The sequence below is a fragment of the Arthrobacter sp. CDRTa11 genome (assembly GCF_026427775.1).
In the GTDB taxonomy this organism is placed as follows: domain Bacteria; phylum Actinomycetota; class Actinomycetes; order Actinomycetales; family Micrococcaceae; genus Arthrobacter.
In genome coordinates this window covers 1,368,042-1,425,237 of record NZ_CP044532.1, presented here as the reverse complement: position 1 = coordinate 1,425,237, position 57,196 = coordinate 1,368,042, and the positions used below count along the sequence as shown (strand labels likewise).

The following is a 57,196-nucleotide window of genomic DNA, read 5'->3' as shown; positions in this document are numbered from 1 at the left end:
AGTCGTCATACGTAGGAGGCCTTAGGTCTAGAGCCGGTAGTCCACTACCAGCGGTGCATGGTCAGAGAAGCGTGTGTCCCACGAGGCGGCCCGGTCCACGACTGCCGAGAAGGCGGCGGCCGCAAGTTCGGGTGTGGCCAGGTGGTAGTCGATGCGCCAGCCGGTGTCATTGTCGAATGCCTGCCCGCGCTGGGACCACCAGGTGTACGGGCCGTCGACGCTGCCCGCGAGGCCCCTGTGGACATCCTTCCAGCCGATCTCGTCACCGAAGAAGCGGTCAAAATAGGCCCGTTCGTCAGGGAGGAAGCCGGCTTTCTTGACGTTGCCCTTCCAGTTCCTGATATCCAGCTCGGTGTGGCCAACATTGAGGTCACCCACCACCAGGGCGTGGTCGCTGTGCTTGGTCAGTTCAGGCAGGCGGGTGGTCATGGCATCCAGGAAGCGGTACTTGTCCACTTGCTTGGCAGTTCCCACCTCGCCCGAGTGGACATAGGCGCTGGCGACAGTAAGCTGCACGGGGTTCCCTCCGGCGTCGGGAATCCGGAAATCAGCCTCCACCCAGCGCCCCGCGGTGGCGAAATAGTCATCACCGATGCCGTTACGGGTCTCCAGCGGCTCTTCCCGGGAAGCAATGGCTACGCCGGCGCGGCCCTTGGCTTCCGCTTCGGCGTGCAGGATGTGCCAGCCGTCACCGAGCAGCTGGCGCACGATCGCGTCCGGCGCCCGGACTTCCTGGAGGCACAGAATGTCCACCTCGCGCGGCTCAAGCCATGCCGCCATGCCGTTCTTGTAGGCAGCCCGAAGACCGTTAACGTTGACAGATGCGATGCGAAGGTGGTCCTTCTTCAATGCCGAGCTCACCCGCTCCACTCTAGTCGATGATGGTTCCGCTGACCGGGTCCCCGGTGCCGCCGGAGGACCTGATCATGTCGCGGGCGTTCGTGGCGGTGATTTCAATGGTTTCCAGGGCTCGGCGGATGGTATCCTGGTCGGCTGCCTCCCCCTTGGCGCGCTCCTGCTCCACCACCCGGATCTGCACCTGCACGATCTTGAACGAATGGTCCAGCTTCAGGTCGCGGACTTCGTCAGCTTCGGACCGCTCCGCCACCACCCGGGTGCCGCCGTGGTCAGCCGAGGACGACGACGGCGCGCGTCCGGTTGCGCTGTTGAAGGCGTTTTGGGCTTCAGCCAGCTTGGCACCGGCCTTTTTGGCGGCCTTTTGGATGCTGAAGACCACAAAGCAGGCCAGGAGCAGCCAGAACATGGCGATGATGGCAACAATCCAGCCCACGACGTCGTTCTGGTTGGCCGCGAAGATCACGGCCACCAGGAAAGCGATGACAAAGATCATCATTCCCGGGCCGCTGATACGGAGCAGGGAGAACCCGCCCTTGGCGGGGTTGGAGGCAGATTGAGGGGTACCCAGGGAGCGCATGCGTCCATTGTCTCAAACGCCGCAGGGGGCCAAGGACCCTTCCACCCCCGGCGAACAGCCCTCGAACACCCTCCCCTCACAACTGGGTAGCGCTATCTGTCGTTTTCGGCCCCCATAACGACAGATAGGGCTACCTAGTTGGGGAAGGAGAGCGGCGGGTTACTTGAGGAACAGTTTCCGCAGCCGGGCCGTGGTCAGCAGCATGCCAAGCGCGGTCATTACCAGGTAGTAGCCGATGTGGATGGCCGTGGCCGGGGTGAACGTACCCACGCTGATCTGCCGCAGCAACTCCACGCCGTGCCAGAGCGGCATGGCCTGGATGAGCCACTGGATGGCCTGGGGGTAGACGCTCAGCGGATAGAACGTGGCGCTGAACAGGAACATGGGCAGCATGATGAAGTTGATCCAGTCCATCTGCTGGAACGTCTTCAGGAAGCTTGTGATGCCCATGCCCATGCTGGCGAATCCAAAAGCGATCAGCAGCGATGCCGGAATCATCAGGATGGCCCAGGGCGTGGTAATCAGGCCCATTATGCCCAACACAGCGGTGAAACCCGTGGCATACAGGGCGCCGCGCAGGAGGGCCAGGAAGATCTCGCCCATGGCAACGTCCAGCGGTCCCAGGGAGGTATAGAGCATCCCCTGGTACAGCTTGGCGAAGTTCATCTTGAAGAAGACGTTCCACGTGGAGTCGTAGACCGCTCCGTTCATGGCGGAGACAGCCAGCAGTGCCGGTGCGATGTAGGCGGCGTAGCTGATCTCTTCACCGCCCGGCCCCTGCACCGCCCCTACGATGGGCCCGAGGCCGACTCCCATCGAGATCAGGAAGAGCACGGGCTCGAAGAAGCCGGAGAGCATCACCAGCCAGTTGCTGCTTTTGGTGGCCATCAGGCCACGTGAGATCACCGCTTTGGAATTGCGGGAATACAGCGGCCCGAACCTTCTGTTGCGCGCGTCTTCGGTGACGCTGTGGCCACCGGTGAGGACGCTCATTGACCCATCCTTTTGACGAACTGCTGCTTGGTGAGGATCCAGCCCAGCACGGCGAGCGCCACCAGGACCACAATGTGCACAACGGTAAGCAGCGGTGGTTCCTGGTAGCCGTACGTGAAGACCCGGCCCAGCTCAGTGCCGTGCCAGATGGGAGAGATCCAGCCGATCCAACGAACGGCCAGCGGAAGGGTGTCCAGGGGGAAGAAGGTACCAGAGAACAGGAACAATGGCATCACGATGAACCGCATGACCAGGGCGAACTGTCCCTTGTCCTCCTTGAGCGACGCCGAGTAGGCCATCAGGGGCAATCCGAAGGACAGCCCTGCCACAGTTGCCACCAGCACGCTGACCCACCCCCAGCCACCGGGGGACGCTCCAAATAGCGCCACGGCAACAAAATAGATGGCCGACTGCACCAGGAAACGCAGCGTCACGGCAATGATGTGTCCGGCCGCGATCTGCTCCGGTGTCAGCGGCGAGGCGTGCGGACCGTAGTAGGTCCGGCGCCACTTGAAGCCGGCCATCACCGGGAAGGTGAACTCGTTGGCCGCCGTCATGACGGCCGCGGACACCAGGAGCGCAGGGGCGATGAAGGCCAGGTAGCTGACCCCGCCGAAAGCCTCGCTTTCGGCTTCCACGAGGGTTGCCAGGCCCACCCCCATCGCGAACAGGTAGGCCACTGGCTGGCCCACGCTGTACATCAGGATGGACCAGCCATACCCCCACAACACCCGGATCACCTGCTCGGCATAGTAGAAGGCACCCCATCTCCGGGCCTTGGCTGCGGAGACCTCCGGGCTGTGAGCCCGGACGGTGGCGGTCAGGCCGGGGGGACGGGCAGTTCCGGTGGAACCCGATGACTCACTCAACGAGGCTCCTGCCGGTGAGCCGGAGGAACACGTCCTCCAGCGAGGACCTGCGCACCAACGAAGTCAGTGGCCGCAGGCCGCGGGACGCCACCTGCTCAAGGGCCGCCTCGCCGTCGTGCGCGTAAATCAACACCCGGTCCGGCAGCGACTCAAGCCGTTCGCCGATTCCCTTCAGCTCCGGGCCAATGGTGGAGTTGCGCTCGGAGCCGAACCGCAACTCCAGGACCTCCCGGGTGGAATGTTCCCGGATCAGCTGGGCAGGCGAGCCTTCAGCCATAATCCGGCCCTTGTCCACAACAATCAGCCGGTCGCACAGCTGCTCGGCCTCGTCCATGTAATGCGTGGTGAGGATCAGCGTGACGCCCTGCTCCTTGAGACGGAACAGCCGGTCCCACAGGATATGCCGGGCCTGCGGATCCAGCCCGGTGGTGGGTTCGTCCAGCAGCAGGATCCGCGGCTCATTTATCAACGATCGGGCGATGGTCAGGCGGCGCTTCATGCCGCCTGAAAGGGCATCCACCTTGGACTTCGCCTTGTCCGTGAGCTGGGCAAACTCCAGCAGCTCGTCGGCTTTGGGCTTCAGGTAGCTCATGGGCAAACCAAAGTAGCGGCCGTAAACCAGCAGGTTCTCCCGCACCCGCAGTTCCTCGTCCAGATTGTCCTGCTGCGGCACCACCCCGAGGTGCGCCCGGACCTCGGGCCCGTGGCTGTCCGGATCCAGGCCCATGATGCTCAACGTCCCGGAGGTGCGCTGCGTGACACCGCCGATCATTTTCATGGTGGTGGACTTGCCGGCGCCGTTGGGGCCCAGCAGCCCGAAGGACTCCCCCGCCAGAACGCTGAAGGAAATGCCATCGACGGCGGCCAGATCCCCGTACGTCTTCCTCAGGTTTTCCGCTGCAATCACCGCTTGCTGCTTCATGGGGCCGGCTGACGTATTGGAGGAGAGGATGGCTTCATTGTGCACCTCAGCAGACTAGTGGAGCACTCTGGAATGCGGAAGGGCTTTGAGTGAACGTTCACGTGAGGCTGAACAGCGCGGGCGGTTAAAAGTCCGACGGCGGCGCCGCACCTTCCGTGAAAGGTGCAGCGCCGCCGTCGGGCGTTACAGTTCTTACCCAGTGCTAGGCGATGCCCGAGCCGCTTTTCTGTGCCACTTGGCGTTCCGCGGCTTCCACCACGTTGGTCATCAGCAGGGCCACGGTCATGGGTCCGACGCCGCCGGGGTTGGGCGAAATCCACCCGGCCACCTCGGCAGCAGCCGGATCGATGTCGCCCTGGACCTTGCTCTTGCCCGTCTCGGGGTCGGTTTCGCGGGTGACACCGACGTCCAGCAGGGCTGCGCCAGGCTTCACGTCCGCTGCCTTGACGATGTGCTTGGCACCTGCCGCGCCCACAATGACGTCCGCCTGCCGCAGCAGCTCCGAGAGGTTCTTGGTCCCGGTGTGCGTCAGGGTCACGGTGGCGTTCACGGCCCGCCGGGTGAGCAGCAGACCGATCGAGCGGCCGATCGTGACGCCACGGCCCACCACCACCACATGCTTGCCCGCCAGGCTGTAGCCGTTGCGCTCCAGGAGTTCGATGACGCCGCGGGGCGTGCACGGCAGCGGTGAGGTGATCTCGCCGTTGACATTGAGCACCAGCCGGCCAAGGTTGGTCGGATGCAGGCCGTCGGCGTCCTTGGCGGGGTCAATCCGCTCAAGGATGGCGTCGGTGTCCAGGTGCTTGGGCAGCGGCAGCTGCACGATGTAACCGTGGCAGGCGGGGTCCGCATTGAGGTCATCAATGAGGGCCTCAACCTGCGCCTGGGTGGCATCTGCCGGCAGCTCACGCTGGATCGAGTTCATCCCGATTTCCATGGACTGCTTGTGCTTCATGGACACATACAGCTGGGAGGCAGGGTCAGCGCCCACGAGCACCGTGGCGATGCCAGGGGTAACGCCACGGGTTTTCAGGGCCGCCACACGGTCAGCCAGCTCGGATTTGATGGCTGCAGCGGCTGCCTTGCCGTCAAGGATCTTCGCGGTCTGGGTCATGGACGGGTTTACCACTGCTCGTGCTGCGGGTAGAGCGGGAAGTCTGCGGCGAGCTTGTCCACGCGGGCCTGGAGTGCGTCCACGTCCGTTGCCGCACCGGTCTTCAGCGCGGTGGCGATGATGTCCGCCACTTCGGTGAACTCCTCGGCGCCGAAGCCGCGGGTGGCCAGGGCGGGGGTGCCGATGCGGAGCCCGGAGGTGACCATCGGCGGGCGGGGGTCGAACGGCACGGCGTTGCGGTTGACGGTGATACCCACGGAGTGCAGGAGGTCCTCGGCCTGCTGGCCGTCCAGCTGGGAGTTGCGCAGGTCAACGAGGACCAGGTGCACGTCAGTGCCGCCGGTGAGGACGGAGACGCCGGCATCGGCGACATCGGCCTGGTTGAGGCGGTCGGCGATGATCTTGGCACCTTCGAGCACGCGCTCCTGGCGCTCCTTGAATTCAGCGGTGCCGGCGATCTTAAAGGCCACAGCCTTGGCAGCGATGACGTGCATCAGCGGGCCGCCCTGCTGGCCCGGGAACACGTTCGAGTTCAGCTTCTTGGCCCACTCCTGCTTCGCCAGGATAACGCCGGAACGCGGTCCGGCCAGGGTCTTGTGCACGGTGGAGGTGACGACGTCGGAGTGCGGCACCGGGCTTGGGTGCAGGCCTGCTGCCACCAGTCCGGCGAAGTGCGCCATGTCGGTCCAGAGCAGCGCGCCCACTTCATCGGCGATGCTGCGGAAGGCTGCGAAGTCAAGGTGGCGGGGGTAGGCGGACCAGCCGGCGATGATGACCTGCGGCTTCTCGGCGATGGCCTGCTCGCGCAGCTTGTCCATGTCCACCCGGAAGTTGTCTTCTTCAACCTGGTAGGCGGCAACCTGGTAGAGCTTGCCGGAGAAGTTCAGCTTCATGCCGTGGGTCAGGTGGCCGCCGTGGGCCAGGGACAGGCCAAGGATCTTGTCGCCGGGAGTGATCATGGCGGAGAGGGCCGCGGCGTTGGCCTGGGCACCGGAGTGCGGCTGGACGTTGGCGTACTCGGCGCCGAAGAGGGCCTTGACGCGGTCGATGGCCAGCTGCTCGGCAACATCAACATATTCGCAGCCACCGTAGTAGCGGCGGCCCGGGTAGCCCTCGGCGTACTTGTTGGTCAGGACGGAGCCCTGGGCTTCCATCACGGCCCGCGGAGCGAAGTTTTCGGACGCGATCATTTCCAGGGTGCCGCGCTGACGGCCAAGTTCCTGGTCGAGGACTGCGGCGATTTCGGGGTCGAGCTCGGCCAGCGACTGGTTGCTGACTGCGGCTGTTGTGGTGGCTGTTGTAGTCACGAAGAACTCCTGGCTAGGGATACGGGCACTGCTAAGGTCAGGCTACCGGCTGGCGCACCACAGCACCCCTTTGATGACAGGGCGCATAAGTGCGCAGGAAGGCGCTGCATCAAGGAGCCTGCAGCTAAGTCCGGCAAAACATGACCCTCGGCCCAGGCGTACGATCCGTGGTCTTCGTGATTGCCGCTCCCTGGTGGTTAGCCACCCAACGCCAGTTGCGACCCCACAAGACTACCAAAGACGGCCACGAAACACGGCGGCCGGCGCGGGTAGGCTGGTACGCGTGACTGAAGAGGACCTGAACCAAGCGTACGTAGTAACCCTGTCCTGCCCCGACCGCCCCGGAATTGTCCACGCAGTGGCCGGCGCGCTGCTGGAGGCGGGCTGCAACATTACCGATTCGCAGCAATACGGCAGCCCCGCAACAGGCAACTTTTTTATGCGCGTGGAAGTCAGGACGTCAGCCTCCCGCGCCGAACTCCAGGCCTCCCTCGAGCCGGTGGCCCAGTCCTTCGGGATGCAGTGGAGCCTGAACTCCGTGGGCCAGAAAGTGCGGACCCTGCTGATGGCGAGCACGTCGGCGCACTGCCTCAACGACATCCTGTTCCAGCAGCGCTCCGGCACCCTGCCTATTGAGATCCCTGCGATCGTTTCCAACCACCAGGACCTGGCGGGGCTGGCCGAGTTCTATGGGGTTCCGTTCCACTACATCCCGGTCACGCCGGACACCAAGGCCCAGGCCGAAGACAAGCTGCGTGCCATCATGGCCGAACACGATGTGCAGCTGACGGTCCTTGCCCGCTACATGCAGATCATTTCCGATGAACTGTGCACGGAACTTACCGGCAAGGCCATCAACATCCACCACTCGTTCCTGCCGTCCTTCAAAGGCGCCAAGCCGTACCACCAGGCCCACGCCCGGGGTGTGAAGCTGATCGGCGCCACCGCGCACTATGTCACAGCAGCCCTGGACGAGGGACCCATCATCGAACAGGAAGTGATCCGGGTGGATCACGCACGCACCCCGGAGCAGTTCGTGCAGATGGGCCGTGACGTGGAGGGCCGCACCCTGGCCCAGGCCGTCCAATGGCATGCCGAGCACAGGGTCTTGCTGGACGGCAACCGCACCGTGGTCTTCAACTGACAGCATGAACAGCGTGGTGGATCCGTGGACGGAGGAACCCGGCAGCGAGCAGCGCCTGGCGGAGTTCTATAACCGCCTCGCGGCCTCCGGCATTGACGATCCAATGGACCCGCGGAGGGCCGAACAGCGCGAACGCTTTATCAGCACCCTCAAGGCCGAAGGCCGCCACGACGTCCTTGACGTCGGTTGCGGCACAGGCATTGACGGCCTGAAGTTTGTCCAGGCAGGCATTCACTACACAGGCGTGGATCTCGCCGAGGGAAACGTCCGGCTGGCCAGGGCGAAGGGCCTGGACGTCTCGGTCGCGAGCGCGCGGCGGCTGCCCTTCCCTAATGGTGTGTTCCCCGCGGTGTGGTGCATGAGCACACTGGTGCATATCCCCGACAGCGACGTTGACGGCGTGCTGCGGGAGCTGGTGCGGGTCTCGGCACCCGGCTCGCCCATCGCCGTCGGCCTCTGGTCCGGAGGTGACGAGGAGCTGTTCAACCCCGCGGACGACGTCGAACCCCGCCGGTTCTTCAGCCGGCGAACAGACGGGACGGTACGCGATGTCTTTGGCCGACACGGCGTGATCGAGGAATTTATCACGTGGCCGGAGGGCGAAGGCCCGGAATCAGGTCCCGGCGCAGGGGCGTGGACCCAGCACTACCAGTTCCTCATCCTCCGCACCCCTTCTTCCCCCACTAGGTAGCGATAACTGTCGTTATGAGCCCTCAAAACGACAGTTAGCGCTACTTAGTTGGGCCAGTGGGTGTCCTAAGGTGGGGGCATGGCTCCTCTTTACGATTTTGCCGGGAACACTCCGGCCGTCCACGACTCCGCCTTTATTGCCCCCACGGCGTCGATCATCGGCAACGCCAGCCTTGCAGCGGACTCCAGCGCCTTTTATGGCGTCTCGGTTCGGGCTGACACCGCAGCAATCAGCGTGGGCGCGGGCAGCAACCTGCAGGACAACGTGGTCCTCCATGCGGACCCCGGGTTCCCCTGCAGCGTCGGCGCCCGGGTCAGCGTGGGCCACGCCGCCGTCGTCCATGGCTGCACGGTGGAGGATGACTGCCTGATCGGCATGGGCGCCACCGTCCTGAACGGGGCGGTCATCGGCGCCGGCTCCCTCGTGGCGGCCGGCGCCGTTGTCCTGGAAGGGACAGTGGTTCCGCCCCGCTCACTCGTGGCCGGAGTCCCCGCCAAGGTGCGGCGGGAACTCAGCGACGAGGAGTTCGAGGGCGTTAAGGGCAACGCGGCCCGCTACGTGGAGCTGGCCCGTGCCCATCGGGAACTGCACGCTCCGTAGAACAGGTCAGTCCAGGCTGATCGGACCGATCGCGTCCAGGAGTTCGCCGGGTCCGGGGTTGCCAAGCGCGGATGAGCCGCCAAGGTGGTTCACCACGCCCCACACGGCATTCAGGCCGGTGGTGACGGCGCCTTCCGCCCAGCCTGCCGTGAAGGACACGTCATCACCGGCGAGGAAGATGCCGCGCTGGCTTTCTGGCAGCCTGTCCTGCTTGAAGTGGCTGAACAGCCTCTGCTGGTAGCGGTAGTGCCCGGGCAGGTTCGCCTTGAACGCCCCCATGAAGTTGGGGTCAGCCTCCCATGAGACAGTGATGGGCTGGCCCACGATGTGGCTCGCAATGTCCACCCGCGGGTAGATCTGCTCCAGCGAATGCAGCATCAGCTCGACGCGTTCGTCCGCGTCCAGCGCCAGCCATTTAAGGGCGTCATCGTTCCAGGTGTAGGAGAGCAGGATTACGGCCGGCTTGTCGGGGCCGTCGTCCAGGAGGTACGTGGCCCTGTTGAGCCGGTCTGTCAGGGTCATGGACAGAACCTCGCGTCCGGTCTCCGGATCGATGTCCTTCCAGAAGGGCCGGTCCACCATCACAAAGGTCTTGGAGGACTGCATGTAGTGCGAGCGCTCGATGGCGGTCCACAGCTCCGCCGGGAACAGGGCTTCCTCGGTGTGGATGCGCGTGGACAGCAGCCAGGACTGGCAGGTGGTCACCACGGCCGGGTACGTGGCTTCGCGGCCCCACCGCTCACGGATCCGAAGGTCACCGCCGGCGTCGCGGCTGATTTTTCCGACGGCGCCGCGGGGCGAGCCTGAATGGAGGGACGCCAGGGATGTTCCGTCCGGCCAGTGCGCCATGCCCGACGGCGTATGGTGCCACAGTGCCTCGGGAAGCCTTTGCGCTCCACCGGTGATGAGCCGGTGCTGGTCGTCAGCGTCCGTATAGACAACCCGGAGGATTTCGAGGATGGAGTTGGGGAAGTCGGTGTCCCAGCCGCCAGTGCCGAAGCCCACCTGGCCGAATGCCTCGCGGTGTGCGAAGCCTGCTTCCTTGAAGGACTCGCTGCCGGCGATGAATCCATAGAAGGTCTGTTCATCCATGAGGGGCAGGAGCTCGTTCCAGATCTCCTTGATCCGGGCAGTGTCCCGTGCGCGGATGGCTTCCTGCATCTCGCTGAACTTCGCGCCGTCGTTCACGGCAGCCTTCCACGCGTCGGCCACTTCGCGGAAAAACGGCGGCAGGTCCTGGGCAGTCTCGGCGTAGTGTTTCCGGCCGGCCAGCTCGATCACCGTGCTGGACGTTACCGGCGCCAACGGGTTGGGGAAGTCCTGGGTGTCCAGGCCCAGCAGGTCCACGTAGTGGTAGAAGGCCTTGCCGGACACGGGGAACCTCATCCCGCCGAGGTCAGCCACTACCCCCGGAGCGGACGGGAAGTTGGCGGTACGCAGCCGGCCGCCGATCTGGTCTGCCTCGTAGACAACGGGGCGCAGGCCCAGTTTCATCAGCTCGTACGCGGTCACCAGGCCGGACAGTCCGGCGCCGACAACTGCCACCTCGGTGCCGTAAAGCTCGGGCGGAACAGCTCCCAGGCCGGCCGGATGCGCCAGGTAGTGGTCGTAGCTGAAGGGAAAGTCCGGGTTCAGCATGGTGATGGGCTCTGCCGGGACACCATATTCGCCGGGGCCGGGCGAAGGGGCTGTAGCCAGTCCTGAAGAAGTACTTGACGGGTCGGAGGCCGGCAGTTCGGTGGCGATGGTCATGAAATCTCTGCCTTCGTCGGTTCGGGGGTGGACAGTGGTGAAGATTCCCGCCCGCTCAGCTCACGGTATTCCTCGTGGCTCAAAGCCGCCACCCTGGAGTTCCGGCGTCCGTAGCCGAAGTAGGCGGCTACGCCCACCAGCATCCAGACCCCGAACACCAGCCAGGTGTCCGCGCCAAGGTTGAGCATGAGGTAGCCGCACATCGCGGCGCCCAGGATGGGGGTCAGCGGGAAAAGCGGAACGCGGAATGTGCGCTCCAGTTCGGGGCGGGTGCGGCGCAGGTAGATAACGGCCACGTTGACCAGGGCGAAGGCGAACAGCGTGCCGATGCTGGTGGCATCAGCGAGGGCACCCAGCGGAACCAGCCCGGCCGTGAGTGCGACGGCGATGCCCACCAGCAGCGTACCGGCCACGGGGGTGCCCGTGCGGCGGGAGACGCGGCCGAAGATTTTGGGAATGAGGCCGTCGCGGGACATGGAGAGCAGGATGCGGGTCTGGCCGTAGAGAACTGTCAGCACAATGCTGGCGATGGCCAGCACGGCGCCCACCGCAAAGACCAGTGCGATCCAGGGCTGCCCGGTGGTTTCCTCGAGGATCTTCACCAGCGCGGCTTCGGTGCCGTCGAACCAGCCCCAGGGGCGGGCGCCGATCGCTGCCACGGCCACCAGGACGTAGATGGTGGTCACGATCACCATGGAGAGCATGATGGCGCGGGGCAGGTCCCTTTTCGGGTTACGGGCTTCTTCGCCCGCGGTGGAGGCGGCATCAAAGCCAATGTAAGAGAAGAAAACGCTGGAAGCTGCGGCGGAAACCCCGGCAGCGCCCATGGGCAGGAGCGGTTCGAAGTTTCCGGCGTTAAAGGCGGTGAAGGCCACGGCACAGAAGAAGACCAGGATGCCAACCTTGATGACCACGATCGCGGTGTTGATCCAGGCGCTTTCCTTGGCGCCCTTCACGAGCAGGAGCATGGCCAGCACCACGATCACCATGGCCGGGATGTTGACCACACCGCCGTCGCCGGGTGGCTGAGAAATAGCATCCGGAAGAATCTGCCCAAAGACCCCGAGGGCCTCGTTGACGTACTGGCCGGCGCCAACGGCAACTGCTGCCACCGAGACCGCGTACTCCAGCACCAGGCACCAGCCACAGATCCAGGCCATCCCCTCCCCCATGGTGGCGTAGCTGTAGGAGTAGCTGGAGCCGGCAACCGGAACCAGGCCGGCCATCTCCGCGTAGGATACGGCGGAAAGCAGCGCGGCCAGTCCGGCGATGGCAAAGGAAATCCAGATGGCGGGCCCGGCCAGCGGCACCGATTCGCCCAGGATGACCAGGATGCCGGTCCCAAGCGTGGCACCCACACTGATCATGGTCAGCTGGAAGACACCGAAGCTGCGCACCAGTTTGGTGCCGTTGTGGCCTTCGTCGGCTTCGGTGACCATCTGGCCGATCGGCTTGCGGCGCAGCAGTTGCGCGCCCAGGCCGGGACGGCCGGCTGTACGTTCCGGCGTCGGCCGGGAGAGTGTGGGCACAGTCATCGTTGACGTCCATTCAGAAGTAGTTGTCGGTTTCCCTCGTCCAGCGTAGGGGTGTGAGCCGCATCTCAGGGATGTGCAAAGTGACCTATAGTTGGCAGGCATGAGACTTAATGCACCACATATGGAGGCCTCTGAACCGATTCGGCCGGGCTCCGCGGTCCGCGCCAATCCCCTGCCGACCGGCCCCGCTGACGGGTTGGATGCCGTTACCCTAGGGCAGTTCCTGGCCGCCCTCCCCGCGGAGCTCACCGTTATTGTCGACGCCGGCAACAGTTCGGCACCGCTGCGGTGGGTGGAGCCCAGTGAACTGGAAGACCCCACGCCCTACCTGCTGGACGGCGAGTTTGTCCTCACAGCGGGACTCCCCTTTCTCGAAAGCGGCGGTGACGGCGTCACCCCGGGAGCCAAGGAAGCAGTGGCAGACGCATACGTCCGGCGGCTGGTGGATGCCGGTGTTGCAGCCCTCGGATTTGGCCTTGAGCCGTATTTCGACGCCGTTCCGGAGCCGCTGGCGGCAGCCTGCCGGAAGTATGGCCTGACCCTAGTTCAAATCCCCGGCTCCCTGCCTTTTGCTGCCCTTGGCCTGGAGTTCTCCCAGCTGCTGGAGTCCGGAAACGCCAGGGTCTTCCGGCAACTCGCGGACACCAACCGGCAGCTGATGCGGGCGGTGCTTTCGGCGCGGCCTGAACACGAACTCCTGTCCGCGCTGGCACAGCGGGTTCCGGTCTGGGCGCTTCTGATCGGCGCCGATGGGCGGGTCCGGGCCCGTGCTGCGGCGGCCGGAACTGCAGCAGGCAAGCAATCTGGCGGGGGCAACAAATCTGTCAGGAGCATGAACTCTGCCGGCGCCAAAGAAGGTTCAGCATCAAAGGACAGTGCCCCTGCAACTCCAACCGGCAGCGCCGGGGGTGCCGGCGTCGAACTTTCCCTCTTGCAGCCGATGCTCAAGCGATTGCTGGCAGGCAAGGGCCCGCGGGTAGAGACGGAATCCTTCGACGTCCCCGGCGCCGCACAGGTTTTCGGTCACCCGCTGCGGAGCACCAGGGACGCCACCCTGGGTGGCCTTGTCCTGGGCACTGACAAGCCGCTGACTGCCGCGCAAAACAGTGTTGTTTCGTCAGTGGTGGGACTTTTGGAACTGCTGGTCCGGCAGCGGACCAGCGGTTCGCTGGCTCCCAGCCAGCTGGCCACGGCCCTGCTGCTTCATCCGGAAAGCCTGGTCTCTGGCAGCACCAGGCAGCTGAACGTGCTGAAGGACCTGCTGGCGCAGAGCGTGTCCGGAACCAGGTCCGGCCAGCTCCGGGTGGTCCAGGGGGTGCGGGCGGACGCGCAGCCGGAGTCGCCCGCCGACGGGCCCGTCAGGGAGCTGCTCCAATGGCGTCGGCTGTTCGACACCAAGATGGTGGAGCTGACCGATTACGGGTTTGCCGCCGTCACCAGGCTCAGGGTGGACGAGTCGCTGCTGCAGGAAGTGGAGCGGCTGGGGTGGCGGCTCGTGGTGGGTGATCCCACGGAGCTGACCGGACTGCCGGCGGCCTACCAGCGCGCCGCGTCCTTGCGTTCCAGGGTCCAGTCCACGGGCAAAAGTGTCCGGGTTGACGAGGTCACCTGGTCTGTCACCGGGCTCCTGGGCCGGGAGGCGGGCAGCATGCTCGCGGCCAGGCTCCTGGAACCGGTCCTCAACCAGGAGCCCGAGCGCCGCAGTTCACAGCTGGTGCTCCTGAAGTCGTGGCTCGGTGAAAACGGAAACTGGGATGCCACCGCCAAGGTCCTGGGGCTGCACCGGAACAGTGTGCGCCGCCAGATCACAGCCCTGGCCGAGGTGCTGGACATGGATCTGGGCCAGGCCCAGGTACGGGCCGAACTCTGGATTGCCCTGCAATACGTCGACGGCGCAGAGGCGGACCGGTCTCCGGCGGAAGGGCTTCAGAGCCCCCAGGACCGGTAGAGGTCCGGGCGGCGTTCCTCGAGGTAGGGCACCACGGCCCGGGCTTGCCTGGCCGAGTCCGGAGCAACCTCTGCGAAGAGCAGCTGGTTCCCTTCGCCGGCAGCTGCCAGCAGGGCACCGTCCGGCCCGGCAATGACGCTGCCGCCCAGGAAGCGGCAGCCGTCCTCCATGCCGGAGTGGTTTGCATAAGCGATGGTCAGCTGGCTTTCCAGCGCGCGGGCCCGGAGCAGCACCTGGGGCACGGCGTCAAAGCCGTGGGCCAGGGCCGTGGGAACCAGGAGGAGCTCGGCGCCGCTTACCGCTGCAGCCCGGACGATTTCCGGGAACTCCACGTCGTAGCAAATCACCATTGAGGTGGGGATTCCATTGAAATCGACGACGGCGGGACGCTCCTCTGCGGGACTGAACGCAGCGCGCTCCTCATCGCCAAAAAGGTGGACCTTGGCGTAGTGAAGAAGCTCGTTGCCCCCGGCATCCAGCAGGGTGGACGTGATGTGCCAGGCACCGCCGGCGGCGACTTCCGGGAGGCTGTAGACCAGTCCGATCCCCCAGCGGCGTGCAATGCCGGCCAGGCCGGCCCGGATAGCCGGGAGCCGGGCGGGGTCCAGCCCGGCCCGGACCTTGAGCGGGGCGTAGCCCACAGGAAACAGTTCAGGCGTAACCAGGACCGCAGCCCCCGCGGCGGCAGCTGACCTCGCCGCTGCTTCCACCGCGGCGCAGTTTGCCTCCACGTCCAGTACTGCAGAGTTTGCCTGCATCAGCGCCAGCAGCACCATTACCACCTCACGACGTCGGGGCGGATACAGGAAGCGTGTCCGCTTGTCCCAGCCTAGCCACGGACGTGGTCCGGCGATCCGGTGCAGATGGACCCGCAACAGCCCGGGGGCGGGCGTTTTGCCCACTTCAAGCGGCTGCCTCCGCACGCTTCAGCAAGCGTCCGCAGGAAGGAGCACCGGCGGGAAGCCGGGCATCACGATCTTCACAGCGGAAACATAGGTTTCGCCAGTTTGCCGCACAGCCTGCGCAGAGAGCCTTGGAGCGAAGCCGGCCCAACCCTCCCTCAGCTTTGGCACTCTTTTCCCCAACCCTCTCGCACCTCAATGAGAGGATGGCTGTCATGAGTGCGCCCATTGCCACACCGTGGCTGTCCAGCCAGCCCGAGCAGGATCCGCGTTCCGCCACCGGAACCCCTTTGCGGTGGGGTGTCATCGCCACCGGCGCCATCGCCCGGGCTGTTTCCCAGGATCTTTCGCTCCTGGCTGATGCTGAGCTGCACGCCGTGAGCTCCCGCGACAAGTCCACCGCAGACAGTTTTGCCGGGACCTACGGTTTCGCCAAGGCGTACGGTGACGACGACGGCGTACCCGGGTACCAGCGTCTCCTCGCCGACGACGCTGTGGACGTGGTCTACGTCGCCACTCCGCACGCCCAGCATCACCAGATGGTGCTGGCCGCGCTCCATGCCGGCAAGCATGTGCTCTGCGAAAAGGCCTTCACCATCAATGCCAGGGAGGCCGGCGAACTGATCGAGGTCGCCAGGAGGCAGAAGCTTTTCCTTATGGAGGCGGTCTGGAGCCGGTTCCTGCCGAGCATGCAGCGCGCCTTCGAGATAGCCGCTTCGGGCGAGCTGGGTGACGTTCACTGGGTCACTGCCGATCTCGGTTTCCCTGCCCCTTACTCCCCCACCGCCAGGCTCTGGTCCCGGCATGACGGCGGCGGGGCGCTGCTGGACATCTCCGTGTACCCGCTGCTCTGGGCCCTGGGGACCTTGGGCTTTCCACAGACCGTCAGTGCCACGGGCTTTATCAACGACGACGGCGTGGACGCCCAAAACGCGTTGACCCTTGGGTACCACCACGGTGCCCAGGTGCAGCTCACGTCCTCACTTTTAGCCCACGGCCCGCGTACGGCCACCGTCGCCGGAAGCCTCGGCTACCTTCAGAGCGTTGGTTCCATCAACAATCCGCGTGAACTGCGGATCGGAATCGGACGCGGAGCGCCCCGGAGCGAGGCTTTCGACGTCGTCGGGCTGGGCTATGCGTATGAGCTCCGCGAGGTGACCCGCTGCATCCAGCAAGGACTGACTGAAAGTCCTGTGATGCCCCTTGATGACTCACTGAATACGATGCGCCTCTTCGACGGAGTGCGCGCCCAGCTCGGCGTCAGTTACCCCAACGATGCATTCGAACCCCGCCGCTAGCTTTGTGAACATGTCCCTACAGACGAGTCACGGCAAATAACAAGGTCTTCAAGTTCTCCATCAACCCGTGACAATGTTGGTCAATTCGGTGGGATTAACTTCATTTTCCCTAGACTTGCGCAACAACCCGGTCTTACGCTGTAGAAATCGTCGGTTTCCACGATACGGGGGGTGTCACGCATGGCTAAAGCTCTATCGCCATGGCGCGTTCTCCGGCCGGTTTTGCTGGCCGGTGCCGCTACCCTCACGTGGCTGACCTTTTCGACTTCCGCCGCTTCGGCCGACTCCTCAACAGAATCAGGTTCCTTGCTCGGCGGCCTGACGTCGTCTGTTTCGTCCATTTCGGCACCCCTCACCGGAACCGTTTCCCCTGCAGCCGTGCCGGCACCTGAGCCAGCCCCGGCTCCTGCCCCCGCCTCCCCCGGTCTTCTGCAGCCTGGCATAGGAAGCGTTGCAGGTGCAGCCGATCAGTTGGTAGCGGCGGTTCCAGTGGTCAGCGCTTTGGTGCCGGCAGGCACTGTTTCAACAGTCTCGGCCCCCGTCGCCGTCGTCGCGGACGAAGCTGCTGCCGGGCTTGTCAACGCTGTCGCTCCGCCGCTCAGTGAAGCAGTGCCTGTCCTGGAACCGGTGCTGCAGCCTGTTGTGGACGTTGTCATTGGCGTGAGCCCCCTGCCCGTCTCACTGCCCGTCCTCGAGGTGCCAGCCATCGGTCCCTTAGCTGGCTCGGACGTCCCCGCCGGTGGGCTTGCAGATGGCGACGTGTCAGCGGCCATAGCGGCGTCTTTGGCAGTCGAGGGTCCGGACGACCTCGTCAATGCCGGAGGGGCTGCCCTGGCACCGTCAGCATTGTCCCTGGCCTTGGCCGGCATGTCTTCCGCATCGACCGCCGCCCCTGGAGTCCAGTCAAGTCAGCCGGATGTCCCCGGCACCGGCGATCCATCGCCCCTCTCTGCCCTCGCGCCTGCAGGACCGTCGTCAGGAGCCGGAAGTGGTTCCTCGGCCGCCGGTTCCTCCGGTTCCGCGGCCTTGGTGGATTCCTTCGGTCTTTACCTTCCGCTCGGTGGCGCGTACCCCATCAGCGGATTCTCTGAGCATGCCCCTTCGCCGGTGTCATTCGACCCCGGCTCTTCTCCTGACTAGTTGCGGCCCTTTCTGCCCCTTTGCGAGCGGAACACGGCCATTTGGGTTGCTCACGAGCGCCCTACAACAACTTCTCAGGAGACAACATCATGCATTGCATTCTTCGCAGAGGGCTGCTTAGCACCCTCTTCGCCGGCGGGCTGTTAGCCCTCGGCGCCACCGCAGCCAGCGCTGCGGACACTACAAGCGGAGCGGATCTCACCGCCTCCGCCCTGGTCTCAGCGGCGACATCCGCTGCTCCGACGTCGTTGGGCCTGCTGGGTGGTCCAACGCCGCCAGAAAGCGCGAATGTCGCCGCTGCAGTAGACGTGGCCGTGAACAGCGGCACCGCCGAAACCGAGGGCAACACCGCCCTCGCTGCAGCAGCAGACGTTACTCTCGGCCTCGGAAACGCCACCACCGGAACCGTCCCCGACACCACCGCCGACGTGGCAGCAGCCGCCGACGTCGCCATCGGCCTCGGGAACGCCACCACCGGAACCGTCCCCGACGGCACTGCAGACTTGGCAGCAGCCGCCGACGTCGCCATCGGCCTCGGGAACGGCACCACCGGAACCGTCACGGACAGCACCGCCGACGTGGCAGCAGCCGCCGACGTCGCCATAGGCCTCGGAAACGCCACCACCGGAACCGTCACGGACAGCACCGCCGACGTGGCAGCAGCCGCCGACGTCGCCATCGGCCTCGGAAACGCCACCACCGGAACCGTCACCGACACCACCGCGGACGTGGCAGCCGCCGCCGACGTCGCCATCGGCCTCGGGAACGTCACTGACGGCACTGCGGACGTGGCAGCCGCCGTTGACCTTGGCCTTGGCCTGGGAACAGTCACCGAGGGCACTGCGGACGTGGCAGCCGCCGTTGACCTTGGCCTTGGCCTGGGAACAGTCACCGACGGCACTGCGGACGTGGCAGCCGCCGTTGACCTTGGCCTCGGCCTCGGACTCGGCGACCTCACCGGCACAGACGGCACAGGCACCACCGCCGACCTGGGCGCCGCCGTCGACCTTGGCCTTGGCCTGGGAACAGTCACCGACGGAACAACCGACCTGGCAGCAGCCGTTGACCTGGGCCTCGGACTCGGACTCGGCGACCTCACCGGCACAGACGGCACAGGCACCACCGCCGACCTGGGCGCCGCCGTCGACCTTGGCCTTGGCCTGGGAACAGTCACCGACGGAACAACCGACCTGGCAGCAGCCGTTGACCTGGGCCTCGGCCTCGGACTCGGCGACCTCGCCGGCACAGACGGCACAGGCACCACCGCCGACTTGGGCGCCGCCGTCGACCTTGGCCTTGGCCTGGGAACAGTCACCGACGGAACAACCGATCTGGCAGCCGCCGTTGACCTGGGCCTCGGCCTGGGACTCGGTGATGTCACCGGCACAGACGGCACAGGCACCACCGCCGACCTGGGCGCCGCCGTCGACGTCGGCCTTGGCCTCGGACTGGACACCGTGGGTCTGCTGGATGATGTCACCACCGATATTGGTGGATCAGTGATCATCGGCGGCGGTACCGACGGTACCGGCACACCGGGAACGGGCACCCCGGGGACCGGAACGCCCGGTACGGGGACCGGCTCAACCGGCGGAACCGATCCCACCGTACCTGGCAGCGGAACCGGACCAGGTAACGGAACCGGAACAGGCAGCGGAACCGTCACCACGGGAGCGGGCACCGGCAACGGGAGCGGCATCACGGTTGTCCCGGCGGGTTCTATTTCAGCCGGAACCGTTGTGGCTGCAGGAGCAACCCCAGCCACCTCTGCCCAGGGTTCCAACACGCTGGCCAAGACGGGCCTCAATGCGGCGCTGGTCCCCCTGGCCCTGCTGCTCCTCGTGGCAGGACTGCTGATGTTCAGGCGGCGCAAGACCTCCTGAACAGGCTCCATTTGAGCCCGTATGGGCAGCAATGAGCTCTAACGCCCTTGCCTTTGGCAGCGCAGGAACTCTTGGAAAGGAGGTGAGGCTTCCGCGTAGACCGATAATAATTCAGCACAAGTCCTTGTGACCGGTGGTCCGACTGCCAGGCCTATCGTGGCCTTGCAGACGGACCGCCGGTGCGCCGGGAATGCGCTGTCCACCCATATGATCAGCACGGCGTTTCACACCCTCGGAGCGCCGGCTCAAGTGCGCCTGCCGGACCGTATAATTTAGTGCAAGATAGTGCCGCAGCGCACCCAGGAGGGGGACGGATCATGGTGGCGGATTCGCCTAGCTCCATCAGGAATGAAGTGGTCGGTGGGCGTTATCGGCTGGGCGAAGTGATCGGCCGCGGCGGCATGTCGTCCGTGTACTGTGCTCGGGATGAGAACCTCGGCCGTGATGTGGCCCTGAAGCTCTTCGCACCCCAGGCTCCGGACACGGAAGAGCTCAAGCGCCAGGAAGCGGAAATCCAGCTGCTGGCAACGCTCAATCATCCCAGCCTCGTGACACTTTTCGACGCCGGTATTGACAGCCGTATCCCCGATGAGCCCCGCCCCTTCCTCACCATGGAGCTGGTTGAGGGCCAGGACCTCAGGAGCCGAATCAGGCACAGCACCGTGCCTTTGGACGAACTGGCAGTCATCGGCGCCGGGATAGCTGACGCCCTGGCGTATGTTCACGGCCTTGGCATCATCCACCGCGACATCAAACCCGCCAACATCCTGCTGGTGCAGATCAGGCCAGGGGAACCCTTGCGTCCGAAACTGACGGATTTCGGGATCGCCAGGATAGAGGACGGGACCCGCCTCACTGCAACCGGCACCATGGTGGGAACGGCGGCCTACCTCAGCCCGGAGCAGGCCATGGGCGCCCCGCTCTCGCCTGCCAGCGACATCTATTCCTTCGGCCTGGTACTCCTGGAATGCATCAAAGGCGTTGTGGAGTATCCCGGAAATGCAGTGGAATCGGCAGTGGCCAGGCTCCACCGCGCACCGGAAATCCCCGAGGACCTCCCGCGCGAATGGGCTGACCTCCTCCGGTCCATGACAGCCATCGAGCCGATGGAACGGCCCGGGGCCGCCGACATTGAGAGGGTTCTGAGGCAGGCGCTGGTGTCGCCGGCCTCCACACCCGGCGAACTGGAGCCGGAAGCCACCCTGGTCCTGCCGGCCATGCCGTTCAGGCCGCCGTCCATCACGCCAACTCATAGTTACCCCACCGTCTCCGCGGAGTCCACGGGTGAATCTTTCGCCGAGCCGGAAGCAGCCGGCCAGACCGGGCCAGCAGCACCGGCCGGGCAAGCCTCGGGCCGCCGGTCAGCAGGCAAGGAGCCGCTGTGGTCCGGGCTGCGGCTCAGCGGTAAACGCCTGTGGGTTGCGGCCGTCCTGCTGGTGCTGGCTGCCGTGGCAGCGGTGGCCGCGGTCACGGCCAGCCTGCTGCCCTCACAGTCCACGCCCGACGTCGTCCCCTACCCAACAGTCAGCGGCACCTTGGGAGACCATCTGAAGGAACTGCAGAAGAGTGTGGAACCGTGATCTTTTCTGAAAACGGCCACTGGCGTCGGGGACACCGGCTCGCGGCTCCCGTTGCTGCTGCCCTCCTGCTCACCGCAGCCCTGGCCGGATGTGGTCCCGCAGATCCGGGTATCGAGCTCGAGGCTGCCCGGACTCTCCAGGAGAAAGTGCTGGGTGTGACCCAGGCTGCCGCGGCCAGTGACCATGCCGCTGCCCTGAAGACGCTGGATACGTTGGAGTCTGATCTGGCGGCTGCGGTGACAGGCGGGCAGGTCTCAGAAGAACGCAGGCGGACCATCATGACTGCCCTTAGCGCTGTCCGTGCCGATCTGGCCTCGGCGGCAGCTGAGGCTGAAGCCGCCGCCCAGGCGGCCGCAGCCAAAGCGGCTGAGGAGGCGGCAGCCGCAGAACGGGCTAAGGCTGAAGCGGACGCCGCTGCGAAAGCTGCCCAGGAAGCCGCATCCCCGCCGCCCGCCCCGGCAGACAACGCCAAAGGCAACGAGGACAAAGGCGAAGAAAAAGGCAAGGGCAAAGACGACTGACACGAAGGTGGGAGCTGCTGTGGCCCACGACGGCGGCGCTTCCGCCAGCGCACGCTATTGAGCCTTACGGGCGCTGCTGATTTAACTCAGCCGTGCCTCGAGCCTCGACCTCGTCACCGCGCAGTCTTCCCCCAGCATGCAAAAGGCGGCGCCCCGTTCACAGAACGGGACGCCGCCAAACGCTGCCGGCTCAGCTGTTTGGCTGGCCGGGGATGCTTAGCTCAGGGTTTCAATAACCTTGTTCAGCGTGGCGGAGGGGCGCATGACAGACAAAGCCTTGGCTTCGTCCGGGTGGTAATAGCCTCCGATGTCCACCGGGGAACCCTGGACAGCCGCAAGCTCGCCGACGATGGTTTCCTCGTTTGACGTCAGCGCCTCTGCGACGGCGGAGAACGACGCTGCCAGTTCGGCGTCCTCCGTCTGCTTGGCCAGTTCCTCGGCCCAGTAGCGGGCCAGGTAGTAATGGCTTCCCCGGTTGTCGAGCTCACCGGCGCGGCGGCTCGGGGACTTGTTTTCCAGCAGGAACGTGCCGGTGGCCCGGTCCAGCGTGTCGGCCAGGACCTGGGCCCGGGCGTTGCCGGTGGTGGTGGCCAGGTGCTCGAAGCTCACCGCGAGGGCGAGGAATTCGCCCAGGCTGTCCCAGCGCAGGTGGTTTTCCTTAAGCAGCTGCTGGACGTGCTTCGGCGCCGATCCGCCGGCACCGGTCTCGAAGAGGCCGCCACCGTTCATCAGCGGAACCACCGAGAGCATCTTGGCGCTGGTGCCCAGCTCCAGGATGGGGAACAGGTCTGTGAGGTAGTCGCGCAGGACGTTGCCGGAGACGGAGATGGTGTCCTCGCCCTTGCGGAGCCGCTCCAGGGTGAAGGCAATTGCCTTCTCCGGAGACATGATCTCCAGCTGCAGGCCCTCGGTGTCGTGATCCTTGAGGTATTCCTTGACCTTGGCAATGAGGTTGGCGTCGTGTGCGCGTTCCTCGTCCAGCCAGAACACGGCAGGCGTCTGGGAGGCACGGGCCCGGGTGACGGCCAGCTTGACCCAGTCACGGATGGGCAGGTCCTTGGTCTGGCAGGCGCGCCAGATGTCGCCGGGGGCAACTTCGTGTTCGATCAGGACGGTACCGGAGCCGTCAACGATCTGAACGGTCCCTGCTTCCTGGATCTCGAAGGTCTTGTCATGGCTGCCATATTCTTCTGCTGCCTGTGCCATGAGGCCGACGTTCGGCACGGTGCCCATGGTGGTGGGATCGTAAGCACCGTTGGCGCGGCAGTCGTCGAGGACCACCTGGTAGATGCCGGCGTAAGAGCTGTCCGGCAGTACTGCCAGGGTGTCGGCTTCCTTGCCGTCAGGTCCCCACATGTGTCCGGAGCTGCGGATCATGGCGGGCATGGAGGCATCCACAATGATGTCGCTGGGGACATTAAGGCTGGTGATTCCCTTGTCCGAATCCACCATGGCCAGCGCCGGGCCATCTTCGAGGCCCTTCTTGATCAGGGCCTGAACGCCTTCCCGGACATCTTCGGGCAGGTCTTCAAGGCCGCTGAGAATGGCTGCGAGTCCGTTGTTCGGGCTGACGCCTGCGGCAGCGAGCTGCTTGCCGTAGGTGTCGAACAGCTCGGAGAAGTAGGCCTTCACCACGTGGCCGAAGATGATGGGGTCCGAAACCTTCATCATGGTCGCCTTCAGGTGCGCCGAGAACAGCACGCCTTCCTCCTTGGCCCGGGCAACCTGGGCGGCCAGGAACTCGTCCAGGGCGGCGGCGCGCATAACGGTGCCGTCGATGACCTCGCCGGCCAGCACGGGGAAGGCCTTCTTCAGGACCTTGACAGAGCCGTCTTCGCGGACCAGCTGGATGGCGATGGTGTCTTCGGACCCGATGACCACGGACTTCTCGTTGGAGCGGAAGTCGTCTTTGCCCATGGTGGCCACGTTGGTCTTGGAATCCGGGGACCAGGCGCCCATGGAGTGCGGGTTCTGGCGGGCATAGTTCTTGACGGACAGGGGGGCGCGGCGGTCAGAGTTTCCTTCACGCAGGACCGGATTCACAGCGGAACCCTTGATCTTGTCGTAGCGGGAGCGGACGGCGGTTTCCTCGTCCGAGGAGGGGTTGTCCGGGTAATCCGGCAGCGCGTAGCCCTGGCCCTGCAGCTCTGCAATGGCGGCCTTCAGCTGGGGAATGGAAGCACTGATGTTGGGCAGCTTGATGATGTTGGCTTCAGGCGTCTTTGCCAGCTCGCCCAGTTCAGCAAGGGCGTCGCTGATCTGCTGCTCCGGGGTGAGGTAGTCTCCGAACACGGCGATGATGCGTCCGGCGAGCGAGATGTCGCGGGTCTCCACCTCCACACCTGCTGTCGAAGCAAACGCCTCGATGATGGGCAGGAACGAATAGGTAGCCAGCATCGGCGCTTCGTCGGTGTGGGTATAGATAATCTTGGACATGCGCGGGCGTCTCCCTGGAGGTCGGCTTAGATAGGAATCCGGTCTTATTTCACCACGTCCAAACTTACCCGAGGACGCGCGGGTGGCGCCCACCACTGTGGCCAAAAGCACTTGCATTACCGTGCGATACCTGGCCGGTGGGGCCCGGCGGTGCCATTTATGAGCTAAAAGGCGATGCGGCGCAACAGGTCCCGCAGCTGGTCGCGTTCAGCGGAGCTCAGGTCCCCCATGGCCTGGTCTTCTGCCTGCTGGGTGGCCGCGGCCGCCTGGTCCAGGACACGCCGCCCCTTGGCCGTGCCCTTGATGACTTTCGAGCGCCGGTCCCGGGGATCCGTCTCGCGCTTGACCAGCCCCCGCTGTTCCAGTCCGTCCACCAGCGCCACGATCTGGCTTGGATCCAGCAGCAGGAATTCGGCGAGTTCCCGCTGTGACGGTGCTGCTCCACTGCACGCCAGCGACAACACGGCGTATGAGCGGATCTTCAGCTCCAGCGGCGCGAGGAGGGCATTCGCTTTCGCGCTTCCACGCGCACGTGCCCGCGCAGTCAGGAACTCAATCTCGCTGACGAGCGGGCTATTCAACAGCCGTTCCACGCCTTCGGCCGGCAGAAGATCCATGATTCGAGGCTGGGTCATTTATCAATCCTAGAGTTGACGTCCCTCAATCATGCCGCACATAAAGAAGAAAAAAAACTATTGACATTTTCAATTATAAGAGTTGACATAGATACATCCGGGTGTGTGCTGAGTCACACGCCCCGCGTCAGGCGCAAGAGCGCCGCCGCGCCAGTGATGGAACTCAAGGAAGAGTTGAACAAGATGAAAAGGCACCTCGCTAAGATCCTCGCAGCCAGCACCCTCACCGCCATTGCCCTCACTGGCTGTGGTTCCGGTTCGGTCACAGGCCAGGACGGCACGTCCCCGGGAGCAACGACAGGTGGCGACGTCAAAAACATCACTGTCGGCGTGCTCTCGATCGCACCATCCGTTGCTGTGCAGTACGGCATCGATGAAGGGATCTTCGAAGACCACGGCCTGAAAATTGAGCTCCAGACCGGGCAAGGTGGAGCGGCCATGCTTCCAGCGGTATCCACCGGAACGATGAACTTTTCTGTGGGCAATCCACTCTCCGTGATGCTCGCCGTCGACAAGGGGCTGGACATGAAGATCGTCACCGGCTTCAGCAACTCCAAGGCGGAGGGTGAGGACATCAATGGGGTCGTTGCCGCTAAGGCGTCCGGAATCAGTTCTTTCGGCGATCTGCAGGATAAGACCGTTGCCGTGAACACGCTGAAAACCCAGGGTGACCTGACCATCATGGAGAGCGCTGCAAAAGCAGGTGCGGATCCGGCCAAAATCAAGTTTGTTGAGATGCCGTTCCCGGACATGCAGGCCCAGCTTGACCGAGGGTCAGTGGACGCCATCTGGCTGCCGGAGCCGTTCCTGACCAGGGCACTCGCGGACAGCAAGAATGTGCTGGTTGGAAGCCCGAACCAGGAAGCAATTCCGGGGCTGCCCACCATGGTGAGCTTCACCAGCGGAAACTTCGCCCAGCAGAACCCGGACACGGTAAAGGCCTTCAAAGATGCCATGAAGGAGACGCTGGAGAAGGCAGAGCAGAATCCGGACAATGTCCGTGCCCTCCTGCCGAAGTTCATGAACATGGACGCAGCCGTCGCCAAGAATCTGAAGATGGAATCGTACGACGGCGAAGTTCCCACCGAGGTACTCTCCAAGCTTGGATCCCTCATGGTGAAGTACAACTACGTGACTAAAGAGCCCGACGTCGACGCCATGATCGCCAAGTAAGCGAAATCAGGCAAAATGAACGGCAAGAGCGGCGTGGCCGCTGCGGGCCGGGGATCGCTGTTCTCCCGGCCCAAGTGGCCAGTCCAGCAATTCCTGGGTCTGGCGGGAATCATCGGATTTCTGCTGACCTGGGAGCTGATACCGCGGTTGGGGATCGTTGAACCGCGCTTCCTCCCGCCCGCAAGCGAGGTTATTGCAGCACTCTTGCGGGCCCTCGGGCTGACGGCCTTCTGGGTGAGCGTGGGTGAAACCATGCTTGCCTGGTTCCTCGGCCTGCTGATTGCAGTGATTGCCGCCGTCGTACTTGGCTTTCTCATCGGCTCATCCGCCTTCCTGAGGAAAGCCACGAACTCCACGGTGGAGTTCCTGCGGCCCATCCCATCGGTGGCGCTGATCCCGCTGGCAGTACTGATGTTTGGCGTAAAAATCGAATCTTCATTGATGCTGATCGTTTATGCGGCCTTCTGGCAGGTCTTTATCCAGGTCCTTTACGGGGTGGCAGACATCGACATGGTTGCCAACAACACTGCCAAATCTTACGGGCTGGGACGCTGGGCGCGGATCCGGTACGTGGTGTTCCCCACGGCTTTGCCGTACCTGATGACAGGGGTCAGGCTGGCCGCCGCCGTCGCGCTTATTTTGGCGATCACGGCGGAACTGATCATCGGCTCCCCTGGACTTGGCCGTGAAATCGCCTTGGCTCAATCGGGCGGCGCCATCTCCGGCATGTACGCGTTGGTATTGGCAACGGGCCTGATCGGAGTATTGATCAACCTGCTGATGCGGTTCATTGAAAAGAAGACCCTTTCCTGGCACTCGTCAGTCCGTTCTGAGGTGATCGTATGAGCTGGTTGAAGGCGTTTGGCTACATAGTGGGGCTGCCGCTCCTGCTGATCTTCCTCTGGTGGGCGTTGACACTGGGGAGGCCCAACTTTTTCTTTCCCAGGCCCGGGATCCTGGCTGATACGTTTGTGGAGGTCTGGTTTGGCGAACGGATCCTCTCTGATGTCCTCCCCAGCCTCGGCAGGTTGATCACCGGGGTAACTGCGGCAATCCTGATCGGCGTCGCCGCCGGGCTGGTGATCGGATCCGTCAGATGGCTCCGGTCCTTACTGGAGCCGACACTGGAATTCTTCCGCGCTATCCCGCCGCCCGTGCTGGTGCCCGTACTCATGTTGCTGATGGGAATCACGGATTCGATGAAAGTGGTGGTCATCATCTCCGGCTGCATCTGGCCGGTGCTGCTGAACACCATCGAAGGCGTCCGTGCCGTTGATTCGGTGCTTTCCGATTCCAGCCACACGTACGGCATTACGGGCTGGGCCCGCGTGCGGTACCTGGTTCTCCCCTCGGCCAGCCCCCAGATCATGGCCGGGGTCCGTCAGTGCCTGTCTATTGGCCTGATCCTGATGGTCATCTCGGAGATGTTCGCCTCGTCTTCCGGACTGGGCTTCACCATTGTGCAGTTCCAGCGCTCCTTCGCCATCCCCGAGATGTGGTCCGGCATCATCGTCCTCGGCCTGATCGGCGTGGCACTGTCATTCATCTTCCAGTGGAGCGAGCGCCGCGTATTGCGCTGGTACCACGGTCAGAAAGAGGTAGAAAATGCTGGATAACGAAACACCGGGCAAATCCGGCCAAGAGGACCAGCCCATGCTGTCGGTCCGAGGTCTGAAGAAGGTCTACAAGACCGACGGCGGCGACGTCGAGGCGGTTCGGAACCTCACCTTCGACCTGCGTCCGGGCGAGCTGGCCTGCCTGGTGGGCCCCTCAGGCTCCGGCAAGACCACCCTGCTCAAATGCATTTCAGGGCTGATGGCCCCCACTGAGGGTGAAGTCCTCCTGAACGGCACGCGGGTCAGTGGCCCGCCGAAGAAGATGGCGGTGGTCTTCCAGGAATACGGCCGCTCCCTCTTCCCGTGGATGCGGGTGCGGCAGAATGTGGAGTTGCCACTAAAAAACCAGCGTGTTCCCAAGGCCGAGCGCGACCGCATTGTTGACGAGGCCCTGGAAGCAGTGGGGCTGGCCCACGTCCCCCAGTCCTATCCATGGCAACTCTCCGGCGGCATGCAGCAGCGTGTGGCGATTGCCCGCGCCGTCGCCTACCAGCCCGAAGTACTCCTCATGGACGAACCGTTCGCGGCGGTGGACGCCCAGACCCGCGCTGACCTCGAAGACCTCATCCGCAGCGTCTGGAAGAAACTCGGCGTCACTATCCTGTTCGTCACCCACGATATCGACGAATCCGTCTATCTCGGCGAACGCGTCATTATCCTTTCCAGCTCTCCCACCGTGATCCAGGAGGACATCGTCATCAACCTTCCTCAGGAGCGGGACCAGCTCAACACCCGGGCACTGCCACGGTTCACAGAATTGCGCCATCACGTCTACGAACAGATCCAGCTTGCCAAGAAGGGACACCGCCCCGCCGCGGCAAGCGTCTCCTGATGCTGCGGTCAGCGGACCAGCGGATTCAGCGAACCAGGGCAGGAAACATCACTTAACAGAGACCCGCCACGAGTGCAACAAAGGAGGAAAATTCATTTACAAAAGTGTCATATCCGGATAAATTCATGGTGCACGTGGCGGGCGTCACCGGAGCCCTCCCCCACCGTTTGGACAGGACACAAATGACACGCACCAGGTCTCTGGCTACCAGCCTTTTGAGCCTCTCTGCAGCCGCCCTGCTGGCACTTGGTGCCGCCGGTGGAGCCACGGCCGCGCCTGCTGCCTCGGACGACAAGCAGGCCCCTTCGGTGACAAGCGCAACGGTGGACAGCACGGGAGTGGCCGAGTACTGGACAAGCGAGCGCATGCAAAACGCAATCCCCGGTGACGTCCTGGCCGCGAAAGCACTCGAACGCGGCAATTCGTCAAGCGCAGCGTCCGTGGAGAAAGGCACTAATTCGCAGGTGAGGGCGGCCAAAGGCAGAACCACCATTGCCGTCAGCGAGTCCCCGGTGGACCACATCGGCAAGGTGTTCTTTACCCTCGGCGGAGCCAACTATGTTTGCTCCGGCAACGCAGTCGTTTCCACGAACAGGAGCACCGTAGCCACCGCAGGACACTGCCTCAACGAGGGCCCTGGCGCCTTCGCCACCAATTTCATGTTTGCACCCAAATACGAAAACGGCGTGGCGCCCTACGGGAAATGGACCGCGCGTAACGTTTACGCACCAACCCAGTGGAGCTCGAACGGCGACATCCAGTACGACACCGGTTTTGCAGTGATGAACCAGCTCAACGGGCAGTACCTGGCAGACGTTGTCCAGGAATCGGGAGTCGAGTTCAACGCCGCACGGGGCCTCACCTATAAGTCCTACGGCTACCCGGCCGCAAAGCCGTTCAATGGCGAGAGCCTCAAGAGCTGCACGGGCGCGGCCTTCGACGACACCGTCAACCCGTTCAACACGCAGGGCATTTCCTGCGACATGACCGGCGGCTCCTCCGGCGGCCCCTGGTTCATCGGCTCAGACGCCACCGGCCTTCAGAACTCGATCAACAGCTACGGCTACAGCCGCTCCCCCGTTATGTACGGCCCCTACTGGGGCTCCGTTATCCAGCAGACCTACGCAAGTGCAGAAACAGCCTAGGGATTCCTCACCCGGCGGGGAATCAGTCAGCCACAGCCAAGCGGCCAGGACGCAAGGGGAGATCCTCGAGTACTGGACGCAGCAGAAGATGGCTAGTGCCAGGCCCCGGGAGCTCCGGCTTCCGGAGAAGGGTCCGCGCCTCAAGCAGCGGGGCGCGGACGCTCAAACACCTGGTTCCTAGGCAGCCCTTAAAGCCCGACGGCGTCTCTCCCCTCAGGGGGACAGACGCCGTCGACGTTTAACCCGGCGCGCTTGGGAGCCGGTGGCGACTAGTGGAAGAAGTGGCGGGCACCGGTGAAGTACATGCTGACGCCTGCCGCATTCGCCGCCGCAATTACTTCCTCGTCCCGGACCGAACCGCCCGGCTGCACCACGGCGCGCACGCCGGCGTCGATCAGGATCTGGAGTCCGTCAGCGAACGGGAAGAAGGCGTCGGAGGCCGCAACCGCGCCGCGGGCGCGCTCGGCTGCACCGTCCGACTGGGTGTTGGAGGCTCCGCCTGCTCCCTCAACATCCGAACTTACGTTCACGCCCAAAGTGTTCGCCCGTTCCACGGCCAGCCTGCAGGAATCCAGGCGGTTAACCTGGCCCATGCCGATGCCGACGGCTGCGCCTTCGGAGGCCAGCAGGATCGCGTTTGACTTGGCGGCGCGGCAGGCGGTCCAGGCGAAAGCCAGATCGGCGAGGGTCCTCTCGTCGGCAGCTGCACCGGCGGCCAGCGTCCAGTTAGCCGGGTTGTCGCCGTCGGCGTCCACCTTGTCTGACATCTGGACCAGGACGCCGCCGGAGACCTGGCGGATTTCGGCCGGATAGCGGCCGTAGCCCTCAGGCAGGGCAAGCAGGCGGATGTTCTTCTTCTTGGACAGGATCTCCACGGCTTCCGGCTCGAAGCCGGGGGCGATGACAACCTCAGTGAAAATGTTGGCCACGGTGCGTGCCATGCCGGCAGTGACCATGCGGTTGGCGGCGATGACGCCGCCGAAAGCCGAGACGGGATCGCAGGCATGGGCCTTGGCGTGCGCGTCCGCGATCGGATCTTCAGCATCGGCAGCACCGACAGCCACACCGCAGGGGTTGGCGTGCTTGATCACGGCGACGGCCGGCTCGACGAAGTCGTAGGCGGCACGGAGGGCGGCGTCTGCGTCAACAAAGTTGTTGTAGCTCATGGCTTTGCCGTGCAGCTGGTCCGCCTGCGCGATGCCGGCAGGAGCGGCCTTGTCCACGTAGAGGGCCGCCTGCTGGTGCGGGTTTTCGCCGTACCGGAGGACCTCGGAGCGTTCCAGTGCCAGGCCGGCGTAGGCCGGCCAGTCGATGACGCCGTCGCCGTCTTCATCCAGGAACTGGCTGGCAGTCCAGGTGGCCACGGCGTTGTCGTAGGTGGCGGTGTGGGCGAACGCCTTGGCGGCCAGCCGGCGTCGGGTCTTCAGGTCAAAGCCGCCTTCAGCGGCAGCGTTGACGACCTCGCCGTAGAAGCCCGGATCAACAACGATGCTGACGGCGGCGTGGTTCTTTGCAGCCGAACGGACCATGGCGGGGCCGCCGATATCGATCTGCTCGACGACGTCGTCCGGGGCGGCGCCGGACTTGACGGTCTCGACGAACGGGTAGAGGTTCACCACCACCAGGTCAAAGGTTTCGATCTCCATGCCGGCGAGGGTTTCCATGTGTGCCGGGACGCGGCGGTCGGCGAGGATACCGCCGTGCACGCGCGGATGCAGCGTCTTGACGCGGCCGTCTAGCATTTCCGGGGAGCCCGTGACTTCCTCGACTTCCTGGACCGGGATGCCGGCCTCGGCGATCTTCTTGGCCGTGGAGCCGGTGGATACGATCTTCACGCCCGCTGCATGCAGGCCCTTGGCGAGCTCCTCCAGACCGGTCTTGTCGTAAACCGAGATCAGGGCCCGGCGGATGGGAACACGGTCAAGCTGCGTGAAGCTCACAAAAGTCTCCGTCTTATCTCGCGGAACAACGCCGCGGTTGGTGGGGATACGGCCAGTTTATCGTGAAGTGGCGGTGCGCCGTTTGCCTGCCGCACTGTGACGGCGCGGGCGTGGGCGCTCCCCGGCCCCGCTAGAGTTTTCCCAGGAGGCCGAGATGAATACATACACCACTGTGCCCAGCGGCGAACAGGTGGTCCAGGAACTGCCGTGGCGATGGAAAGTCCAGGGCAGGATCTTTCTGATCGGCGGGCTCGGCTTTATGTTCGACGCCTGGGATGTGACCCTCAACGGCATCCTGATCCCCCTGCTCTCCAGCCACTGGTCGCTGACCCCGGGCGAGGCCGGCTGGATCGGCACGGCCAACCTGATTGGCATGGCCCTTGGTGCGTTTGTATGGGGAACCATCGCTGACACCATCGGGCGCAAGAAGGCGTTTACGGCAACGCTGCTCATCTTCTCGCTCTTCACCGTCCTGGGCGCCTTCTCCCCCGACTTCATCTGGTTCTGCGCCTTCCGGTTTATGGCCGGCTTCGGACTGGGCGGCTGCATTCCGGTGGACTATGCCCTGGTGGGGGAATTCACGCCCCGGAAGCAGCGCGGCAAGGTACTCACGGCCATGGACGGCTGGTGGCCGGTGGGGGCAGCGCTCTGCGGGTTTGTCTCAGCGGCACTGGTGGCTGCGTTCGCCGACTGGCGCCTGACCATGCTGGTGATGGTGCTCCCCGCCCTGTTGGTGTTCTGGGTCCGTCGGAGTGTCCCCGAATCGCCGCTGTTCCTCATCCGCAAGGGCCGCCGCGAAGAGGCAGCCAAAGTTATCGACGCGCTCGTTGCGGCGACTGGAGTGGAGCCACGCGCGTACAGCCTGCCCGATGCCCAGGCCGTTCCGCGGCTGTCGGCAGGCAGCGCCTGGCAGCAGCTGCGGCTTGTGTGGCAGTTCAACTGGAAAATCACCGCGGCTGCCTGGTCCCTGTTTTTCAGTATCCTGCTGGTCTACTACCTGTCGCTGACGTGGATGCCGCGGATCCTCATTGGGGCCGGGTTCGCCGAGTACAAGGCCTTTGTGACCACGGCCTCCATGGCCGCCGTCGGGCTTTTGGGCGTGATTGTGGCGGCGCTCCTGGTGGAACGGGTGGGCCGTAAATGGATCTTGGCCATCACCGGTCCGCTGTCCGCACTGACCCTGGTGATCGTGGCGTTTGTGGTGGACATCCCCACGGCCGCGGTGTTCTGGCTGCTGGTATTCGGTTTTGTGGTGCAAGTGGCCATTCCCGTGCTCTACGCCTATGTGTCCGAGCTCTATCCCACGGAACTTCGCGGCACCGGCTTCGGCTGGGCGTCTACGTTCTCCCGGCTCGGGGCAGGCTTCGGACCGCTGGTCTTTGCCACCTATTTCTGGCCCGAACTGGGGCTGGCCACGTCCTTCGCGCTGGCCGGCGGGCTGGTCCTGGTTGCAGTGCTGTGGATGGCCTTCTTCTCGCCAGAGACCAAGCAGCGCCGGCTCGAGTAGCCCCCTCCCCTCCCCTCCCCTCCCCGTAGTCCATCCCCAACTAGGTAGCGCTAAGTGTCGTTTTGAGCTCCCAAAACGACACTTAGCGCTACCCAGTTGTACCGACCCATACGGACCTGTGGATAACTTCAGCGGCATCTTCGCCCAGCTGTCACCATGGGCAGATGAAAGTCCCCAGATCACTGCCGGAGCCCCTGGCTGCCATCCCGTTCACCTTAAGAGAAGCGGCCGACGCCGGAATTACCAAGCGGCAGTTACGTCACCAAGGTCTGCAGCGGCCCACCCGGGGCATGCGGGTGCCAAAGGCGGGCGACGTGGCGGGCCCCGGACCGGCACCAAATATTCGGCCGTACACGCTCATCACGAAGTTCGCGGCCGCTTCGCACGCGACGGCGTTCCAGTTGTGGGGCTTTCCAGGGTTCCTTCCGGGGAGCGATGAACCGCTGATTCACATTTCGCGTCCGGATACGGCAGCCATCATGCGTCGCCCAGGGGTTCGAGGGCACCGAGGGCAGTTCTTTGCCGACGAAATTGTCGAACTGGATGGACTCTTCATCACGTCCCGCACGCGTACATGGCTGGACTGTGCGCGGAAGATGACCATCGACGAACTGACGGTTGTCGCCGACCATTTGCTGAGGCTGCCCAGAGCCGACTTTGAGGGTCGATCCGAGCCCTACGCAACTTTGGAGGATCTCGCGGACATGCTGGACAGGCACAAAGGAACTCCCGGCATCCGCAAAGCCCGACTTGCGCTGGAGCAGGCCCGGGTAGGATCCGACTCCGCCCCGGAAACGAGGCTCCGGCTGGTCCTTGAAAACGCCGGCCTGCCCGAACCGCAACTGAACGTTCCCGTCGAACTGACTGGCGGCGTAGTGCGTCAACCGGACCTGGCTTATGCGGGAGAAAAGGTGGCGGTTGAGTACGAGGGAGCGGGGCATTCCGAAGCGGCCCAGATCGTCAAGGACATCGCGCGCGAAGAAGATTTCGCCCGTGCGGGCTGGACGCTGGTCCGCATATCCAAGCGTCACATGGAGAACGAAGCACGGGCGGCGGTCTCCAAGGTCCGCTCTGCGCTTGTCAGCCGAGGTTGGTCAACAACTAGGTAGCGCTATCTGGCGTTTTGAGGGGTCAAAACGTCAGATAGCGCTACCTAGTTGGGTGGGGACACTATTAGGCCGGAGGGGCGGCGGCGAGGGAGGCCAGCGTCGAGACCAGGAGCCGGCGCTCCACCACCTTGATGCGTTCGTGCAGGGTCTCCTCCGTGTCGGAGTCCTCGATGGCCACGGCCTCCTGCGCGATGATGGGGCCGGTGTCCACCCCGGCGTCGGCCCAGTGCACGGTGCAGCCCGTCACCTTCACTCCGTAGGCGATGGCGTCGCGCACCCCGTGGGCGCCGGGGAATGCAGGCAGCAGGGCAGGGTGGGTGTTCAGGTATTTGCCGTTGAAGGCGTCGATGAACTCCGGGCTGACGATCCGCATAAAGCCGGAGGACACCACCACGTCGGGGGCATAGGAAGCCACCCTCGCGGTCAGTGCGGCATCCCATTCAGCGCGGGTTGGGAAGGAGTTGAAGTTGACCACAAACGTCTCCAGCCCGGCTTCAGAGGAACGCTCGACGCCGTACGTCCCCTCCCGGTCCGCGCCCACTGCGGCAATCTGCACGTCCAGGTCCCCTGCCTTGACGGCGTCGATGACGGCCTGGAGGTTGGAGCCGGTACCTGAGACGAGGACTACGATGCGCATGGCACTAGCTTATGGGCACGCTCGCGTAGGCTGGAAAACATGAACACCACTCCGGACCCGGCTGGGCAACAGCGGGCAGCGGCTCCGCTCAGCGAAGCCGCCAAGACCTCGCTGGCGAAGACTCACACCCTTTTCCGGACCTTCGTCTTCACCGTGCTGGGATCACTCCTGGTGATCCAGCTCGACCTGACTTACTACTGGCTTGCGGGCATTCTGACGGCGGCGAGCCTGGTCCTGGGAATCGTGCTGCTGATCCGCGCCGGGCAGCTCAAGGAATCCAAGCTGGTGCTGTTCGGCACCATCTCGGGTCTGGCGTTGTCGCTGGTAATGGTGCTCATGATCCTGGGCATCGGAGCGTTCACGGACCAGTTCCAGGATTACCAGGAGTGCGCCCGGCGTGCCCTCACGGACCAGGCACAGTCCGGATGCGTCGTCCAGCTGCGGAACTCGCTGCCCGGAATGTAGCTGGCCGAGCACGTAGTGAACAGCAGGTATCGACCGCAGCCCAACTACCGCACCAGTTCGGCTTCTTCTTCCTCTTCCACCTGCCGGCGTTCCAGCCATGGCCCCGCTGCGTAGCCAATCACGACGCCGATCCCCACTTCGGCGGCCAGCCAGGTTCCCATCCAGAACGGGTCGGGTCCGATGTCCGTGAGGCGGCCAATTCCGCCAGAGCCGCGGGCCAGCCACGCCAGCCCGGCAGCCAGCAGCCCGGATGCCAGACCGACGAGTGCGCCGAGCACCAGGGTGGACACGATTGCCGTGAACCAGCGGGCGTGGATCTTGATGGCGAGCCATTCGTCGAAGTGGTTTTCACCCTCCCGCAGGAACCACCAGCCCGCCAGCACACCGGCCAGCACGGGGACCACCAAGGCCACAAAACCGTAGTCCAGCGCACCTGAGGGGATGGCGGCGAACACCGGAATGGATGGCAGCGGCCCGGTAGCGGTGGCAAGGGGTCCCACCTGTGATCCGACGCCCATGGCGAAACCGGATCCGGAGACCCAGGCAAGCGCAAAGACGGCAAGGTTGGGGAGGAAGCCAAGCTGTGCAATGGTGAGCACCGCGCCGCCGATGGCACCGGCGTCGAGCGCTTCGTACACAGCAATGACCAGGTTCCAGTGGATAAAAAGGTCCGCTGCAAGAAGCACGCAGGACAAGGCCAGCGCAGCAATCACCGCCACAAAGCCGGCTTTGGCGGCCGAGGCAAAGTAGGACCCGGCCCAACGCGAGTGCTGGCTGGTCCGCGAGATCCAGGCTACGGCGTCCACGCCGATCAGCCGGCTCCACGAGCCTGCTTCGCGCCTGGCCCCGATCACCATGCCCAGGGCGAAAGGAATCAGCGGGATCAGCATGGCGTACCAGAGGTTGATCACAACATCAGGGGTGCGGCACACGAAGCCGGTGGCGCCGCCAAACGCCCCATAGACTACCCACGATCCCAGGAGCGCCTGCCACAGCTGGTCCGTGTAGGAGGCCCTCGCCAACCTGCGTCCGGCACGCCACGCGAGCAGGAACGGGATCAGGGTAAGCCCGAGGGGAATCAGCGACAGCGTGCCTGAACGGGCATCGGCAGCTGTACCTGAATTCAACGCCACCAGTTCCAGGGGCACTCCATGGATCAGCAGCCAGGCCTGCCCGGCGAGGCGGGCCAGGACGTCGAACGCCGAGTTCTGGAACCCCGCCGTGGCCCATACCGCCACGACGGGAGCCACAACCACCAGCGCGGAAATGATGGCGGCCTGCGCCGTTTCCAGCGCCCCCTGCAGCCATAAAGGCATGGGAATGCCACGGTCTCCGGTCTGATCAGCGCGCAGTTTCATCGTGTTCCATGGTGTCACGGCCGGGCCTGCTCCCCCGTTTCCGACAGGCTCATTCCATGCAGGAGACGGGGCTCACCACAGCTGGTAGTCCGCTGCGCAACGCGCTATGCCAGGGCTTCACGTTGACTTTCGGCAGAAGTTCCTCCCCCTGTTCAGCGGTGTTCCCTGCTGAGCAGTCGACGACGACGGCGGGGCGTCCGCCGCCCATTCCGGCGCCGTCGTCGGGCCTTAGCAGAAGTCCCCATGGCCCCGGTTTTCGGCGCTTTTTCCACGGGTCAGCCGTAAAATTGGAATGTCCGCAATCAGTGGTTGGAGGCAGAAAAATGACTACCGCATCCCCACATGCACATGGTGTCCATTTTGGACGTTCAGACGTCCAGAACGCCGGCATGGGTGTAGGTATTCTCTTGTTGTTGGTGGGTATCCTGGGCTTTATCCCCGGCGTCACCACCCGGTACAGCGAACTGATGTTCCTTGGGCCTGATTCACACGCCATGCTCCTTGGCCTGTTCCAGGTGTCCATGCTGCTCAACATTGTGCAGCTGGCCATCGGTGCAACCGGCTGGGCAATGTCCCGCACGGAACATGGCGCACGAAACTTCCTCTATGGCGCCGGCGCGCTGTACATCGTCCTCGCCATTTTCGGGCTCAGTGTCGGTGTTGATTCGGCGGCCAATTTCCTGTCGCTGAACATGACGGACAACTGGACCCATCTGGTGCTGGGTGTACTGATGATTGCTGCTGGCTGGCTGTTTTCACGGAACATGGCCGGCGAGAGGAGATAAACCCGGACAACACACCCGGGAAATAGGAGCCGCGAATGAAGAATGATCCATAAAGTTCTGAATATTCGTCCTACTGGCTGGTGCAGTTGGCGCGGTCCCGCGAGCAGCTGCACCGGCTTTCTTTGTGCCCGGGCCACGCGCTCCCTGGGTTTACAGCGAGTACAGCGAGTCATCACCGCGAGCGCCGGCCGGGGAAGAACCGGTGCAACAATGGGCCCATGACCGCCATCATCCTGGGCTGGAACCCGGACCGCTGGAACGACTGGACTTACCCGGCAGTCCTCGAAGAGGTGGCCGCCGCGGGCCTTTATGTCCACTCCTGGAACCCTGGACGGCGGAGAAACATCCCGGCCGGCACAGACATCTGGCTGGTTTTGCAGGGAAAACGCGGGCCTGGGCTCATTGGTCACGGCGCGGTTGCCCCGGCGCCTGGGGCCGGGACGCCCACCATGCAGGTGCAAGTCGCCTTCGACGCCCTCCTGCCGATGGGTGACCACATCACGTTCGACGTTCTCATGCAGGCCACGCCTACCGTTCCGTGGAGCCGGGCCAACCGTTCAGGCCTCACCGTCCGCCCCTCTGAGGAAGCGAACATCCGGGCTCTCTGGGGAGCCTTGGGGCCGGCGCCGGGGCCAGACCCCACGCACCCGGTGCCCGGCACGTATCCGGGAGGCGCGGTCAGCTGGGAGCAGGTCAACCGGTACGAACGCGACCCGGAAGCCCGGCGGGCCTGTATCGCCCACCGCGGCACCAACTGTGCGGCCTGTGGGTTCTCGTTTGAAGTTACTTACGGCGAGATTGGCCGGGACTTCATCCAGGTCCACCATGTGGTGCCGGTGTCTGAACTCGGCAACGGATACCAACTTGATCCAATCACGGACCTTGTCCCGCTGTGCGCCAATTGCCACGCGATGGCACACCACGGAGTAAGCACTCCCAGAACCGAAGGGGAGCTGAGGCGGGTCCTGGCTGCTGCCGGGTTCCTGCGCGGAACCACTGTGTCCGTCGCCGAACTTGAAGCCGAGCGGGCTGCCAAGGAGATTCTGGGACTGGAGAAGTAGGACCGGGCAAGCGACGCCGGGCCCCTGAAAGTGGGACCCGGCGTCGTTCTTGGCGAACCGCGAACGGTGCGCCGGCCTGCTCCCCGTTGTGCTAGCGGCGGGTTTCGTCGATGCCGTCGGCCTCGATGCGTTCCTTGCGGACCTCTTCGTTGACGGTGACATCGTCCGTCACGGTGTCTTTGTCCAGGCGGACGCGCTCCACCGGCACGGTTTCCTTGTCCACCACGGGGCGCTCCTCGTGAAGGGTCACTTCGTGCTCTTCATCGCTGAGGTCAGGGCCCGACATTGCTGCTCCGCGGTTCGCGTCAGTGATGGGTTCGCGCTCGATGCGGACTTCCTCGCGCTGCACTGGAACCGTGCGGGTGACGTTCTCAGTGGTGACGTACTTGCGCAGCCTTGCCCGTCCGGTGGCCTGCTTTTCGGTACCCACGTGCAGGCGTTCCTCTGAGCGGGTCATGGCGTCATCGGTGGTGGGCCCGGACGTGTCGCGGCCAACGGTTCCGGCAGCGTTGCCGGCGTTGAGGTCGGCGTCACCGCGATAGTCGGCGTCGGTGCGGGCTTCAGAGTAGGTCCGGCCGCCCCGTTCATAGTGGTCGTACAGGCGGTCTTCCTCATCTGGTTCCAGATGACCGTCCGCTTCCACCCGCGGGGCATCCTTGACGTGGTCCTTGGTGTACGGAACCACCAGGTCGTCGCCGTCGATCCGGGCGCCTTCAACCGGAACAAACGACTGGGACGTTCCAAACAAACCAGTCTTCACTGTGACCCAGGTGGGCTCGCCCGTATCGTCATCGGCGTAGAGCTGGCCGATCGAACCGATCTTCTCGCCGTCCGAAGCAACTACGTTTCCTCCCCGATTCAGGAGGTTTTCAATGTTTTCCCTCGTGAGCATGACGTCTCCTTTTGGATGTGCTGGGATTGCGCGCTTGCGGTGGACCTGCCATACCGCCGGGAGCTCGGGAGAGTCTCCGGGCCTCTTGGCGTCCACCCCATCTTCTTGAGGTTCCGCTATAGCTGCCCCTATACGATAAGCATGCTTAGCATCGAAAGGAAAGCCTACTTAGCATTTTTCTGTTCCCTGTTTTGAAGAGCACGAGAGGTGCACGAAAAACCCCTCGACGAACGGCACCGCTGAGCGTACGCTGGTGCCCATCGGCGAGGGGGTGGATCGGATGGGGGCGATACCACGGACTCTTTGGCGCCCTGCCGTCCGCTCAGTCCTGCTGGCTTTCCTGACCGCGATGGCCTGGCTCCTCTGGGGAGCCGGAACTGCCACCGCCTCCAGCCTGGTTCCGGAAGGCGGCGATCTCGGCAACCTTTCGTCATCCGTTCTGACTCAGCCGCTTCCGGCACCTCCCGTCATCGCCAGCGCGGGTGAAACCGCGGTATCCAAAGCAGTCTCCCTCACGGATTCGGCACCAGCCGCCGTCAATACATTGGCGGCCCCAGCTGTGCCTGTGGTCGCGGGGACAGTCGCAACAGTCACCGGCCTGGCACCGGAACTGCCCGACCTCCCGCTGGTGCAGGCTCCCCTCCCGCTTCCCCTCCCCGACGTCCTGCCGTTGCCTGACCAGCTGCCCCCGCTGCTGTCGGAACCCCTGCCCGCGCCCGTGCCGCTGCCGGGCCTGCTGCCCGTCCCCTCCCCGCCACAGTTGCCCGGTCTGCCCCCGCTGACGACGCCGACGCCCGCGCCCAGCCTCCCGGCGTCGGAAGCTGTTGCGCAGGTCGCCGCCGAGCCTGGTGCGACTCCGGCCGACACTTCTACCGTCGCGACTGACGAGACGGACGTGGCGCCGCGGTCCAACACGCTGCGGTTCGGATTCGCCCCCGCCCAGGATGTCGCCGGACTGGCCTCGCCTGCTGCGGCAACAGGAAGCCCCTCAGGTCGCGGGGACGGCCCGGGCAATACCGGCAAGCAGGATCCTGCGGCGTTGGCTAACGGCGCGGGGACGGCCAACTCGGGGTCGGCCGGCGGTTCATTCAGCCCTGCAGACCTTGGCGGTTCCTGGCTCGCCCTTCCTACTTCCTCTAATGAAACGCACCGGTCAGGCAGCCAGACGCTGCCCGCCGGCCCTTCCTTCGATCCCGGCTCTTCACCCGACTGAACGGGTCAGCCCTGCCCTTTTTCGGCAGGACATGACCACCCGCGCGCCACCGGCCCGCGGACACCACGTTCAGTCAGGAGAAACCCATGTCCATCAACACTGCCGTAATCAACCGCGCCACCGTTATGTCCGCTGTGGGCAACTGGCCAGACCCTATGCGCAAGCTCGGCTAAGGCCAGGGGGTTGGGTGGGGCGGTGCTGGGGGCCGCCCCACCCGGCCAGCAGTTGCCATAGGGAGGCGGTTCCTGACAAAGCGCTGCGGCCTGGGACCATGCGGTCACGCCTGACCGCGCCGATCTGTTAACCCAACCTTTCCCTCCGCTCTATCCCTGCGACCCCGCGGCGTCAGCCCGGGCGCCCACCGTGGAGGGGTGAGGATCGCAATTGTCGCTGAATCATTCCTGCCATCGATGAACGGGGTAACGCACTCCATCCTGCGGGTGCTTGAGCATCTGCGGGACCGGGGCGATGAAGTCCTGGTGATTGCCCCGTCAACCCAGGAGCCCACGGGGGCTGCAGTTCCTGAAGAGGTGTACGGCGCGCAGGTGCACCGGCTGCCTTCCATGCCCCTGGCCGGATACACCAAGGTGCGCGTGGCGATGGGTGGTGTGTATCGGGTCAAGCGAATCCTTGCCGATTTCGCACCCGACATTGTCCACCTGGCCTCCCCGTTTGTCCTGGGCTGGCGCGCAGTCCAGGCCGCACACCAGCTTGGCATTCCCACGATCGCCATCTATCAGACCGAGGTCCCCAGTTACGCTGCACGCTATGGTGTTCCGTTCCTGGAGAACTGGGCGTGGAACCGCGTGGAGAACATCCACCTGCTCGCCAACCGGACCCTGGCCCCCTCGACGTTCGCGCTGAATCAGTTGCGCGGGCGGGGCATACCGCGGGTGGCCATGTGGCGGCGGGGCGTGGATACCGTCCGGTTTTCACCCGGAAAGCGCGACGACGGCTGGCGGGCTTCGGTGGCACCCGGCGGCGAACGGATCATCGGCTATGTTGGCCGGCTGGCTGTCGAAAAGCAGGTGGAAGACCTCGCCGTATTGGCAGATGTGCCCAACACCAGGCTGGTGATCGTGGGTGACGGGCCACAGCGGGCGGCCCTGCAGGAGGCCCTGCCGGGCGCGGTGTTTGCCGGATTCCTGGGCGGGGACGAACTCGCCCGGGCGGTGGCGTCGTTCGATCTCTTTGTCCATCCCGGCGAATTCGAGACGTTCTGCCAGACCATCCAGGAAGCCATGGCGTCCGGTGTTCCGGTGGTGGCTACGGGGAGGGGCGGGCCTTTGGACCTGGTGGAAAATTCCCGCACAGGCTGGCTGTATGAACCCGGCCATCTGGCCGGATTGCGGGCGCACGTGCTGGATCTGATGGGAGACGACGCCAAGCGCCGTGCCTTTGCGGCAGCGGCCCACGCCTCGGTGCAGAACCGCACCTGGCCTGCACTGAGCGCCGAACTGGTGGCACATTACCAGGCCGCGATCGCCGGTTCGCCGGTGGCGCCGGCCAGCAGGAACGGGGCCACGCTGTGAAAATCTCAGTCATCGGCTGCGGCTACCTGGGGGCAGTCCACGCCGCCACTCTCGCATCGATGGGGCACTCCGTCGTCGGCATCGACGTGGACGTGGCCAAGGTGGAGCACCTCGGCCGCGGCACGGCCCCGTTTTATGAGCCCGGACTGGACGAGCTCCTGCAGGACGGGCGCACCACCGGGCGCCTGACCTTCTCCACCGACTTCTCCGACGCAGCAGGGGCACAGGTCCATTTCCTCTGCGTGGGGACGCCCCAGTCAAAGACGTCCGACGGCGCCGACCTCACCTATCTGGTGTCCGCAACGGAGGCGCTGCTCCCGCACCTGGCGAGGGGCGCCGTCGTCGTCGGGAAATCCACGGTGCCCGTGGGCACTGTGGAGATGCTCCACGGAATCCTGTCCCGGCGCCCTGATGTGCTGGTGGGGTGGAATCCGGAGTTCCTGAGGCAGGGCACAGCCGTCAAGGATTCCCTGGTTCCGGACAGGCTGGTGTACGGCGTGGAAGGCGGCAGTACCAGGGCGTTCAACGCCTCCACAGGGGCGCCCCTGGCAGTCACCGCAGTACTGGATGCCGTCTATGAGCCGCTTCTGAATGCCGGCATCCCCCGGGTGGTGTGCAGCTTTGCCACCGCCGAGCTCATCAAGTCCGCGTCCAACGCCTACCTGGCAACGAAAGTCAGCTTCATCAACGCGATCTCGGAGCTGTGCGATGCATCGGGCGCCGACGTCGCCGAACTGGGCGAGGCCATGGGCATGGACCCGCGGATCGGCAGCCGCTACCTGCACGCCGGGCTGGGTTTCGGCGGCGGGTGCCTGCCCAAGGACATCCGCAGCTTCCGGGCACAGGCGGCCGGTTTAGGGGTCAGCTCGGTGGATGACTGGATGGGCCTGGTGGATGCCATCAACCTGGGCCAGCGGACCAGGACGGTTGCCCTCGCCCGGGAGCTGTGCGGCGAGCTGGCAGGGCGGTCGGTCACTGTTCTTGGCGCGTCCTTCAAGCCGGACACGGACGACATCCGCGATTCCCCCGCCCTTGATGTGGCCTCCCGGCTGGCGGAGGCAGGGGCGCACGTCACTGTCACGGACCCCAAGGCCGTGAACCACGCCTGGATGCGCTACCCGCGGCTTCGATTTGAGACCTCAACCCTGAAGGCGCTGCAGGGAGCCGAGCTGGTGCTGCTCCTGACGGAATGGGACGAATACAGGCTGCTCTCCCCTGCTGTTGCGGGCGCAACCGTCCGACGCCGGGTGGTCCTGGATGCACGGAACGTGCTGGATGCTGCTGCCTGGCAGGCCGAGGGCTGGACAGTGCGCGGGCTGGGGACGAACGGGCTCGGGACAAACGGGCTGAACGCCGAAGTCCGGTTGCCGGAAATGCGCAACTCGTAGCTGTCAGTTCCGTGCCGCCGTCCATATACAGGCCGGCAGGGACCAAAACCCTCACATTTCGGTCACAACAACAATTATTGGCACCTTTTGATATCCCGAATCCTTGCAGAATAGTAAGTACGCTGATTGAATTGGATGACCGGGGTGAGGCGTCGGCACCAATTATCGACAAGGAAGTGTGACCATGGGAATTCTCGGGTTTCTCATTTTGGGCTTGATCGCTGGAGCCATTGCCAAGGCCATCCTGCCCGGAAGGCAAGGAGGAGGCTGGCTGATCACGCTCGTTCTGGGCGTCGTGGGCGCTATTCTTGGCGGCTGGATCGGCTCCCTCATCTTCGGCGGCGGACTTGCCGAATTCTTTGACCTCCGGACCTGGCTGCTGGCAATCCTGGGCTCCATCATTGTCCTGCTGATCTATGGCGCAGTGGCGAACCGGGGCAGAAGCCGCGTGTAACCAACGCAAAGACAATAAGCAGCTGACACGCAACACCAGCGAGGGCGCCGTCTCCAGAAATGGAAGGCGGCGCCTTTGCTCTGCCGGCCGGATCTCCGGCGGCGAATGGAAAACGATTCCTGCCGTCCCCCTTGTTATCGGCTCGGCGCACTTTATGATGTGCGTGGGGGTGGTGCGTCATGCCGAAATCGGTGCGTCATAGGGAAAGGCCTGAAGGAAGAACTTTCGGCAGCCTCCTGGACGCCAACCCTGACGGACTTATTGCCTTGGCCCCGGACGGCACCATAAGCCTCGCCAACAAAGCCGCCGCCAGGCTCTTTGGCTTGAGCCAGGACGAGCTCCTGGGAACTGACCACCGGCACCTGCTGCTGGCGGGATCCCAGGGCGAACTCGTCGAGCTATTCCAACAGCTCCAGGAGCAGCCAGGGAAAGATATTGCACCGCGGGAAGTGCACGGCGTCCACAGCAGCGGCTACAGCTTCTCCGCCGAGATGGCCGGGGCAATTCTTGAGGCCGATGAGGGGACCCAGCTCCTGGTTTCCGTCAGAAGCACCGCCCATCGGAGAGCGGCCGACGCGGATCTTCGCAAAGCCATGTCGCTGTTGACAGCAACCCTTGAGTCCACGGCAGACGGCATCCTGGTGGTCAGCTCGGAGGGCAAACTGGCCGGGCTCAACGAGCAGTTCCTCAAGATGTGGGGCATCCCCCCGGAGCTGTTGGACGGTGACTCAGCCGAGCCCATCATGCGGCTCATCCTGGCGCAGGTCACTCACCCGGAAGCCTTTATGGCCCGGGTGGCGGAGCTGCAGGAGGACCCTGCCGCTGAAAGCAATGACATGCTGGACTTCCGGGACGGCCGGACCTTCGAGAGGTATTCACGTCCGCAGAAAGTGGGAGACCGCATCGTAGGCCGGGTCTGGAGCTTCCGGGATGTGACCCCGCGGCGGCAGGCGCAGGAGCAGGCACAGCGGGCCATGCAGGAAATGGCAGCGCAGGCGGAACAGCTGAAGGCGATGGCTTTCCAGGATCCGTTGACAGGCCTCGCCAACCGGGCGGTGTTCAATAGCGCCCTGGAGGCAGCGCTAAGCCAGCCGCGGCTCAAGTCAGTGGATGTCCTGCTGCTGGACCTTGACGATTTCAAGGAAGTCAACGACATCCTGGGCCATCAGGCGGGCGACGACATGCTCGTGGAGGTGGCGCGCCGCCTCACCGGCTGTGTCCCCAATGCCGATGTTGTGGCCCGGCTTGGCGGCGATGAGTTCGTGGTGCTGCTGACCGCCTGCCAGGATGTCGAAGCCACAGCGGCCTGCATCGTGCGGTGCCTGAACGTGCCGATGCAGATTCACGACACCATGCTGCGTCCTTGCCTGAGCCTGGGTGTCGCGTCCGCCGGAAGGGAAGCAATCGGTGCCTCCGGCCTGCTCCGCGAGGCGGACATCGCCATGTATGCTGCCAAGGGCGCGGGGAAAAACAGGTTCCTGCGGTTCCAGCCGGACATGATGACGGCACTGGTGCAGCGGACGGACATGCAGGCTGCCCTGCAGTCGGCGCTCACAAGAGGCGAGATTTCCGTTGATTTCCAGCCCATCTCGTCTCCGCGCAGGGGCCAGGTGGTCAAGTTCGAGGCGCTGGCCCGGTGGGACCGCGGAGGCGAGCGTATCCCGCCGACCGTCTTTATCCCCATGGCGGAGCGGAGTGGCCTGATCAACCAGATCGGGCTGGAGGTACTGTCGCAGAGCCTGGTCCGGTTGGCGCCCTGGCTGAGGGAAGATCCGTCGCGTTCGCTTGCGGTGAACGTTTCGGGGGTCCAGTTGCAGGAACTGGACTTTGCAGACCGTGTCCTTGATCTCGCCGAGGCAAGCGATGTAGCCGCCTTCCAGCTGGTCATGGAGGTCACCGAAAGCGTATTTTTCGACGCCGACCAGCACGTGATTGGCCAGCTTGGAAGACTGCGCGACGCCGGCGCCCGGGTGGCGTTGGATGACTTCGGGACGGGGTACTCCTCGCTGGGCCGGCTGCAGGACCTGCCGGTGGATACCGTGAAGATCGACAAGACTTTTGTGTCCATGATCCGATCGGGGGCCGAGCGCCTGCCTATCCTCAGCTCAATGATCAACATGGCTCACAGCCTTGGCTTGACGGTCACCGCAGAAGGTATCGAGACGCCCCAGCAAGCGGACTACCTGATCGCGCTGGATTGCGATTCCCTGCAGGGTTACCTGTTCTCCCACCCGGAGCCGGGTGAACGGCTGGACATGGCACTGCGGCATGCAAAGGAAGCGCTCGAGGCTCTGAGAAACCGGTAGTCCGGAACGCCAGCCCTCTTGAGATGTGAGGGATATCATAGCCTTGCGTCTACACCTCGGTCTCAGGTGACGCCGGACCCTGCTTAAGCAAGCAATAAGCGGGGTCAGGTGGACGGCGCACCTATGGGGAGGGATCCGCGTGTCTCAGACTGGTCTCGTCGAGCAGCGGCCCGCCGTCGACAGCAGCAAGGTCCCGCTGGGGCGGCTGATCTTGCTGGCTGTTGTGGTGGTTGCCGCGCTTGGACTGTTTTTCACCGCCAACAGCGGCACAACAACGGCTCTGGTGGCCGGCGATTTCGCCATAATGCTGGCAGCGCTACTGGCCGGTGCCAGCTGTGGACGCGCCTCGCTGAGGGGTGGACCCAACGCCCGTGCTTGGGGTTTCATGGCCCTGGCCGCGTTTATTTGGGCAGCAGGCATGGCGCTGTGGACGTACTACGGCCTTGCCTACAACCATGTCTACCCCTTTCCTTCCCTGGCTGATGCTGGCTTCCTGGGGTACTCAATCCCGGCCGCCGCCGCACTCTTTGCCTTCAAGCGGCGCAGCGGCAGCAGGGTGGCCCTGCTCAGGACTGTCCTGGACGCCGTCGTTATCGCCGGATCAGTGCTGGTGGTCAGCTGGCACACGGCGCTGGGGCCAGTGTTCAGCACCGAATATGCAGACCTTCTGACCCGGTTGACGGGACTGGGATATCCGGTTGTAGACGTGGTCATCACGTCCCTGGTGCTGGTGCTGGTCATGCGCCGGCAGCCCGGCGAGCGGCTCCCCTGGCTGTGTTTTGGCGGCGGCCTCCTGGTACTGACCGTGACGGACAGCATCTACGTCCGGCTCACGTTTGAAGGGGTCACAGGGGTCACCGGCTCGCCGCTGGCCATCGGATGGATCTCCGCCTTCCTCCTGATTGCCCTGGCACCCTTGGTTCCTTTTAGTGAGAATCCGGCCCCGGACCGTAGGTCGTACGCGCTGGCCCTGGAGCTCCTCCCCTACGCCCCGCTCCTGATCGCACTGGTGATGTTTGCTGCCCCGCACATTCAGGATGTTGATACTTTCCTGCTGGTGGTGGCCAGGATAACGCTGGTAGCCGTGGTGGTCCGGCAGGTGCTGATCATTATCGAGAACATCAGGCTGACTACCGGCCTGGAGCAAGAGGTTACCGCACGTACCCATGAGCTGGAGGGACTGGCAGCAATCGTCAACTCCTCCACAGACGCCATCCTGGGGACCACCAGCGAAGGCATCGTCACCAGCTGGAACCCCGGCGCGGAAAAGCAGTACGGCTATATGGCGGACGAGGTGATCGGCCGTGACGCTACCTTCCTCCTGACACCTGAAAACAAGGAACGGGACCTGGAGGCCTTCGCGCGGCTCTATGACGGCAAGGACGCCATGAGCTACGAAACCGAGCACTTGAGGAAAGACGGAACCGTCATTCCGGTGTCCCTGACCGTCTCCCCGATCCGTGAAAACGGAGAGCTGCACGGTGTGGCCACTATCGCCCGCGATATCACCCAGCGCCGGGCGGCTGAACGGGAGCTTCAGGCTGCACAGGAGGCAGCCCTGGAATCCAGCCGGCTGAAGTCCGAATTCCTGGCAACCATGAGCCACGAGATCCGCACGCCGATGAACGGGGTGGTGGGGCTGACGGCCCTGCTTTTGGAAACTCCCCTGGATGAAACGCAGCGGCAGTACGCCCAGGGGGTCAAGGGCGCCGGTGAGGCACTCCTTGCGCTCATCAATGACATCCTGGATTTCTCCAAGCTGGAAGCCGGCAAGGTGGACCTGGATGTGCGGCCCTTTGATCCGCGGATCCTGGTGGAAGAAGTGGCAGGGCTGTTGGCCGAGACTGCGCAGGCGAAGCAGCTGGAGCTTATTGCCTACTGCGATCCGGACGTTCCGGCACTCCTCTCCGGCGATTCCGGCCGGATCCGCCAAATCCTCCTGAACCTGGCCTCCAACGCGGTGAAGTTCACGGCGACCGGCGAGGTGTCCATCCGGGTACGCTCGGAGATCCAGGAGGACAACACGGCAATGGTGCGCTTCGACGTCCGGGATACCGGCATCGGCATTGATCCGGCGGACCACACACGGCTCTTCGAATCGTTTTCGCAGGCAGATGCCTCCACCACCCGGCGCTACGGTGGCACGGGGCTGGGGCTGGCTATCTGCAGCCGCCTGACCGAAGCCATGGGCGGAGAGATTGGGCTCAAGAGCCAACTGCAGGAAGGCAGCACGTTCTGGTTCCGCATCCCGCTGCCGGTGGCACCAGGCTCCAGTGCTCCAGTCCCGCCCTCCGGCTTCCTTAAGGGGCTGAAGGTGCTGGTAGTGGATGACAACGCCACCAACAGGCTGGTGCTGGAATCACAGCTGCGCGGCTGGCGCCTGGAACCGGAAGCGGTGCCGGATGCGCAGTCCGCGCTGGCCCGGGCCCGGGAGGCGGCCTCCGCCGGGGAGCCGTTCGACATCGCCGTGCTTGACCTTTGCATGCCGGAAATGGACGGCCTTGAGCTTGCACGCCAGATCACGGCCGACCCCCTGTTAGCCAGGCTTGAAATGATCTTGCTGACTTCCACCATGCAGGTGGATGCGGAGGAAGTGGCGGACGCCGGAGTCCGTGAATGGCTGATGAAGCCTGTACGCAGTTCCGAGTTCTACAACCGGCTGGTCCGGCTGATGTCTGCCCGGGAAATGACACCCGCACCCGCAGCTGAACCTCGTGCAGCGGCTGCTGCTCAAGAGGCTCCCGCGGGGCCGTCCCGCGGCCGCATCCTGGTAGTGGAGGACAACGAGGTAAACCAGCTGGTGGCCCGGGCTACTGTCATCCGGTTCGGATATGACGTGGACGTGGTGGCCGACGGCGCCGAGGCCGTGGCCGCCACTGCCTCCACCAACTATTCGGCTGTCCTGATGGATTGCCATATGCCGGTGATGGACGGCTTCGAGGCCACCCGGATCATCCGCGGCAGCAGCGGAAAGCACAGCCGCCTTCCCATTATCGCCATGACAGCCGGAGCACTCGACGGCGACCGCGAACGGTGCTTGGCTGCGGGCATGGACGATTACCTCTCCAAGCCGGTGGTGGCCGCTGAGCTGGAGGCGACGCTGGCCCGCTGGATCCCGGAACCGGGGAACGACGTCGAGCGGCCGCCGTCGGTGGATCCGGAACGTCTCGCCGTCCTGAGGGAGCTGGGCCCCGCAGACGGACTGGGCCTGCTGCCCGCCGCCGCGGAGGCGTTCCAGCGGGATGTTCCGGCGCGGCTCGCGGCCCTAAAGCAGGCGGTGGACGACGGCGGCGGGCCTGCTTTGCAGCTGGCTGCCCACACGCTCAAAGGGGCAGCCGCCAACATCGGTGCCACCGCCGTCGCGGATCTCTGCCAGGAGCTGGAAGGAATGGGACGAAGCGGAAACCACGACGGCGGGGTGCAGCTGATCAGGCGGCTGGAACGGGAACTGGTCCTGGTGGGCGCCGCCCTGGACGAAGCCCTGGTGGTGACGCATTGAAGGTCCTGGTAGCTGATGACGATCCTGGCTCACTCATGGTGGCCAGGGCCGCCGTCGAGCGTTCCGGACATGACTGCCTTGCAGCGGCGGACGGCGATGAGGCGTGGAAGCTCTACCTGCAGCACCAGCCGGACGTTGTGGTCACCGACTGGATGATGCCCGGAATGGATGGCCTGGCGCTGTGCCGGGCCATCCGGGCACGCGAGGCCGATCTCTACACCTACATCGTGATGCTGACCTCCCAGGGATCCCGGGATGACGTACTGGCAGGGCTTGAAGCCGGCGCTGACGACTACGTCACCAAGCCCCTGGATCCGTTTGTGCTGCATGCCCGCCTGCTGGTGGCGCTGCGGGTCACCACCCTCCATGCCGATCTGGCCCATTACCGGAAGGTGCTCTCGCAGGAAGCGCGCACCGATCCGCTCACCGGTCTGCACAACCGGCTGAAGCTGTCCGAGGACCTGGAGCAGCTGCACGCACGCAGCCAGCGGTACGCGGAGGTGTACTCGGTAGCCATGTGCGATGTGGACAACTTCAAGAGCTACAACGACATCTATGGCCACCAGGCGGGCGACCTCGCTTTGCGGGCAGTGGCTGCCGCGCTGGTGAGCCAGGCCAGGAAAAGCGACGGCGTGTACCGGTTCGGCGGCGAAGAGTTCCTGATGGTCCTGCCGAACCAGACGCAGCTGGGCGCCCGGGAAGTGATGGAGCGGGCGCTCCACAGCGTTCGGGAATTGGCGATCCCCCACGAGGGCGATCCGGCGGGGCTGCTGACGCTCAGCGCGGGGATTGCCGCCTTCAGCGCAGAGCACAGAGTGGACGCCGAGCAGTTGCTGGGCGAGGCTGACTCGGCGCTTTACGCTGCCAAGGCCGCCGGGCGGAACCGGGTGGAACTGGCGCTGTAACGTTCAGCCGCGGCGCTCAGGCGGCCTGTTTCCAGCCGGGCCTTTTGTGCGCTGACGGGGTTTCTTGATGCTGGGCCGGTGCCTGCTGGACCTTCGGATGCTGGACCTCAGGCTGCTGCTGGTTCTCAGCGGGCTGGTCCTCCGCCTGCTCGAACTCGGCCTGCTCCGCCTCGGTCTGCTCGAACTCGGCCTGCACGGCCTCCGTCAGCTCCCACTCAGCCTTCTCCGCTTCGGTGAACTGAGTCCGACGCATCTGGCGGTTCAGCCTGTAGCGGCGGACCAGGTCCATGGCAGCCATGATCCCGGCGATCGGCGTGAGGGCTGCTGCCATGTAGACGAACAGCATCCACGTGAGGGTGGCCATCGGCGCGTTCTTGTCGTTGAGCATGGACAGGCCGCCCAGCATGCCCACGGCCCAGAAAAGCACCACAGCCGTCAGGACGACGGCTGCGGGGAAATACTGGTTGCTCACGATTTTCTTCAAGGTTTCCATGCACTTCCTCCTGTCTGTCCGGGGCCGGCGAGTGGCCGCTCATGACCAGTATGCGGCTGGCGATGCCAGGAATCGTGCAACACGCAGGCGCGCGTGACCAACCTAACTACGGCGGGAACTTTCGCTGGCTGGGGCTTGCTCAATACTTACCCTGCAAGTGCGCCGGGAATGCGTAACTTTTGGTCTCAGGGAAGGCTTCGAGCCCGGATTTGCGCAGGCCACGCGCGCGCGGACCCACAAGAGTTACGCATTTCCGAAGGGCGGCTGAAGAAGAACCAAGTCTTCCCCATCGTCCGTCGGCCTAATACCGTGGGACCTGTCCGCCGGTATCCGCCGGCCCGCAGCAACCGTTGGCATCATCTTAGAGGTCCTTATGCGCAAAGTTACCGCCGGCCTGTTCCACTCCGTGGATGGAGTGGTGTCAGACCCCAATCTTTGGCAGTTCGACAGCTTCGACGACGAGCTGGGCATGGGGCTGGACCGCATGATCAAGAGTGTGGACACGGTGGTGCTGGGCCGGGTCAGCTACCAGGAGTGGGCCGGTTACTGGCCCACGGCATCGGTGGACGAGGACTTCGCCGGTTTCATCAACCCCGTGGAGAAGCACGTCGCCTCACGCAGCCTGACCGAACCGCTGGAGTGGGAGAACTCGCACCTCATTGAGGGTTCGCTGGAGGAATTTGTGGGCGGGCTGAAAGAACGCGACGGCGGCGAGATCGCCGTCTGCGGCAGCATTTCCGTGGTGCGCCAGCTCCTGTTCGCCGGGCTGCTGGACTCCCTGACCCTGATGACCCATCCTGTGGTGGCCGGCAGGGGCCGCCGTCTGTTCGAGACCGACGACCCCATCACCCGGCTCAGCCTGCAGGACCAGTACCGGACCAGCAAAGGCAATGTCATCAGCACCTACGGGCTGCTGGGCGAATAGCCTGCAGCCAACAGTCCACCAAACCTGGCGAGGAGTTTCCTAGCGCGTAGCCGTGGGGCTCGCTGGCAGCGATGGAGACGGGCTGGTGTTCCCCTCCGTCTCCGTAGGCGACACAGTAACGGTAGCCGTGGGCGAGGCCGTGGTGGTTGTTGTTGGGCTCGCCGTCCGCGTCGGTGTCCTCGTGGGCGACGCCGTGGCCGTCCCGTCGCCGCCGGCCTTGGCCAGGACTTCATTCACCAGGCCCTCGAGTTCCTCCCGGTCGGGATCCCTCAGGTCAGCTCCTGTCTTGGTAGCAACCACCAGCAAGCGCCCCTCGGCCGCGGAAACCTGCATGAGCATTTCCCCGGTGTCACCATTCCGCGTGCTCACGGTGGCAAAGGTCTCCTCGCCATTGGTCTTAGCCTCCAGGCTTTCGCTGGACACCTCGTGGCGTTGCCCCAGAACCTCGATGGTGAAGTCGGAGCACTGGCCCAGTTTGCCCTTCACCTCGCGGAGCAGCTCGACGCCGGCCGGCCCACTGCTGCTGGATTGTGCGGACAGCGTCCGCGGCATGGCACTCTCGGAGACGGCAACGGCAACATCGCCGTTCTCCACCTCATCCAGGAGCCCTGCTGTGGCGATCGACTTGCAGTCCTCGGGCTCCACCGTCGCCGTAGTCATCAGCTTCTCGGCAATAGTGCCGCCCTGGTCAACCTGCTCCTTGGAATAGAGCTTCAGTTCGTTGCCCTCGGCATCCTTCATTCCGGAAATCAGGTCGCGCAGTTCGTCTTCGGTATAGGCCTTGGCCTGCGAATTTCCGGTGGTGGTGGCAGTGGGTGAGGGCCCCTGCCCCGCACCTCCCCCGGTGCATGATGCCAATGCCAGGACACTTGCTGCTGCCAGCCCGATGACCGAGGACTTGCGCATGAAAACCACCCCTCACCAATAGAAAGCATGCTTACGATCTCAAGGGTAGGACCTACTCGGTGGCCGTCCAAGGCTGCTGGAAGATTGTGTTCAGGCCGTAACCAACTCCGCACTCCGGTCCCAGAACTCGCGGGCCAGATCGGCATCGTAGGCCTGGGCGTTGGCCTTGGCCAGGGCGCGCTTGTAGTAGTAGGCACCGGAGATCCAGTCAGTCCCCGGGGTGCCGTTAATGAGCCAAAGCAGGGTGTCCGCACCCTGCTCCGGCGAGAGCATGAACCTGTTCAGGAGCGTCTTGTAGGCGTGCCGCCAGGGGCTGCTGGACTCGGCCGCGAAGTTGGTGCGGACCACGCCCGGGTGGAATGCCGCCGTCGTGATTCCCTGATCGCCGAAACGGCGGTGCAGTTCGCTTGTGAACAGGATGTTGGCCAGTTTTCCGGTGCCGTAGGCGCGGTGGGTGGAGTAGCCGTGCTCCGAGGTGAGGTCAAAGAGATCCAGTTTGCCGAAGCCGTTCGCGGCGCTGGAGGTGTTGATGACCTTGGCGTTGCTGGCGGCCAGCACGTCCATCAGTCCGGTGGTAAGCAGGAAGGGGGCCAGGTGGTTGATCTGGAAGGTGGATTCGTGCCCGTCCACGGTGAGGGTGCGCTTGCCCATGATGCCGCCGGCGTTGTTGGCCAGGACGTCGATCCGCGGGTAGTTTTCCCTGAGCTGGGCAGCGAGGGTGCGGACCTGCGCCAGGTCGGCGAAGTCCGTGACGAAGTAGTCAGCGTTGAGCTCTTTGGCGACGGAACGCGTCTTTTCAGCGGAACGGCCGACGACGACAACCCGCTCCCCTGCCTCCGCCAGCGACCTTGCGGCTGCTGCGCCGATCCCGTCGCTGGCGCCGGTGATCACGATGGTGCGAGGAGTCAAGGGGTGTCCTTTGGTTGGGGATCGATCCGAAGGTTTCGGATGGGCTGCCGTTGGGCACAACGACGGCGGGGCGGACGGTGTTCCCGAGCTGGGTGCGTTCTGCTGGATTAGCTCAGCGGGTTGAGAGGTGGCGCTAGAGGGTTTGGGCCGCAGGCGCCGTTTCCGTGCGGAGGGTGAAAGCCAGCCCAATCCAGCCCGCGCCGAACAGGGCAAACACGGCGGTCGCGAAGGTAAGAGGCAGCAGTTCCAGCGCGTACACCAGCGGCTGCACTGGCAGGGTGAGCATTCCGATCCCGCCCAACAGCATCATCCACAGCCCCACGAATCTGTGTGGTCCGCGGCCGTCTGCGCCGCCTTCCCTGCCGGCAGCAAGCCCCGCAAGGAACAGGGCCAGCCCCAGTGAAGGAACCCCAAAACTGATCCCGCCGATTGTCGGGGAAACGAACAGAACCACCTGGCCGACGGCGGCCACCAGTCCGAAGACAAACGCCAGCAGCGCAAATATCCGGGCCGCGCGCCTCAGCCCAGTGCGTCCCGTGGCCAAGGTGGGCAGGAAGGAGAGGGCCGCCCAGGAAGAAAGCAGGAGGGCCAGTACGCCCGGCAGGCTGTACATCAGGAAAAGTGGCGTGCTGAGGATCTGCGAATACTGCAGATCCTCCCGCCACACAGCGTCCGGCCCCTGCGGCGTCAGAAACCGGAGGTATCCATGGACCATCCAGAGAAGACCTCCGGCCACCATGGCCCACAGTAGCCCGGGTCCGTGGCCGAGCAGACGCCGCCACCGTGAATCCGGAGTGTTCATCAGAGGCCTCCACGATCAGGACTGCGGGGATAGCGATTGGTCGGAGTCTACGACTCCCAGGTCTCTTTTGGCAGAGGGCGCATTCCTCGCCTGTCGGCCCTAGCCAAAATCAGATGCCGGGTGGAACGATGGCGTACACGCGGGAACGGCCATCCAAAGTCCCGCAGAAGCACAAAGTCCCGCAGAAGCAGTCACGGCAGGAAGTTTCCACCCACTGAAGGAGAGCAAAGATGACCCAGGAAATCCACGCTGAACACACCCTTACAGACCACCAGCACGGCGGAGACGACTGCACCCACGTCACCGTCCAGCACGGCGACCACGTTGACTACATCCACGACGGCCACCGCCACGCCGAACACGAAGGCCACTACGACGAGCATGACGACCCGGCCGAGCACACGCCTGCCCAGCACCAGCACGGCGGCCCGGACTGCAGCCACGAAACGGCGCAGCACGGCGATCACGTTGACTACATCCATGACGGCCACCGGCATGCCGAACATGAAGGCCATTACGACGAGCACTGACTCCACAAAAAGGTCCCCATCGACGAACTTTCATTACTGGGGACCTTTTGCATCATGCGACTGACCCACGGCAGCGCTGGCCAGGATTCGGCTGGACTGCACACGAACCCCAAGGTCAGCGAAGATTCATGCTGCGGCCCTCTGGTTGCGGCTCTCCGACCAGAACGCCAGGATGTGCCGCGTCACTTCGCCCGGTTCGATCAGAAGCGGGGCAACATGACCGGCGCCGGTGACCACGGAGAAGCGTCCGTCGCGCACACTTCGGGCTGCACGCTCTGCCTCCGCAGCGTCGTTCATGGGATCGTTCCGGCCTACCAGCACCAGCGTGGGGACCTGCAGCCGGGCCAGGACAGGGCGAAGGTCCGGCCGGCGCAGCATAACGGATTGCATGGCCCAATATTTGTCACGCCGGCTGCCCCTGCGGAAGGCCTCCGCCACTGCCGCTGCGGCCTGCGGTGCTGACTTCGAAACGCCTTTGCCTCCCAACGCATTCGCGATGCCACCTGTGAACGGGGCCGGGCCCAGGATCCGGTAGGCGTACACCATGGGAACAATCTGCAGGCGCTCGGATCGGGAAAGCGGATAAGGGGGTGAGCCGATCGTGGTGAGGGTCCGGCAGCGGGCTGGGAAAGTATCTGCGAAGACGATTCCCACATGCCCTCCCCAGGCGTTACCCACCCAATCGACAGGGCCAGGGATGCCCAAGGCATCCAGGATTTGGTTTGCAGCGACGGCACACTCCACCAGGGAGTAGGGGCGCCGCGGCCCGGGACTGCCACCATGCCCGGGACCGTCCAGCAAAATGAGTTCCCTCTCCTGACCCAGGCTGTCAACGACGTTGGCGAAAGTACTGGAATCAACAAACAGGCTGTGCCATAAAAGCGCCGGCTGGCCGGATCCTCTGCGGCGGACCATGAGAGGACCAAGCGTGGTGTCGATCATGGTCGGGGAAATGTCCAGATGCATCCCATCCTCCAATGGCCTCTGCTGTGATTTGCTTGCCGTGATTTACTTCGGAATCCGAAGCTTATGGGATAAAGTCTCCTCCGTGGACATGCCGCCGTCAAGAGATTTGCATCCGCACAGGCTTCCCGTGGGCCAGCTATTGGTCCGCCTGCTGTCGGAGTTCCGTCGCGAGCTTCTGGCTGAGGCCGAATCCCATGGCTACGGCGACCTCCGTCCCGCCCACCTCCAGATCACAGGGAACATTGGGACCAAGGGAATACGGCTGACAGCCTTGGCCGCACGCGCACAGCTGAGCCTGGCCGCAACGTCCGAACTGGTCAACGAGATGCAGAAGATGGGGTATCTGGAGCGCCGGCCGGATCCGGCCGATGCCAGGGCAAAGTTGATCTTCCCCACCGCCCGGGGACTGCGGCTTCTGCACGAGGCATCAGACAAGGTGAAGGAACTGGAGCAGCTCTGGGGCATGTACGCAGGGGAACAGAGGTTTGAAGCAGCATTGCAGACACTTCAGGACGTCCTGAATGCAACCCGAATGTCCGCGAAACCACAGGGCAACGACGGCTAAACCCGCAACCCAAAGCGGGAGGGCAATTCGGCAGTGCCCGATCTGTACCGGATGGCGTAGCGGGCATATCCTGCACTCAGATCTGCATTCCCCTGCAACCGGAGGAGACCACCATGGAGATGCCCAAACCGTCAGAGGCTGACAAGGAGCGCTTCCGGTCGGTGGTGCCGGACAGGCCGGACGTGGTGGTCAAACCGATGTTCGGCAACCTCGGCGCCTTCGTGAACGGCAACATGTTTGCAGGACTGTTCGGCCCCACCATCGGCGTTCGCCTCTCCAGCGAAGACCGCACGGAGCTTGAAAGTACAGAGCGGACCGTCCCGTTCGGGCCGGTGGAACGTCCCATGGGCGGCTACGTCGGCCTGCCGGAAGTGTGGAACGCCGAAGGCGACGGCGATGACGCCCGGGTACGCGCCTGGGTGGAGAAGGCGTTCGAGTACGTGGCGGACCTCCCGCCCAAGGAACCCAAGGAACCCAAGCCCCGCGCGCCCCGCAAGTAGCCAGGCCCGAAAACCTGCTTCGCGAACTGGCAGCAAATGACCTCAAATCCCTGGTTTGCGGTCATTTGCTGCCAGTTC

At 64.4% G+C, this 57,196-nt stretch carries 52 protein-coding genes (1 of these 52 running past the window's edge); 30 read left to right on the top strand and 22 right to left on the bottom strand.

Annotated features, from left to right (window positions below):
- The 8 genes from trpS to glyA form a co-directional block, all read right to left on the bottom strand.
- Positions 1-9 carry the 5' end (the start) of a tryptophan--tRNA ligase gene (trpS, locus tag F8G81_RS06540; protein ID WP_416377109.1) on the bottom strand. The gene continues 1,137 nt to the left of window position 1, outside the view, so the window shows 9 of its 1,146 coding nt (coding positions 1-9); the start codon lies at positions 7-9; its stop codon lies beyond the left edge, outside the window.
- A gap of 18 nt (positions 10-27) precedes the next feature.
- Complete coding sequence (locus tag F8G81_RS06535) at positions 28-861, bottom strand: exodeoxyribonuclease III (protein WP_267278199.1); 834 nt, start codon at positions 859-861, stop codon at positions 28-30.
- A 10-nt stretch (positions 862-871) separates the two neighbouring features.
- A complete protein-coding gene (locus tag F8G81_RS06530) occupies positions 872-1,435 on the bottom strand; it encodes a hypothetical protein (protein ID WP_267278198.1) in 564 nt (187 codons plus the stop codon).
- Between the two features lie 159 nt (positions 1,436-1,594).
- Positions 1,595-2,428, bottom strand: a complete 834-nt coding sequence (locus F8G81_RS06525) for an ABC transporter permease (protein ID WP_267278197.1) — start codon at positions 2,426-2,428, stop codon at positions 1,595-1,597.
- On the bottom strand, positions 2,425-3,297 hold the full coding sequence (locus F8G81_RS06520) for an ABC transporter permease (RefSeq protein ID WP_267278196.1): 873 nt from the start codon (positions 3,295-3,297) through the stop codon (positions 2,425-2,427). Before F8G81_RS06520 ends, F8G81_RS06525 begins: the two co-directional genes overlap by 4 nt.
- Positions 3,290-4,219, bottom strand: coding sequence for an ABC transporter ATP-binding protein (locus tag F8G81_RS06515; protein ID WP_267279136.1), 930 nt, complete (start codon positions 4,217-4,219; stop codon positions 3,290-3,292). The genes F8G81_RS06520 and F8G81_RS06515 overlap by 8 nt, the downstream gene beginning before the upstream one ends.
- Before the next feature lie 202 nt (positions 4,220-4,421).
- Positions 4,422-5,333 (bottom strand): bifunctional methylenetetrahydrofolate dehydrogenase/methenyltetrahydrofolate cyclohydrolase, encoded by a 912-nt coding sequence (locus tag F8G81_RS06510; protein ID WP_267278195.1) that lies wholly within the window; start codon positions 5,331-5,333, stop codon positions 4,422-4,424.
- Between the two features lie 8 nt (positions 5,334-5,341).
- Complete coding sequence (glyA, locus tag F8G81_RS06505) at positions 5,342-6,640, bottom strand: serine hydroxymethyltransferase (protein ID WP_267278194.1); 1,299 nt, start codon at positions 6,638-6,640, stop codon at positions 5,342-5,344.
- A gap of 283 nt (positions 6,641-6,923) precedes the next feature.
- Between glyA and purU the strand changes: the two genes are divergently transcribed.
- From purU to F8G81_RS06490, 3 genes are all read left to right on the top strand, one after another.
- The gene (gene purU / locus F8G81_RS06500; protein WP_267278193.1) at positions 6,924-7,784 is read left to right on the top strand and encodes a formyltetrahydrofolate deformylase; all 861 of its coding nucleotides are present in this window, start codon (positions 6,924-6,926) and stop codon (positions 7,782-7,784) included.
- A gap of 4 nt (positions 7,785-7,788) precedes the next feature.
- Positions 7,789-8,475: a class I SAM-dependent methyltransferase gene (locus F8G81_RS06495; RefSeq protein ID WP_267278192.1), complete on the top strand. Its 687-nt coding sequence runs from the start codon at positions 7,789-7,791 to the stop codon at positions 8,473-8,475.
- 78 nt (positions 8,476-8,553) lie between these two features.
- Entirely contained in the window at positions 8,554-9,075 is a 522-nt protein-coding gene (locus F8G81_RS06490; RefSeq protein ID WP_267278191.1) for a gamma carbonic anhydrase family protein, read from the top strand.
- 6 nt (positions 9,076-9,081) lie between these two features.
- Here the strand turns inward: F8G81_RS06490 and F8G81_RS06485 are convergent, their stop codons facing one another.
- Together F8G81_RS06485 and F8G81_RS06480 are read right to left on the bottom strand one after the other, a co-directional pair.
- Positions 9,082-10,827: a flavin monoamine oxidase family protein gene (locus tag F8G81_RS06485; RefSeq protein ID WP_267278190.1), complete on the bottom strand. Its 1,746-nt coding sequence runs from the start codon at positions 10,825-10,827 to the stop codon at positions 9,082-9,084.
- Entirely contained in the window at positions 10,824-12,362 is a 1,539-nt protein-coding gene (locus F8G81_RS06480; protein ID WP_267278189.1) for an amino acid permease, read from the bottom strand. Before F8G81_RS06480 ends, F8G81_RS06485 begins: the two co-directional genes overlap by 4 nt.
- A 100-nt stretch (positions 12,363-12,462) precedes the next feature.
- On the opposite strand from F8G81_RS06480, the gene F8G81_RS06475 reads away from it, so the two are divergent.
- Positions 12,463-14,310 carry a PucR family transcriptional regulator gene (locus tag F8G81_RS06475; RefSeq protein ID WP_267278188.1) on the top strand — a complete coding sequence of 616 codons (1,848 nt, stop codon included), beginning with the start codon at positions 12,463-12,465 and terminating at the stop codon, positions 14,308-14,310.
- Here F8G81_RS06475 and F8G81_RS06470 read toward each other — a convergent pair.
- Positions 14,289-15,086 (bottom strand): nitrilase-related carbon-nitrogen hydrolase, encoded by a 798-nt coding sequence (locus F8G81_RS06470; protein ID WP_267279135.1) that lies wholly within the window; start codon positions 15,084-15,086, stop codon positions 14,289-14,291. The genes F8G81_RS06475 and F8G81_RS06470 overlap by 22 nt on opposite strands.
- 341 nt (positions 15,087-15,427) lie before the next feature.
- Here F8G81_RS06470 and F8G81_RS06465 point away from each other — a divergent pair, with 341 nt between their 5' ends.
- The 5 genes from F8G81_RS06465 to F8G81_RS06445 all read left to right on the top strand — a co-directional run bounded on the left by F8G81_RS06465 (position 15,428) and on the right by F8G81_RS06445 (position 21,634).
- Positions 15,428-16,510, top strand: coding sequence for a Gfo/Idh/MocA family protein (locus tag F8G81_RS06465; RefSeq protein WP_267278187.1), 1,083 nt, complete (start codon positions 15,428-15,430; stop codon positions 16,508-16,510).
- A 180-nt stretch (positions 16,511-16,690) separates the two neighbouring features.
- Positions 16,691-17,650 carry a hypothetical protein gene (locus F8G81_RS06460; RefSeq protein ID WP_267278186.1) on the top strand — a complete coding sequence of 320 codons (960 nt, stop codon included), beginning with the start codon at positions 16,691-16,693 and terminating at the stop codon, positions 17,648-17,650.
- Positions 17,651-17,739: 89 nt separating this feature from the next.
- Positions 17,740-19,533: a hypothetical protein gene (locus F8G81_RS06455; protein WP_267278185.1), complete on the top strand. Its 1,794-nt coding sequence runs from the start codon at positions 17,740-17,742 to the stop codon at positions 19,531-19,533.
- Positions 19,534-19,850: 317 nt separating this feature from the next.
- Positions 19,851-21,113 (top strand): serine/threonine-protein kinase, encoded by a 1,263-nt coding sequence (locus tag F8G81_RS06450; RefSeq protein ID WP_267278184.1) that lies wholly within the window; start codon positions 19,851-19,853, stop codon positions 21,111-21,113.
- Positions 21,110-21,634: a mucin-associated surface protein gene (locus tag F8G81_RS06445; RefSeq protein ID WP_267278183.1), complete on the top strand. Its 525-nt coding sequence runs from the start codon at positions 21,110-21,112 to the stop codon at positions 21,632-21,634. The genes F8G81_RS06450 and F8G81_RS06445 overlap by 4 nt, the downstream gene beginning before the upstream one ends.
- 216 nt (positions 21,635-21,850) lie before the next feature.
- On the opposite strand, the gene F8G81_RS06440 is transcribed toward F8G81_RS06445, so the two are convergent.
- Positions 21,851-24,070 carry an NADP-dependent isocitrate dehydrogenase gene (locus F8G81_RS06440; protein ID WP_267278182.1) on the bottom strand — a complete coding sequence of 740 codons (2,220 nt, stop codon included), beginning with the start codon at positions 24,068-24,070 and terminating at the stop codon, positions 21,851-21,853.
- Positions 24,071-24,234: 164 nt separating this feature from the next.
- Positions 24,235-24,705 (bottom strand): MarR family winged helix-turn-helix transcriptional regulator, encoded by a 471-nt coding sequence (locus F8G81_RS06435; RefSeq protein WP_267278181.1) that lies wholly within the window; start codon positions 24,703-24,705, stop codon positions 24,235-24,237.
- 183 nt (positions 24,706-24,888) lie between these two features.
- On the opposite strand from F8G81_RS06435, the gene F8G81_RS06430 reads away from it, so the two are divergent.
- The 5 genes from F8G81_RS06430 (at position 24,889) to F8G81_RS06410 (ending at position 29,471) form a co-directional block, all read left to right on the top strand.
- Positions 24,889-25,878, top strand: a complete 990-nt coding sequence (locus tag F8G81_RS06430; protein WP_267278180.1) for an ABC transporter substrate-binding protein — start codon at positions 24,889-24,891, stop codon at positions 25,876-25,878.
- Positions 25,879-25,893: 15 nt separating this feature from the next.
- The gene (locus tag F8G81_RS06425; protein ID WP_267278179.1) at positions 25,894-26,724 is read left to right on the top strand and encodes an ABC transporter permease; all 831 of its coding nucleotides are present in this window, start codon (positions 25,894-25,896) and stop codon (positions 26,722-26,724) included.
- The gene (locus F8G81_RS06420; RefSeq protein WP_267278178.1) at positions 26,721-27,494 is read left to right on the top strand and encodes an ABC transporter permease; all 774 of its coding nucleotides are present in this window, start codon (positions 26,721-26,723) and stop codon (positions 27,492-27,494) included. The genes F8G81_RS06425 and F8G81_RS06420 overlap by 4 nt, the downstream gene beginning before the upstream one ends.
- Positions 27,484-28,326, top strand: a complete 843-nt coding sequence (locus tag F8G81_RS06415) for an ABC transporter ATP-binding protein (protein WP_267278177.1) — start codon at positions 27,484-27,486, stop codon at positions 28,324-28,326. Before F8G81_RS06420 ends, F8G81_RS06415 begins: the two co-directional genes overlap by 11 nt.
- A 182-nt stretch (positions 28,327-28,508) precedes the next feature.
- Positions 28,509-29,471 (top strand): trypsin-like serine peptidase, encoded by a 963-nt coding sequence (locus F8G81_RS06410; RefSeq protein WP_267278176.1) that lies wholly within the window; start codon positions 28,509-28,511, stop codon positions 29,469-29,471.
- A gap of 269 nt (positions 29,472-29,740) precedes the next feature.
- Here the strand turns inward: F8G81_RS06410 and purH are convergent, their stop codons facing one another.
- Complete coding sequence (gene purH / locus F8G81_RS06405; RefSeq protein ID WP_267278175.1) at positions 29,741-31,411, bottom strand: bifunctional phosphoribosylaminoimidazolecarboxamide formyltransferase/IMP cyclohydrolase; 1,671 nt, start codon at positions 31,409-31,411, stop codon at positions 29,741-29,743.
- A 154-nt stretch (positions 31,412-31,565) separates the two neighbouring features.
- Between purH and F8G81_RS06400 the strand changes: the two genes are divergently transcribed.
- Both F8G81_RS06400 and F8G81_RS06395 read left to right on the top strand, forming a co-directional pair.
- Positions 31,566-32,918 (top strand): MFS transporter, encoded by a 1,353-nt coding sequence (locus tag F8G81_RS06400; RefSeq protein ID WP_267278174.1) that lies wholly within the window; start codon positions 31,566-31,568, stop codon positions 32,916-32,918.
- Positions 32,919-33,082: 164 nt separating this feature from the next.
- Positions 33,083-34,027 carry a hypothetical protein gene (locus F8G81_RS06395; RefSeq protein ID WP_267278173.1) on the top strand — a complete coding sequence of 315 codons (945 nt, stop codon included), beginning with the start codon at positions 33,083-33,085 and terminating at the stop codon, positions 34,025-34,027.
- Positions 34,028-34,091: 64 nt separating this feature from the next.
- On the opposite strand, the gene purN is transcribed toward F8G81_RS06395, so the two are convergent.
- On the bottom strand, positions 34,092-34,664 hold the full coding sequence (gene purN / locus F8G81_RS06390) for a phosphoribosylglycinamide formyltransferase (protein ID WP_267278172.1): 573 nt from the start codon (positions 34,662-34,664) through the stop codon (positions 34,092-34,094).
- 39 nt (positions 34,665-34,703) lie between these two features.
- Between purN and F8G81_RS06385 the strand changes: the two genes are divergently transcribed.
- Positions 34,704-35,129 (top strand): hypothetical protein, encoded by a 426-nt coding sequence (locus tag F8G81_RS06385; protein WP_267278171.1) that lies wholly within the window; start codon positions 34,704-34,706, stop codon positions 35,127-35,129.
- A 44-nt stretch (positions 35,130-35,173) separates the two neighbouring features.
- Here the strand turns inward: F8G81_RS06385 and F8G81_RS06380 are convergent, their stop codons facing one another.
- Entirely contained in the window at positions 35,174-36,487 is a 1,314-nt protein-coding gene (locus F8G81_RS06380; protein ID WP_267278170.1) for a DUF6350 family protein, read from the bottom strand.
- Between the two features lie 323 nt (positions 36,488-36,810).
- Here F8G81_RS06380 and F8G81_RS06375 point away from each other — a divergent pair, with 323 nt between their 5' ends.
- Positions 36,811-37,272 (top strand): DUF4383 domain-containing protein, encoded by a 462-nt coding sequence (locus F8G81_RS06375; RefSeq protein WP_267278169.1) that lies wholly within the window; start codon positions 36,811-36,813, stop codon positions 37,270-37,272.
- A gap of 218 nt (positions 37,273-37,490) precedes the next feature.
- The gene (locus F8G81_RS06370) at positions 37,491-38,333 is read left to right on the top strand and encodes an HNH endonuclease (protein WP_267278168.1); all 843 of its coding nucleotides are present in this window, start codon (positions 37,491-37,493) and stop codon (positions 38,331-38,333) included.
- Between the two features lie 91 nt (positions 38,334-38,424).
- Here the strand turns inward: F8G81_RS06370 and F8G81_RS06365 are convergent, their stop codons facing one another.
- A complete protein-coding gene (locus F8G81_RS06365) occupies positions 38,425-39,225 on the bottom strand; it encodes a PRC and DUF2382 domain-containing protein (RefSeq protein ID WP_267278167.1) in 801 nt (266 codons plus the stop codon).
- A 253-nt stretch (positions 39,226-39,478) separates the two neighbouring features.
- Here F8G81_RS06365 and F8G81_RS06360 point away from each other — a divergent pair, with 253 nt between their 5' ends.
- The 7 genes from F8G81_RS06360 (at position 39,479) to F8G81_RS06330 (ending at position 50,522) form a co-directional block, all read left to right on the top strand.
- Positions 39,479-40,438, top strand: coding sequence for a hypothetical protein (locus F8G81_RS06360; protein WP_267278166.1), 960 nt, complete (start codon positions 39,479-39,481; stop codon positions 40,436-40,438).
- Between the two features lie 371 nt (positions 40,439-40,809).
- Positions 40,810-41,970 (top strand): glycosyltransferase family 4 protein, encoded by a 1,161-nt coding sequence (locus F8G81_RS06355; RefSeq protein WP_267278165.1) that lies wholly within the window; start codon positions 40,810-40,812, stop codon positions 41,968-41,970.
- A complete protein-coding gene (locus F8G81_RS06350; RefSeq protein WP_267278164.1) occupies positions 41,967-43,358 on the top strand; it encodes a UDP-glucose dehydrogenase family protein in 1,392 nt (463 codons plus the stop codon). Before F8G81_RS06355 ends, F8G81_RS06350 begins: the two co-directional genes overlap by 4 nt.
- 184 nt (positions 43,359-43,542) lie before the next feature.
- A complete protein-coding gene (locus F8G81_RS06345) occupies positions 43,543-43,812 on the top strand; it encodes a GlsB/YeaQ/YmgE family stress response membrane protein (protein WP_267278163.1) in 270 nt (89 codons plus the stop codon).
- Positions 43,813-43,991: 179 nt separating this feature from the next.
- Positions 43,992-46,118 (top strand): putative bifunctional diguanylate cyclase/phosphodiesterase, encoded by a 2,127-nt coding sequence (locus tag F8G81_RS06340; RefSeq protein ID WP_267278162.1) that lies wholly within the window; start codon positions 43,992-43,994, stop codon positions 46,116-46,118.
- 139 nt (positions 46,119-46,257) lie between these two features.
- A complete protein-coding gene (locus tag F8G81_RS06335; protein ID WP_267278161.1) occupies positions 46,258-49,617 on the top strand; it encodes a hybrid sensor histidine kinase/response regulator in 3,360 nt (1,119 codons plus the stop codon).
- Complete coding sequence (locus F8G81_RS06330; RefSeq protein ID WP_267278160.1) at positions 49,614-50,522, top strand: GGDEF domain-containing protein; 909 nt, start codon at positions 49,614-49,616, stop codon at positions 50,520-50,522. The genes F8G81_RS06335 and F8G81_RS06330 overlap by 4 nt, the downstream gene beginning before the upstream one ends.
- Before the next feature lie 16 nt (positions 50,523-50,538).
- Here the strand turns inward: F8G81_RS06330 and F8G81_RS06325 are convergent, their stop codons facing one another.
- On the bottom strand, positions 50,539-51,015 hold the full coding sequence (locus F8G81_RS06325) for a hypothetical protein (protein WP_267278159.1): 477 nt from the start codon (positions 51,013-51,015) through the stop codon (positions 50,539-50,541).
- Positions 51,016-51,388: 373 nt separating this feature from the next.
- On the opposite strand from F8G81_RS06325, the gene F8G81_RS06320 reads away from it, so the two are divergent.
- Positions 51,389-51,940: a dihydrofolate reductase family protein gene (locus F8G81_RS06320; RefSeq protein WP_267278158.1), complete on the top strand. Its 552-nt coding sequence runs from the start codon at positions 51,389-51,391 to the stop codon at positions 51,938-51,940.
- A 39-nt stretch (positions 51,941-51,979) separates the two neighbouring features.
- Here the strand turns inward: F8G81_RS06320 and F8G81_RS06315 are convergent, their stop codons facing one another.
- The 3 genes from F8G81_RS06315 to F8G81_RS06305 form a co-directional block, all read right to left on the bottom strand.
- A complete protein-coding gene (locus F8G81_RS06315; protein WP_267278157.1) occupies positions 51,980-52,846 on the bottom strand; it encodes a hypothetical protein in 867 nt (288 codons plus the stop codon).
- 90 nt (positions 52,847-52,936) lie between these two features.
- Positions 52,937-53,755, bottom strand: a complete 819-nt coding sequence (locus F8G81_RS06310) for an SDR family NAD(P)-dependent oxidoreductase (protein ID WP_267278156.1) — start codon at positions 53,753-53,755, stop codon at positions 52,937-52,939.
- Between the two features lie 133 nt (positions 53,756-53,888).
- Complete coding sequence (locus tag F8G81_RS06305) at positions 53,889-54,557, bottom strand: hypothetical protein (protein ID WP_267278155.1); 669 nt, start codon at positions 54,555-54,557, stop codon at positions 53,889-53,891.
- A 230-nt stretch (positions 54,558-54,787) separates the two neighbouring features.
- Here F8G81_RS06305 and F8G81_RS06300 point away from each other — a divergent pair, with 230 nt between their 5' ends.
- Positions 54,788-55,087, top strand: coding sequence for a hypothetical protein (locus tag F8G81_RS06300; protein ID WP_267278154.1), 300 nt, complete (start codon positions 54,788-54,790; stop codon positions 55,085-55,087).
- A 126-nt stretch (positions 55,088-55,213) separates the two neighbouring features.
- On the opposite strand, the gene F8G81_RS06295 is transcribed toward F8G81_RS06300, so the two are convergent.
- Entirely contained in the window at positions 55,214-56,053 is an 840-nt protein-coding gene (locus tag F8G81_RS06295; RefSeq protein WP_267278153.1) for an alpha/beta fold hydrolase, read from the bottom strand.
- Between the two features lie 127 nt (positions 56,054-56,180).
- On the opposite strand from F8G81_RS06295, the gene F8G81_RS06290 reads away from it, so the two are divergent.
- The gene (locus tag F8G81_RS06290) at positions 56,181-56,618 is read left to right on the top strand and encodes a MarR family winged helix-turn-helix transcriptional regulator (protein WP_267278152.1); all 438 of its coding nucleotides are present in this window, start codon (positions 56,181-56,183) and stop codon (positions 56,616-56,618) included.
- A gap of 113 nt (positions 56,619-56,731) precedes the next feature.
- Positions 56,732-57,118 carry a TfoX/Sxy family protein gene (locus F8G81_RS06285; protein WP_267278151.1) on the top strand — a complete coding sequence of 129 codons (387 nt, stop codon included), beginning with the start codon at positions 56,732-56,734 and terminating at the stop codon, positions 57,116-57,118.
- The last annotated feature ends 78 nt before the right edge of the window (positions 57,119-57,196 follow it).

Bases quoted from the DNA above. Each gene is read 5' to 3' on its own strand.
- F8G81_RS06530 (WP_267278198.1), bottom strand. From the start codon at position 1,435: ATGCGCTCCCTGGGTACCCCTCAATCTGCCTCCAACCCCGCCAAGGGC.
- F8G81_RS06525 (WP_267278197.1), bottom strand. From the start codon at position 2,428: ATGAGCGTCCTCACCGGTGGCCACAGCGTCACCGAAGACGCGCGCAAC.
- F8G81_RS06515 (WP_267279136.1), bottom strand. From the start codon at position 4,219: ATGAAGCAGCAAGCGGTGATTGCAGCGGAAAACCTGAGGAAGACGTAC.
- F8G81_RS06510 (WP_267278195.1), bottom strand. From the start codon at position 5,333: ATGACCCAGACCGCGAAGATCCTTGACGGCAAGGCAGCCGCTGCAGCC.
- F8G81_RS06495 (WP_267278192.1), top strand. From the start codon at position 7,789: ATGAACAGCGTGGTGGATCCGTGGACGGAGGAACCCGGCAGCGAGCAG.
- F8G81_RS06490 (WP_267278191.1), top strand. From the start codon at position 8,554: ATGGCTCCTCTTTACGATTTTGCCGGGAACACTCCGGCCGTCCACGAC.
- F8G81_RS06485 (WP_267278190.1), bottom strand. From the start codon at position 10,827: ATGACCATCGCCACCGAACTGCCGGCCTCCGACCCGTCAAGTACTTCT.
- F8G81_RS06480 (WP_267278189.1), bottom strand. From the start codon at position 12,362: ATGACTGTGCCCACACTCTCCCGGCCGACGCCGGAACGTACAGCCGGC.
- F8G81_RS06475 (WP_267278188.1), top strand. From the start codon at position 12,463: ATGAGACTTAATGCACCACATATGGAGGCCTCTGAACCGATTCGGCCG.
- F8G81_RS06470 (WP_267279135.1), bottom strand. From the start codon at position 15,086: ATGGTGCTGCTGGCGCTGATGCAGGCAAACTCTGCAGTACTGGACGTG.
- F8G81_RS06465 (WP_267278187.1), top strand. From the start codon at position 15,428: ATGAGTGCGCCCATTGCCACACCGTGGCTGTCCAGCCAGCCCGAGCAG.
- F8G81_RS06460 (WP_267278186.1), top strand. From the start codon at position 16,691: ATGGCTAAAGCTCTATCGCCATGGCGCGTTCTCCGGCCGGTTTTGCTG.
- F8G81_RS06455 (WP_267278185.1), top strand. From the start codon at position 17,740: ATGCATTGCATTCTTCGCAGAGGGCTGCTTAGCACCCTCTTCGCCGGC.
- F8G81_RS06450 (WP_267278184.1), top strand. From the start codon at position 19,851: ATGGTGGCGGATTCGCCTAGCTCCATCAGGAATGAAGTGGTCGGTGGG.
- F8G81_RS06440 (WP_267278182.1), bottom strand. From the start codon at position 24,070: ATGTCCAAGATTATCTATACCCACACCGACGAAGCGCCGATGCTGGCT.
- F8G81_RS06435 (WP_267278181.1), bottom strand. From the start codon at position 24,705: ATGACCCAGCCTCGAATCATGGATCTTCTGCCGGCCGAAGGCGTGGAA.
- F8G81_RS06430 (WP_267278180.1), top strand. From the start codon at position 24,889: ATGAAAAGGCACCTCGCTAAGATCCTCGCAGCCAGCACCCTCACCGCC.
- F8G81_RS06425 (WP_267278179.1), top strand. From the start codon at position 25,894: ATGAACGGCAAGAGCGGCGTGGCCGCTGCGGGCCGGGGATCGCTGTTC.
- F8G81_RS06420 (WP_267278178.1), top strand. From the start codon at position 26,721: ATGAGCTGGTTGAAGGCGTTTGGCTACATAGTGGGGCTGCCGCTCCTG.
- F8G81_RS06415 (WP_267278177.1), top strand. From the start codon at position 27,484: ATGCTGGATAACGAAACACCGGGCAAATCCGGCCAAGAGGACCAGCCC.
- F8G81_RS06410 (WP_267278176.1), top strand. From the start codon at position 28,509: ATGACACGCACCAGGTCTCTGGCTACCAGCCTTTTGAGCCTCTCTGCA.
- F8G81_RS06400 (WP_267278174.1), top strand. From the start codon at position 31,566: ATGAATACATACACCACTGTGCCCAGCGGCGAACAGGTGGTCCAGGAA.
- F8G81_RS06395 (WP_267278173.1), top strand. From the start codon at position 33,083: ATGAAAGTCCCCAGATCACTGCCGGAGCCCCTGGCTGCCATCCCGTTC.
- purN (WP_267278172.1), bottom strand. From the start codon at position 34,664: ATGCGCATCGTAGTCCTCGTCTCAGGTACCGGCTCCAACCTCCAGGCC.
- F8G81_RS06385 (WP_267278171.1), top strand. From the start codon at position 34,704: ATGAACACCACTCCGGACCCGGCTGGGCAACAGCGGGCAGCGGCTCCG.
- F8G81_RS06380 (WP_267278170.1), bottom strand. From the start codon at position 36,487: ATGAAACTGCGCGCTGATCAGACCGGAGACCGTGGCATTCCCATGCCT.
- F8G81_RS06375 (WP_267278169.1), top strand. From the start codon at position 36,811: ATGACTACCGCATCCCCACATGCACATGGTGTCCATTTTGGACGTTCA.
- F8G81_RS06370 (WP_267278168.1), top strand. From the start codon at position 37,491: ATGACCGCCATCATCCTGGGCTGGAACCCGGACCGCTGGAACGACTGG.
- F8G81_RS06365 (WP_267278167.1), bottom strand. From the start codon at position 39,225: ATGCTCACGAGGGAAAACATTGAAAACCTCCTGAATCGGGGAGGAAAC.
- F8G81_RS06345 (WP_267278163.1), top strand. From the start codon at position 43,543: ATGGGAATTCTCGGGTTTCTCATTTTGGGCTTGATCGCTGGAGCCATT.
- F8G81_RS06340 (WP_267278162.1), top strand. From the start codon at position 43,992: ATGCCGAAATCGGTGCGTCATAGGGAAAGGCCTGAAGGAAGAACTTTC.
- F8G81_RS06325 (WP_267278159.1), bottom strand. From the start codon at position 51,015: ATGGAAACCTTGAAGAAAATCGTGAGCAACCAGTATTTCCCCGCAGCC.
- F8G81_RS06320 (WP_267278158.1), top strand. From the start codon at position 51,389: ATGCGCAAAGTTACCGCCGGCCTGTTCCACTCCGTGGATGGAGTGGTG.
- F8G81_RS06315 (WP_267278157.1), bottom strand. From the start codon at position 52,846: ATGCGCAAGTCCTCGGTCATCGGGCTGGCAGCAGCAAGTGTCCTGGCA.
- F8G81_RS06305 (WP_267278155.1), bottom strand. From the start codon at position 54,557: ATGAACACTCCGGATTCACGGTGGCGGCGTCTGCTCGGCCACGGACCC.
- F8G81_RS06300 (WP_267278154.1), top strand. From the start codon at position 54,788: ATGACCCAGGAAATCCACGCTGAACACACCCTTACAGACCACCAGCAC.
- F8G81_RS06295 (WP_267278153.1), bottom strand. From the start codon at position 56,053: ATGCATCTGGACATTTCCCCGACCATGATCGACACCACGCTTGGTCCT.
- F8G81_RS06285 (WP_267278151.1), top strand. From the start codon at position 56,732: ATGGAGATGCCCAAACCGTCAGAGGCTGACAAGGAGCGCTTCCGGTCG.